Here is a 41,252-nt window from a genome sequence, read left to right on the forward strand (position 1 = left end):
CAGGCGCTCCTCCGGGACGGGCCCGCTGGGCGCCACCACGGCCACCCGGGCGCCGGGCGTGAGGCGGGCGGGACGGGTCAGCGGCTTCACTTGCGCAGCTCCAGCCTGGGGACGTCCGGTGGCCGGAGGCCGAGGACCTGGGCGTACAGGGACAGTTCGGACTCCAGGGCGCGGATCATCGTGTCGGCCCGCCGGAAGCCGTGGCCCTCGCCCGCGAAGGTGAGGTAGGCGTGCGGGACGCCCTGCCCCGTGCGCGCCAGCTCCGTCAGGAACCGCTCGCACTGGGCGGGTGGGCAGATGGGGTCGTCGAGGCCCTGGAGGAGCAGGAAGGGCGCGCTGACGCGGTCCGCGTGCCCGGCGGGCGAGCGCTCCGCGTACCGCCCTGGCACCTCGGCGAGCGGTCCGATCAGGCTCTCCAGGTAGCGGGACTCGAAGTCGTGCGTCTCCCCCGAGCCCCACTCGGCGAGGTCGAGGATGGGGTAGAGGATCGTGCCGCACGCGTACACGTCGGTGGTGGTCAGCGAGGCGGCCGTGGTCCAGCCGCCCGCGCTGCCGCCGCGGACCGCGAGCCGGGCGCGGTCGGCGGTGCCCTCGTCCGCCAGCGCCTGCGCGACGGCGGCGCAGTCCTCGACGTCGACCACGCCCCACTGCTCGCGCAGCCGGTTGCGGTACTCCCGTCCGTAGCCGGTGGAGCCGCCGTAGTTGACCTCGGCGATGCCGATGCCGCGCGAGGTGAAGTAGGCGATCTCCAGGTCGAGGACCAGCGGCGCGCGGCCGGTCGGGCCGCCGTGCGCCCACACCACGTACGGCGGGAGCTCGTCGCCCGGGGCGGCGTGGCCGGGGTTGTGCGGCGGATAGACGTGGGCGTGGATCTCGCGGCCGCCGGGGCCGGTGAAGGTGCGGATCTGCGGCTCCGGGTAGAAGGCGGGGTCGACCGGGTCGGTGTGCGCGGCGCCGATCACCCGGGCCCGGCCGGTGCGGGCGTCCAGCTCCACCACCTCGTGGGCGCTGCGCGGGCTGGCCCCGACGGCGACGGCCCGGGTGCCGTGCACGGCGAGCGTCGCGGTGAACTCGGTCCAGGGGCCCGCCGCGTCGACCACCTCGCAGGTCTCCGGGTCGAGGATGCCGAGCGCGGTGGCGCCCCGGCCGTGCACGACGGCGATCAGCCCCCCGTCCAGCGGCGCGAACCAGCGCTGCCCGATCTTCCACAGCGGTCCGCCGAACTCCTCGTCGCGGGCGCACAGCGGGGTCCCGGTGCCGTCGTGGCCCAGCCGGTAGAGGTTCCACCAGCCGGTGCGGTCGCTGGAGTACAGCAGGGTGCCGTCGTCCGCCCAGTCGGCCTGGGCCACGGACTCCTCGGGGCCGCCCGCGACGGTGCGCGTCCCGGACAGCGTCCCGTCGGCCGCCACGTCGGCGACGATCAGCTCCGTGCCGTCCCAGGGCATGCGCGGGTGGTCCCAGGCGAGCCAGGCGGCGCGCCGCCCGTCGGGCGAGAGCCGGGGCCCGGTGACGAACCGGCGGCTGTCGTCGGTCAGTTCGCGCACCGCGTCGCGGTCCCCGGCGGCCGAGCCGTCCAGCGGCACCGCCGCCGCCACCCGCCTGAGGTCCGAGGGCCCGTCGCCGGTGAACTCCTCAAGGACGCACCAGACCTCGCCCCGCCCGGGCCGGAGCTGCGGGTCGACCCAGCGCAGCCCGCCGCCGACCGGCGAGACGGGCGTGAGCGGCCGGGGTTCGGCACCGGGTACGTCGGGCTCGTAGCCGTAGAGCCGCTGGTCGGCGTAGTTCACGAAGACCACGAGCGGGCCCTTCGGACCCTGCTGTCCGGTCCACGGCTGCCCGCCGTACTCGATGACGCGACTGCGCACGTTCCAGGGGGCGGGCAGGACGGACTCCTCCGTGCCGTCCGCCCGGCGGCGGACGAGGGTGCGCCGGCCGCCCTCGCCGGGCCGGGGCTCCGTCCACCAGGGCTCGTCGCCGACGAAGCCCACGTACTCGGGCGTCCCGTCGTGCGCGGCGGCGAGCGCCGCGTCGATCGGGGACGGCCACGCCCCGTACGCCGAAGTCTGCAAGGGCCGCATCATGTTCCCCACCTCGTCAGGCCGTACGCAGGAAGCGGTCGAGGACGCGGACGCCGAAGTGCAGCGCCTCGACCGGCACACGCTCGTCCACGCCGTGGAAGAGTGCCTGGTAGTCGAAGCCCTCCGGCAGCTTCAGCGGCGCGAACCCGTATCCGGTGATACCCAGGCGCGAGAACTGCTTCGCGTCCGTGCCGCCCGACATGCAGTACGGCACGACGTGCCCCTCGGGGGCGAACTCCTCGACGGCGGCGCGCATCCGGGCGTACGTCGGCGAGTCCACCGGGGCCTGGAGGGCGACCTCCCGGTGGTGGTACTCCCACTCCACGTCCGGTCCGGTGAGCCGGTCGAGGGTCGCGCGGAACTCGTCCTCCGTGCCGGCCAGCCAGCGCCCGTCCACGTACGCGACGGCCTCCCCGGGGATGACGTTGACCTTGTAACCGGCGGTGAGCACGGTCGGGTTGGCGCTGTTGCGGACCGTGGCCTCGACGAGCGCGGCGGCGGGGCCGAGCTTCCTCAGCAGCGCGTCGACGTCCGTCAGGTCGGGCTCGATGCCGTAGACACCGGCGAGGCCCGTCAGGGCGGCGCCGGTGGTGGGGGTCAGCCGCGCCGGCCACTGGTGCGCGCCGATCCGGGCGATGGCGGCGGACAGCCGCGTGACCGCGTTGCTGTGGTTGACCTTCGAACCGTGGCCCGCCCGGCCGCGCGCGGTGAGCTTGAGCCAGCCGGTGCCGCGCTCGCCCGCCGCGATCGGGTAGAGCTGCCGGCCCGCGCCGTCGTGGAAGGTGAAGGCCCCCGACTCGCCGACGCCCTCGGTGCAGCCCTCGAAGAGCTCCGGATGGTCGTCGGCGAGGAAGCCCGAGCCGTCCTCGGCGCTGGCCTCCTCGTCGGCGGTGAACGCGATCACCACGTCGCGCCGGGGCCGGACGCCCTGCCTGGCCCACTGCCGGGCGACCGCGAGGATCATCGCGTCCATGTTCTTCATGTCGACCGCGCCCCGGCCCCAGACGACGCCGTCCCGGATCTCGCCGGAGAACGGGTCCGTGCTCCAGTCGGCGGCCTGCGCGGGCACGACGTCCAGATGACCGTGCAGCAGCAGCGCGTCGGCTCCGGGGTCGGTGCCCTCGATGCGCGCCACCACGTTCGTACGGCCCTTGGTGCGCTCCAGGAGGGCCGGTTCGAGGCCGGCCTCGGCGAGCAGCGCCGCCGCGTACTCTGCGGCCGGGCGCTCCTGGCAGTCGCCGCCGCCGTGGTTGCTGGTGTCGATGCGGATGAGGTCGGAGGTGAAGCGGACGACCTCGTCGAGCGCCTGCTGGTCCACCTGCCCGGCGGCCGTCCCGGCCGGGGTTCCCGTCGCTGTCTGCTCAGCCATACTGTTCCTCCACCGCGGCCGAGACGATCGTGGTGACCGCCTTGAAGGCGCGGATGCCGTCGTACATCGTCTCGCTCGTGTACGCCACCTTGCGCTCGCCGGTGCGGGTCACACCCGGCACGACGGTGGCGGCCATCGCCAGGTGCTCGGCGTCGAACTCCAGGGCCACGGTGAACGGCCCGCCCGCCACCGGTTCGTGCCGCACGGCGAGCGCCGCCGCCTCGCGGGCCGCCGCCGTGATGTCGGCCGCCGTGCGCGCCGGGGTGCGGCAGACGGCCGCGTACCGCGACACGTGGTCCTTGACGGCGACCTTCAGGGCCCCCGGGGCATAGCCCAGGGCGTCCTCGCAGGCGATGTCGTCGCCGGTGACGAGGACCACCGGCACTCCGTACTCGGCGACCACGTGGGCGTTGAGCAGGCCCTCGCTGGCGCGGACCCCGTTGAGCCAGACGCCCGTGATCGAGTTCGCCAGGTACGTGTGGGCGAGGACGCCTTCCATGCCCGCGCCCGCGTGGTAGCCGACGAAGGCGATGCCGTCCACGTCGCCGTGCTGCACGCCCTCCACCATGGACAGGGACTTGTGCCGCCCCGTCAGCATCTCCGCCCGCTCGTCGAGCCGCTCGAGCAGCAGATTCCGCATCGTCCAGTGCGCCTCGTTGATCAGCACGTCGTCGGCGCCGCCCTCGAAGAAGCCGAGCACGGCCGCTTGGACGTCCGAGGTGAACAGCGAACGGCACCGCTCCCACTGCGGTGTGCCCGGCAGCACGTCGGCGGGCCAGGTCACACCCGTGGCGCCCTCCATGTCGGCGCTGATGAGGATCTTCATGAAGCGAAACCGTACGCGCTCCGCCGGGAGCCCGTCAGAGCCTGTGGACAACTCACCGGGCCCGTGTCGAATTCCCGGCCCGTACCACCGGCGTCACCCCGTCCGGCCCGCCACCACCCAGTGCGAGGGGAGTTCGAGGGGGGTGCCGTCCGCCGTGCGCTCGGTGGTGACCAGCGGGAGCCGGCCCTGCGCGAGGACGGTGAGGCCGGCCGCCCGCAGATAGCGGGGCAGCGCCGCGTCGGCGATCTCGCCGGGGGCGATGCCGTGCCGGAAGACGGGGGCCAGCTTGGGCGGCGGCCCGGCGGAGTCCCCCGCCAGACCGTGCAGGAGGGGACGGGCGGCCTCGGACAGTTCCAGCAGGAAGACCCGGCCGCGCTCCCCGACGAGGGTCGCCAGGCCGTCCGCGAACGGCTGCCGGTCCTCGGGCCTGACCTGGTGGAGCACGCCCCGCACATAGACGTTGGCGTCGCCCAGCTCGGCGTGCAGCGTCTCCAGCTCGGCCTTCTCGGACGCGTCGAGCAGCCGGTACGTGGCCTGGCCCGCCGGGTCGGCGTGCCGGGCGTGGTCGAGGGCCGCGGCCGCCAGGTCCGCGCCGATGACGTGCCGGAAGCGGTCGGCGAGGAAGCGGGTCTGGGTGCCGTTGCCGCAGCCGAGGTCCACCAGCGGCAGCCCCGGCGCCGTCACATGGGGCTCGAACAGGGGCAGGTGGACGGCCACGGTGAGCGCGGGGTCCGCGTCCCAGAAGACCGCGCCCTGCTCGCCCGGCGCCTCGCGCCAGAAGCCCTCCCAGGAGTCTCTGTACCCGCTCGCCACACTCATGCCCGCTCCCCAGGTTCCACGCGCGGCCCGCCGTAGCGGCAGGTGAGTTTTCGGTCTATCGCGCTTGGAGGTGGCCGACAAGCGGCAGGCGTGTTCCTTCACGGTCCGTTCCCACGCGCACGCCCCGGCGTACGCGCCGCCGGTTCCCTTTCTGCCCGGTGCGCCCGGTGTGCCAGGTGCGGCCCCCGGGCCGCGGTCCGGATCAGCGGCGCGGCAGCGTCAGCTCGAACCAGACGGTCTTGCCCGCGCTCGTCCGGCTGGTCCCCCACTCCCGGGCCAGGGTGCTGACCACCCGCAGCCCGCGGCCGGACTCGTCGCCCACCCCGGCGCTGAGCAGCGTCGGCAGGGTGTGGTCGTCGTCGTCCACCTCGCACAGCAGGGTGGCGCCGCGGACCAGCCGCAGCCCGACCTGACGGCTGTGGGCGTGCCGTACGGCGTTGGCGACGAGCTCGCCCACCAGCAGTTCGGCGTGGTCGGACAGCGAGGCCAGGCCCCACACGTGGAGCTGTTCGCGGACCGCGGCGCGGGCCCGGCCCGCCTCGGCGGGGTCGCGGGCGAGCCGCCACTCGGCGACGTCCTCGGGCCCGATGCCGTTGAGCCGGGCCAGCAGCAGGGCGACGTCGTCCTTGCGGCCGCCGCGAGTGTTGAGCGCGCGGATGATCGTGTCGCAGGCGTCGTCCATGGAGGCCGCCGGGTGGGCGGCGGACTCGCAGAGCGTGGCGAGGCCGACACCGATGTCCTCGCCGCGCACCTCGACCAGGCCGTCGGTGCACATCACCAGCCGGTCGCCCGGTGCCACCCGGATCCTGACCGCCTCGAAGGGCACGCCGCCGACGCCGATGGGCGCGCCCGTCGGCAGGTCGAGCAGTTCGCTGCTGCCGTCCTCGGCACGGACCAGGACGGGCGGGATGTGACCGGCGTTGGCGAGGTGCAGCTCGCCCGCGATCGGGTCGTAGACGGCGTACAGACAGGTCGCCAGGTAGTGCTCGCCGAGCCGCTGGGCGAGGTCGTCCAGGTTGCGCAGGAGCTGCGCGGGCGGCAGGTCGAGCGCGGCCATGGTCTGCACGGCGGTGCGCAGCTGGCCCATCATGGCCGCCGAGTTGAGGCCGTGGCCCATGACGTCGCCGACGACCAGGGCGGTCCGGGAGCCGGGCAGCTTGACCGAGTCGAACCAGTCGCCGCCGACCCGGCCGAGCAGCGTGCCCGGCAGATAGCGGGTGGCGATGTCGCACCCGGCCATGCACCGCGCGATGTGCGGCAGCATGCTGTCCTGGAGCGTCTCGGCGACGCTCTCCTGGTACGTGTACATGCGCGCGTTGTCCAGCACGAGGCCCGCGCGGGCGGCCAGTTCGGCGCCGGTGACCCGGTCCATGTCGTTGAACTCGGCGCGCTCGGGGTGGCGCAGCAGGATCATGAAGCCGAGCACCACGTTCCGCGCCTTCAGCGGGACGACCAGCATGGAGCGGTGCGTGATGAGCGGCCTGATGTCGCGCTTCTCGAACTGCGCGGCGATCATGTGCCCCATCTGCTCGCTGATGCGCGGCACGAGGACAGGGTCGCCGGAGGTCATGCACTGGAAGAACGGCGTGTGCGCCGGGAACGGCATGGCCTCGCCGACGGGCACGACGTCGTCCCAGCGGCCCGGTTCGTCGGTGTGCTCCAGGGCGACCCGGTGCCACATGGTCGTCGTGTCGGGCACGCCGTCCGGGAACCCTTCGCCGGCGACGACCTGCTCGCGCAGATAGGTGCCCGCCACGTCCGTGAAGCGCGGCACGACGGCGCGGCTGACCTCCAGGATGGTCCGTGACAGATCGAGCGAGGTGCCGATGCGCCCGCTGACCTCGTTCAGGAACTCCAGGCGCTCGCGCACGGCGACGAACTCGATGTCCTCGCCCTCGTCCGCGACGTCCTGCGGCAGGGGCTCGCCCGAGGCGGCCGCCCGGGCCGCCCGCTCCCGGCGCGCCTTGCGCTCGGCCCGCCGGGGCACGCCCCAGTCGGGCGTGACGGGCACCCGGTCGTTGCGGCTGAACTCCAGGACCGGATAGCCGAGTTCGAGGACCTGCGCGACGATGCGGGCGCTCTCCGCCACGCTCATGCTGGGCAGGATGTCGGGCAGCCTGCGGGCCAGTTCCGGGGAGCCGGGGAAGTCGGTGTGCAGGGCGAAGCCGGGCGCGATGCGCTCGACGGCCGCCTCGCCGTCGTCCTCCGCGTCCTCGTGGCGCAGGGCGCCCGCGTCGGCGGCGAGCACGAGCAGCCGCTCCTGCCCCGGGCCCACCAGGGGGTACGCCCACCACAGGACGTCGATGCGGCCCGGTCCCGTCACGGTGAGCCGGGCGCGGCCCGCCGCCGGGTAGGACAGCCGCCCGTCGAGGGAGGACTCGAGCCCCGGACCGAGTCCGTCGTACATCCCGTACGCCCCGTAGGGCGTGGTGTCGTCCTCCTCGGGGAGGGCGCCGCAGACGGGCAGGAGGTCGACGGCGGGGCGGCCCACCGCCTCGTCCCGTGAGACCCCGAACAGCCGCCGGGCGCCGGTGCTCCAGTGCGAGACGAGACCGTCCCGGTCGACCACGACGACGGCCAGGGGGACGCGGCCCGTGACGGCGTGCTCCGCCGCTCCTCCTCCGGCGTCGGGGCCGCCGGGTGGTGTGCCCGCTTCGGTGCCACGGTCCATGGCCACGGCCCTCTCTCCCCACGGATCCGCATGATCTGTGTCGTTCTCACCACCGTACGGCGGTGGCCGGTTTGGATGTGCGCCAACGCCGGAATTGACCCGGGGCCGACGGCACGGTGCCCGCGGACCGCGCCGTCCCCGGCGGCCCGTGCGGCAACGGTCAGTCCTCGTGACCCAGTTGGAGATCCCGTTCCGTCCGGCCGCCGCCCGCCATCCGCAGCACCGTGGCCACCGGCGGGTAGCCCGCCGCGATCACGGTGTACTCACCCGAGGCGAGATCGACGAAACGGAACGTTCCGTCAGGGCCGGTGGTGAGGGTGTCCACGACGTTGCCCGCGGCGTCGAGGAGGGTCACGCGCGCGTCCTCCACGGGCCGTCCGCCGCCCGCCCGCGCCGTGCCGCGCAGCACGGCGCCGCCGGCCAGCTCGATGTCCTGCCGGGTCTCGCGCGCGGGCTGCACGGTGACCGGGAGCGCGGCCGGGCGGAACGCGGGGGCGCCCGCGGCGAGCGTGTACTCGCCCGCGACGAGGTCGGTCATGAGGTAGCCGCCCTCGCGGCCGCTGCGGGTGGCGGCGACGACCTCCCCGTGCACGTTGGTGAGCGTGACGGTGGCCTCGCGCACGGGGGTGCCGTCCGCGGTGAGAACACTGCCGGCCAGCCGTCCGGCGCCGCCGAGGACCACGTCCAGTTCCACCGGGCGCTCGCCGACGGTGACCTGCACGGCCTGCGGCTGGTGACCGCCCGCCGCGGCGATCAGGACGTACGCTCCCGGGCCCGGGGTGGCCAGCGCGTACCGCCCGTCCTCGGCGCTCGCGCCCCGTCCGGTCTGGCGGCCCCCGGCGTCGATGAGGGTGAGCGCCGCGCGGGGCACGACCGTGCCGTCGGGGTGCTGCACCGTGCCGCACACGGGCACTCCGGTGGCGTGCGTGCGGGCCGGCGGCACCTGGGCCGGGGCCTCGGGCTCGGCGGGGGCGTTGTGGGACACCAGTGGTTTCTCCTTGAGGAAGAAGGCGGTGAGCAGGCCGAGGACGAGCACCGGCACGAGGTAGAGGAAGATCCGCGGCATGGCGTCGGCGTACGCCCGGACGTAGCCGTCGCGCAGCGCGGCGGGCATCGCGTGGACCAGTTGCGGGGTGATGGCCTCGGGGTCGGGGGCGCCGCCCGCGCGCGCGGGCAGGCGGTTCTCGAGCGCGTCGGCGAGCCGGCCGGCGAAGAGGGTGCCGAAGACGGCGGCGCCGACGCTCCCGCCGATCTGCCGGAAGTAGTTGTTCGCGCTGGTCGCGGTGGCGAGATCCGCGGGGCGCACGGAGTTCTGCACGGCGAGCACCAGCACGGGCATCACCATGCCGATGCCGGCGCCCAGGACGGCCATCCAGATGCTGTAGTGCAGCCGGGGCGTGTCCGTGCCGAGGTGCGAGAGCAGCCACATGCCGACGGCCGCCAGGGCGCTGCCGAGGACCGGGTACACCTTGTAGCGCCCGGTGCTGCTGATGAGCTGCCCGGAGATCACCGAGGCGCCGACGATGCCGCCCGTCATCGGCAGCATCAGCAGCCCCGACTCCGTCGCCGAGGCCCCGTCGACCATTTGCAGGAAGGTCGGCAGATAACTGGCCGCGCCGAACAGCGCGACGCCGATGACCAGACCGACCAGCCCGGTGACGTTGAAGACGCCGTCCCTGAACAGCCGCAGCGGGACGAGGGGTTCGGGTGCGAAGTGCTCGGCGAGCAGGAAGAGCGCGGTGGCGACGGCGGCGCCCGCCGCGAGTGCGGCGATGACGCGGGAGTCCCAGGCGTACTCGGTGCCGCCCCAGCTGGTCAGCAGGACCAGGCAGGTGGAGGCGGCGGCGAGCAGCAGGGTGCCCAGGACGTCCAGGCGGGCCCTGACGGCGGGCCTGGGGAGCTTCAGGACGACGGTGATCACGGCGAGGGTGACCAGGCCGAAGGGGACGTTGATGTAGAAGCACCAGCGCCAGGAGAGGTGGTCCGTGAAGTAGCCGCCGAGGAGCGGGCCCGCGACCGAGGCGAGGCCGAAGGCGGCGCCGATGAGGCCCATGAAGCGGCCGCGTGCCCGGGGCGGCACGATGTCCGCGATGATCGCCTGCACGCCGGTCATGAGGCCGCCCGCGCCGACGCCCTGGACCGCGCGGAAGGCGATGAGCTGGTCCATCGACTGCGCCCGGCCCGCGAGCGCCGAGCCCGCGACGAAGACGACGATGGCGAACTGGAAGACGCCCTTGCGTCCGAAGAGGTCGCCGAGCTTGCCGTAGACGGGCAGTCCGACGGTGGACGTCAGGAGGTAGGCGGTGATCGCCCAGGACATCCTGTCCAGGCCGTGCAGCTCGCCGACGATCTTCGGCAGCGCGGTGGCGACGATCATCTGCTCGAGCGCCGCGAGCAGCAGCGCGAGCATGAGCCCCGTGAAGACCAGGCGGACCCGGCGGGGGCCGAGGCCCGCCGGGTCCTGAGGGGGTGTCGGGGCCGGCGCGTCGGCGGCGGGAGCCGCCTCCTGACCGGTCTCCACCAGCGTCGTCCCGCCCACGTACCGCTCCCCTCGTCGCGCCTGCGGGGCCCATTTCTCGCATTGCGCGACAAGTGGGGGCAACCACGATGAGTTCCCGTTCAAACGGGCCAGACGGGCATAATCGCCGGTCGGAGCCTTACGGCGTACGACGGAGCCGTGCGGAAAACCACCCGAAACGGTGACCCGGGAAGGCGCCCGCACGGCCGGCTCGGCCAACTCGGGCCGAGCGGGGGTCAGTTCCCCGCTACTTCTCGACCTCGGCGGCGAGCTTGACGAGCACGGCGTCGTAGATCCGGGCCAGGCCCTTGGGCGCGAAGGTCCGCTCGAAGAAGCCGCCGATGCCGCCGGCGCCGTTCCAGACGGTCGTGACGACGACGCGCGCCTTGCCCGCGTCGGCCGGGGTGACCCGCCAGGTGGTGACCATGGAGGAGTTGCGGTCCTTCTCGACCAGCTCGCCGTCGGTCGGCTCGCTCACCTCGAGGAGGCAGTCCCGCACGCGCTTGCTGGTGGCCTGGAGCTTCCAGTGGACGAGGGTGCCCTCCCCGTCGCCACCCTCGAGCACCTCGTACTCGCTGAAGTGCTCCGTCAACAGGTTCGCGCGCGTGCCGCTGTAGTCGGCGAGGGCGTCGAACACATTCTCCGCGTCCGCCGCGATGACCCGCTCAGTCGTGGCCTCGACCTGCGCCATTGCACTTCCTCCAGCACTTGGTTCCTCGGGGTTCGCGGCCAGCCAACCACCAGGCGGCCGGGGTCCCCAAATCGGGGGGCGCACGACGACACGGGGAGAGTGCCTCGCACGATCAAGGGAACGCATGTTCTATTCTGGGGCCAGAGCTACCGAGGAGGCGCCATGCGCTGGGAGAACCTCACGGCGGACCACGCCGGGGACCGGGCCCGGGAGGCCGCGCTGTTCGGCACGGACGCGGTGACCACCCGTACCTTCGACATGCCCGAGTTCCGCGGCATCACCTTCCACGAGGTGCGCGCCCGGTCGATCGTGAACCGGGTGCCGGGCGCCTCGCGCATGCCCTTCGAGTGGACGGTCAACCCCTATCGGGGCTGCTCACACGCGTGCGTCTACTGTTTCGCGCGCAAGACGCACAGCTATCTCGACCTCGACACCGGGCTCGACTTCGACTCCCAGATCGTGGTCAAGGTCAACGCGCCCGAGCTGCTGCGGCGGCAGCTCGCCTCGCGCCGCTGGCACGGCGAGCACATCGCGATGGGCACCAACGTGGACTGCTACCAGCGCGCCGAGGGCCGCTACCGCCTCATGCCCGGCATCATCGCCGCCCTGCGCGACCACGCGAACCCCTTCTCGATCCTGACCAAGGGCACGCTGATCCTGCGCGACCTCGACCTGCTGAAGCAGGCCGCCGCGGTCACCGACGTCGGGATATCGGTCTCCGTGGGCTTCACCGACCCCGGTCTGTGGCGCACCGTCGAGCCGGGCACACCGGCGCCGGAGCGGCGCCTGGACGTGGTGCGCACACTGAGCGGGCACGACATCGGCTGCGGCGTCCTGATGGCACCCGTCCTGCCCTACCTGAGCGACCGGCCGGCGCAGCTGCGCGCCACGGTGCGGGCGATCGCGGACGCCGGGGCCACCTCCGTCACCCCGCTGGTGCTGCACCTGCGGCCCGGCGCCCGCGAGTGGTTCATGGCGTGGCTGGAGCGGAACCACCCGTACCTGGTGCGCCGTTACGAGCGGCTGTACGCGGACGGTTCGTACGCGCCGAAGTGGTACCAGCGCCGGATCACCCGCCAGGTGCACGAGCTGGCCCGCGAGTACGGCATCGGTCCCGCGCGCGCGGGCGCCGCACGCCGGATCGACCTGCCGGAACCGGCGGCACCGGTGGCGGAGCACCCGGCGGAGCCGACCCAGCTCACGCTGCTCTGAGGCGCCCGCCGGGGCGTTGTCGGACCCATGGTCCACCATGGACGCATGAGTGAGCTGACACGCATTCCCGCCCCCGGCGGCGTCGCCCCCGCCGCCGCGTACACCCATGTCGTCGCGGGCACCGGCCGGTTCGTGGCGGTCTCCGGTCAACTGGCCCTGGACGAGGCGGGCGAGGTGGTCGGCGAGGGGGACCCGGCCGCGCAGGCCCGCCAGGTCTTCGAGAACCTGCGGCGCTGTCTGGCCGCCGCCGGCGCCGGCTTCGACGACGTCGTCAAGCTCACCTACTTCGTCACGGACATGGCCCACATGCCCGCCGTCCGCGCGGCCCGCGCCGCGCACATACCCGAGGACCGGCTGCCGGCCGCGTCCGCGGTCCAGGTCGCGGCGCTGGTCCGCCCGGAGTTCCTGATGGAGATCGAGGCGTACGCGATCGTGAGCGAGTGAACGGGCGGGGCGCGCGCGCCTGACCGGGCAGGACGGGCGTCCCGGGCGACGGTGAGTCCGTGCGGGGTCCCGTCCCGGAGGTCAGGTCTTCGGCGGCTTCGGCGGCCTCGGCAGCTTTGCCAGCGCGTGGACGGCCGCCTCCGCGAGCACGGGGTGGGCCAGGGCGTCGCTCAGCACGGGTCTGGCACGTCCGTCGCCCAGCGTCCCGAGCCCTTCCACACAGGCCAGCGCGACTCTCCGGTACGGGTCGTGCGGCCGCAGCCTGCGCCGCAGGGTGGTGATGAGCGCGGGGACCGCCTCGGGGGCGCGCAGTTCCACCAGGAGCCGCACCGGGTGCAGCGCGTAGGCGACCCGCAGCTCGTTGGTGGCGAGGGCGGCCGCCGCGCGGGCGGTGCGCGGGTCACCGAGCCGGGCCAGCGCGTACGCGGCGGAGGCGCAGCGCTGCGGATCGCGGTGGTTGAGCAGCAGGACGAGCGCCTCGAAGGCCCTGCGGTCCCCCGCGAGGCCCAGCCTGAAGGCGACCAACTCCCTGGCCCAGAGCGGTTGTCCGGGCTCGGTCAGGGCGGCGGCCAGTTCATCGAGGTCCCCGCTCGCCAGCAGCCGGTCGTACGCCGCGGAGGCCCCCGCCTCACCGCGCAGACGCTGCGTGAGTGATCGCAACTCCTCGTCCATGGCGCCGAGCCTAGAGCCTGCCCGGCGGGGCCGTGCCGGGGTCGCGGGACATCCGCGCCGCTTTGCACCCGCACCGAACCGGAAGCCGGTCGCACAGCCGGTTCACCTCCGGATCCCGGTCCGGCCCCGCCGCCGGTTCAGCTGTGAATCCCGGTCCGGCCCCGCCGCCGGTTCAGCTTCGTACCCCGGTCCGGTCCCGCAGCCGATACGACTCCAGACCCCGACCCGGCCCCCGCCGCCGGTTCGACTCCCGATCCCGACCCGGCCCCGCCGCCGGTTCAGCTTCGTACCCCGGTCCGGTCCCGCGCCGGTTTCCCCCGGGTCCCAGCCGGGTTCCGCGCACCGGCGGTCACGGGAGACAGATCACACCCCGCGGGCAACCGGGGGGTCTGGCGCGCTCGTTACCGGCGGGTTAATGTCGGACGAGCGAGTAACCCACTCGCGTCTTCGCTCGTGGTGGCCTGGTGACGCAGCCGCCGCGAGAGCCAGTCGGTTCGGTACCTCAGGTACCTCAGTGCGGCACGGCTCCGGGACAGGGCCTGCCGGTCTTCACCGTCCACAGGGGCCCGCCCAGGCGACGTCCCGGACGGCGCCGGGCGTGTGCGCTCGTCAGCCCGGCCCCACCCGCACCCCGCGCAGTTCGCGCACCTCCCGCACGCCGTGCGCCGGCCGGCGCAAACGCGTGCGGCCCTCAGTCGTCACCCTCTTCCTGGAGTCCCGCGATGGCCACTCCCCTGTCCCACACCCCTCCCTCCGCGCTGCGGACCGTCGCCGTGGTCGGCCTCGGCACGATGGGCACCGGTATCGCCGAGGTCCTCACCCGGGCCGGCCGCGAGGTCGTCGGCATCGACATCAGCGAGGCCGCGGCCGCGCAGGCCGTCACGGCGCTCGAGACCTCCACCGCCCGCGCCGTGCGGCGCGGGCGGCTCACCGAGCGGGAGCGCGACGACGTCCTCGCCCGCTTCCGCACCTTCACCGACCTCCAGGCGGCCGCCGACGCGGACCTGGTGATCGAGGTGACCCCGGAGTCGTACGAGATCAAGCAGCAGGTGTTCCGGGCGCTCGACTCGGTCGTGCGGCCGGAGACGGTCCTCGCGACGGGCACCAACGCGCTGTCGGTGACCCGCCTCGCCGCCGACTCGGCCCACCCCGAACGCGTCCTCGGCCTGCACTTCTTCAACCCGGCCCCGGCCATGCGGCTGATCGAGGTGGTCTCCTCGGTGCTGACCGCGCCGGGGGCCGTCGCCGCGGTCACGGATCTGGCGCTCGAACTCGGCAAGGAGCCCGTCGCGGTCGGCGACCGGCCCGGCTTCGTCGCCGACGGGCTGCTGTTCGGCTACCTCAACCAGGCAGCCGCGATGTACGAGGCCCGGTACGCCTCCCGGGAGGACATCGACGCGGCGATGAAGCTGGGCTGCGGCCTGCCCATGGGTCCGCTGGCGCTGCTCGACCTGATCGGCGTCGACACCGCGCGCACGGTCCTGGACGCGATGTACGCGGAGTCGCACGACCGGCTGCACGCGCCGGCCCCGGTCCTCAAGCAACTCAGCGAGGCGGGCCTGACCGGCCGCAAGGCGGGGCGCGGCTTCTACACCTACGAGGCGCCGGGCAGCGCCACGGTCGTGCCGGACGCGCTGACGCCGGCCGCCGGGGAGACGGGGACCGGCGGCCGGTCCGTGCGCGCGGTCGGGGTCGCGGGCTCGGGCACCATGGCCTCCGGTATCGCCGAGGTCTTCGCCAAGGCCGGGTTCGAGGTCGTGCTCGCCGCCCGCAGCGAGGAGAAGGCGCAGGCCGCGAAGGCCCGGATCGGCAAGTCGCTGGCGCGCTCGGTCGACAAGGGCCGGCTGACCGCCGAGGCCGCGGCGCGGACCCTGGAACTGATCACGCCGGCCGGTTCGTACGAGGCCTTCGCGGACGTCGATCTCGCCGTCGAGGCGGTCGCCGAGGACCTGGAGGTCAAGCGGCAGCTCTTTGCCGCGTTCGACAAGGTCTGCAAGCCGGGCGCGGTGCTGGCCACCACCACCTCCTCGCTGCCGGTCGTCGCCTGCGCCCGCGCCACCTCGCGCCCGCAGGACGTGATCGGCATGCACTTCTTCAACCCGGCCCCGGCGATGAAACTGGTCGAGGTGGTGCGCACGGTGCTGACCGCGGACGACGTGCACGCCACCGTCCGCGAGGTGTGCTCCAAGATCCGCAAGCACCCGGTGGACTGCGGCGACCGGGCCGGCTTCATCGTGAACGCGCTGCTGTTCCCGTACCTCAACAACGCGATCAAGATGGTCCAGGAGCACTACGCGTCGCTCGACGACATCGACGCCGCGATGAAGCTCGGCGGCGGCTATCCGATGGGTCCGTTCGAACTGCTCGACGTGGTCGGCCTCGATGTCTCGCTCGCCATCGAGCAGGTGCTGCACCGGGAGTTCCGTGACCCGGGCCTTGCCCCGGCGCCGCTCCTCGAACACCTGGTGGCCGCGGGCTGCCTCGGCCGCAAGACCGGCCGTGGCTTCCGCGAATATGCCCGCCGCTGAGGCGGACGGGGACGGGTACGGGGAGTCCGCCGGCTGGGGCGGGCTCCTCGGTCCGGGCGCGGGCCCCGCGCCCGCCGGAGGCAGGGGGATTCGGGGACCTGCGCACATACCTGCGCACATGCAGTACGTTCGGGTCATGTCCCAGCCCGCCAAGTCCTCACGTACAGCCGCTACGACCGATGCGCCGGAGACCGCCGCGAACAGCCGCGCCGCCGCGCAGCGGCTCAAAATGCGCCGGGAACTGGCGGCCGCCGCCATGGAGCTGTTCTCCACCAAGGGGTACGAGGCGACCACCGTCGACGAGATCGCGGCCCGGGCCGGGGTGGCCCGCCGCACCTTCTTCCGGCATTTCCGGTCCAAGGACGAGGCGATCTTCCCGGACCACGACGACACCCTGGTCCGCGCCGAGGCGGTGCTGAACGCGGCGCCCGCGCACGAGCACCCGCTCGACACGGTGTGCCGCGGCATCAAGGAAGTCATGCGGATGTACGCGGCCCAGCCGGAGGTCTCCGTCTCCCGCTACAAGCTGACCCGCGAGGTGCCGACCCTGCGCGAGGCCGAGATCGCCTCCGTGGCGCGCTACGAGCGTCTGTTCACCCGCTATCTCCTCGGGCACTTCGACGAGCACGCGCACGACGACGACGCCAACTACGACCCGCTGCTCGCCGAGGTCGCCGCCTCCGCCGTGGTGACCGCGCACAACCACGTGCTGCGGCGCTGGCTGCGGGCGGGCGGCCAGGGCGACGTGGAGGCCCAGCTGGACCACGCCTTCGCCATCGTCCGCAAGACGTTCGGTACGGGAATCGGCGCGGGCCGGGAGACCGCTGCGCGCTCCGCGCCTGCCGCCGCCTCCACGGACGGCGACGTACTGGTGACGGTGGCCCGGGTGGACGCCCCGCTGGAGGACGTGATGCGCACGATCGAGCAGGCGCTGCGCAACCGTCCCTAGCTCCGCACCGCTTCTTTGGTGAGGCCGGACGCGCCCTTTGGGCCCGTCCGGCCTTTTTGCGCCCTTTTCGCGGCCCCTTCTGATCGATCATCGCTCATCTGTTGCGTAAAGATTTCACCTGAGCGCAACTTCTGACACTCAGTGCCTTGTCATGTGACACGGCGTGCCATACGTTGAGGGTGTCCGGGCGGCCGGCGTGCAGAGACCTTTCGTACGCCGGCTGTCCCCGCAAGCCATTGGCGAGCGCGCCCGGACGCCTGCGTCACAGGCAACCTCTCGCGCCACAAAGCGCTGCCGAGCACCACCTCCGCCGAACCGACGGCACCCCCCTCACCCTCACCCCTCACCTCGATCAGCACCGACGTAACCCTCAGCGCCCTCCCTCAAGGACGCCACTTCGCCGGAGGCAACACCGTGAAGGAAATCCTGGACGCGATCCAGTCGCCGGAGTCGACCTCCGCCGACTTCGCCGCCCTGCCGCTCCCCGAGTCGTACCGCGCGATCACCGTGCACAAGGACGAGACGGAGATGTTCGCCGGCCTCGCCACCCGCGACAAGGACCCGCGCAAGTCGATCCACCTGGACGACGTGCCGGTGCCGGAACTCGGTCCGGGCGAGGCCCTGGTGGCCGTCATGGCCTCCTCGGTCAACTACAACTCGGTGTGGACCTCGATCTTCGAGCCGCTGTCGACCTTCGGCTTCCTGGAGCGCTACGGCCGGCTCAGCGAGCTGACCAGGCGCCACGACCTGCCGTACCACGTCATCGGCTCCGACCTCGCGGGCGTCGTGCTGCGCACCGGCCCGGGCGTCAACTCCTGGAAGCCCGGTGACGAGGTCGTCGCGCACTGCCTGTCGGTGGAGCTGGAGTCCTCCGACGGCCACAACGACACGATGCTCGACCCCGAGCAGCGCATCTGGGGCTTCGAGACCAACTTCGGCGGGCTCGCCGAGATCGCGCTCGTCAAGTCCAACCAGCTCATGCCCAAGCCCGACCACCTGAGCTGGGAGGAGGCCGCCGCCCCCGGCCTGGTCAACTCCACCGCCTACCGCCAGCTCGTCTCCCGCAACGGCGCCGGCATGAAGCAGGGCGACAACGTCCTGATCTGGGGCGCGAGCGGCGGACTCGGCTCGTACGCCACGCAGTTCGCGCTGGCCGGCGGCGCCAACCCGATCTGCGTCGTCTCCAGCGAGCAGAAGGCGGCCATCTGCCGGGCGATGGGCGCCGAGGCGATCATCGACCGCAACGCCGAGGGCTACCGGTTCTGGAAGGACGAGCGGACCCAGGACCCGAAGGAGTGGAAGCGCTTCGGCAAGCGCATCCGCGAGTTCACCGGCGGCGAGGACATCGACATCGTCTTCGAGCACCCAGGGCGCGAGACCTTCGGCGCCTCCGTCTTCGTCACCCGCAAGGGCGGCACCATCACCACCTGCGCCTCGACCTCGGGCTACATGCACGAGTACGACAACCGCTACCTGTGGATGTCGCTGAAGCGGATCATCGGCTCCCACTTCGCCAACTACCGCGAGGCGTGGGAGGCCAACCGCCTGATCGCCAAGGGGAAGATCCACCCGACGCTGTCGAAGGTCTACGCACTTCAGGACACCGGACAGGCCGCGTACGACGTGCACCGCAATCTCCACCAGGGCAAGGTCGGCGTGCTCGCGCTCGCGCCCCGCGAGGGCCTGGGCGTGCGCGACGAGGAGAAGCGCGCGAAGCACCTCGACGCCATCAACCGCTTCCGGAACGTCTGAGGGCCGCCGATGACCGAGCGAGAGCCAGCGCCTGCGGCTGAGGGCGCGCCGATGTCGAAAGAGACGAAGACAAGGGAGCGCAGCGACCGCGGGCTGAGGAACGTCGACACCGGCACAGAGCGCCCTCAGCCGCAGGCGCGAAAAGAAAGGGAGCGGGACCGGCCCTGGCTCATGCGCACGTATGCCGGCCACTCCACCGCCGAGGCGTCCAACGAGCTGTACCGGCGCAACCTCGCCAAGGGCCAGACGGGTCTGTCGGTCGCCTTCGACCTGCCGACCCAGACCGGTTACGACCCCGACCACATCCTCGCCCGCGGCGAGGTCGGCCGGGTCGGGGTCCCGGTGTCCCACCTCGGTGACATGCGCCGCCTCTTCCAGGACATCCCCCTGGAGCAGATGAACACCTCGATGACGATCAACGCCACCGCCATGTGGCTGCTGGCGCTCTACCAGGTCGTCGCCGAGGAGCAGGGCGCCGAGATCACCAAGCTGTCGGGCACGACGCAGAACGACATCGTGAAGGAGTACCTGTCGCGGGGCACCCATGTGTTCCCGCCGGGTCCCTCGCTCCGGCTCACGACGGACATGATCACGTACACGGTGAACCACATCCCCAAGTGGAACCCGATCAACATCTGCAGCTACCACCTCCAGGAGGCGGGGGCCACCCCGGTCCAGGAGATCGCGTACGCGATGTCGACCGCAATCGCCGTGCTCGACGCAGTGTTCGCCTCGGGCCAGGTCGCCGAGGACCGCAGGGGCGATGTCGTCGCCCGGATCTCCTTCTTCGTGAACGCGGGCGTCCGGTTCATCGAGGAGATGTGCAAGATGCGGGCGTTCGGCCGGATCTGGGACCGCATCACCCGCGAGCGGTACGGCATCGAGAACCCCAAGCAGCGGCGCTTCCGGTACGGCGTGCAGGTCAACTCCCTGGGCCTGACCGAGGCGCAGCCGGAGAACAACGTCCAGCGGATCGTGCTGGAGATGCTGGCCGTGACGCTGTCGAAGGACGCACGCGCGCGTGCCGTGCAGCTCCCGGCCTGGAACGAGGCCCTGGGGCTGCCGCGCCCCTGGGACCAGCAGTGGAGCCTGCGCATCCAGCAGGTGCTCGCGCACGAGAGCGATCTGCTGGAGTACGAGGACATCTTCGCCGGGTCGCACGTGATCGAGGCGAAGGTGGCGGAGCTCGTCGAGGAGTCCTTCGCCGAGATCGACCGCATCCAGGAGATGGGCGGCGCGATGGCCGCCGTGGAGTCGGGCTACCTGAAGTCGCAGCTCGTCTCCTCGCACGCCGAGCGCCGGGCGCGGATCGAGGGCGGCACCGAGAAGATCGTCGGCGTCAACATCTTCGAGTCGACCGAGCCGAACCCGCTGACGGCCGACCTGGACGCGGCGATCCACACGGTCGACCCGGCGGTCGAGGCCCGGGTGACGGCGGCGCTCGCCGACTGGCGCGACACGCGCTACCAGCCGCCGTTCAACCACCCGCGCCCCTGCAAGGCCCTTGAGCGGCTGAAGGAGGCGGCCAGGGGCACGGAGAACCTGATGGAGGCCACCTTGGAGTGCGCCCGCGCCGGGGTCACGACCGGCGAGTGGGCCGGCGCCCTGCGTGAGGTGTTCGGCGAGTACCGCGCCCCCACCGGCGTCTCGTCCGCCCCGGTCGCGGTCACCGCCGAGGAGGGCACCGCGCTCGCCGAGGTGCGCCGGCAGGTCGACGCCACCGCGCGGGACCTGGGCGTCGGCAAGCTCCGCTTCCTGGTCGGCAAGCCGGGGCTGGACGGGCACTCCAACGGCGCGGAGCAGATCGCCGTGCGGGCCCGTGACGCCGGGTTCGAGGTGGTCTACCAGGGCATCCGGCTGACGCCCGAGCAGATCGTGGACGCGGCGCTCGCCGAGGACGTGCACGCGGTCGGCCTGTCCATCCTGTCCGGCTCCCACGCGCAGCTCGTGCCGGACGTCCTGGAGCGGCTGCGTGAGGCCGGCGCGGCCGACATCCCGGTGATCGCGGGCGGCATCATCCCGAACGCGGACGCCGAGCGGCTGCGGGCGGCGGGCGTCGCCGCGGTCTTCACCCCGAAGGACTTCGACATCACCGGAATCATCGGCCGTATCGTCGACGAGATCCGGAAAGCGAACAAGCTCGACCCCCTGGAGGTTCCCGCATGACCAGCCCTGCACCGCAGGTCAACCGCCTTCGCCCGCGCCGCTCGTGCCTGGCCGTCCCGGGCTCGAACCCCCGCTTCCTGGAGAAGGCCCAGGGCCTGCCCGCCGACCAGGTCTTCCTGGACCTGGAGGACGCGTGCGCACCGCTGGCCAAGCCCGAGGCGCGGCACACCATCGTCAAGTTCCTCAACGAGGGCGACTGGACGGGCAAGACACGCGTCGTGCGGGTCAATGACTGGACGACCGAGTGGACGTACCGCGATGTCGTCACGGTCGTCGAGGGCGCGGGCCCGAACCTTGACTGCATCATGCTGCCGAAGGTCCAGGACGCCCAGCAGGTCGTCGCCCTGGACCTGCTGCTCACCCAGATCGAGAAGACGATGGGCTTCGAGGTCGGAAAGATCGGTATTGAGGCCCAGATCGAGAACGCGCAGGGACTCAACAACGTCAATGAGATCGCTCAAGCCAGTCCACGTATCGAGACGATCATCTTCGGTCCTGCCGACTTCATGGCGTCGATCAACATGAAGTCACTGGTCGTCGGCGAGCAGCCGCCCGGCTACCCGGCGGACGCCTACCACTACATCCTGATGAAGATCCTGATGGCCGCCCGCGCCAACAACCTCCAGGCGATCGACGGCCCCTACCTCCAGATCCGCAACGTGGACGGCTACCGCGAGGTCGCGCAGCGCGCCGCCGCCCTCGGCTTCGACGGCAAGTGGGTGCTGCACCCGGGCCAGGTCGAGGCGTCCAACGAGATCTTCTCGCCCTCGCAGGAGGACTACGACCACGCCGAGCTGATCCTGGACGCGTACGAGTACTACACGTCGGAGGCGGGCGGCAAGAAGGGCTCCGCGATGCTCGGCGACGAGATGATCGACGAGGCCAGCCGGAAGATGGCGCTGGTCGTCTCGGGCAAGGGCCGGGCCGCCGGTATGAAGCGCACCAGCACGTTCGAAGCCCCGGAGGCGTGAGGCCCATGCAGTTCGGACGCACGTATGAGGAGTTCGAGGTCGGCGCGGTCTACAAGCACTGGCCCGGAAAGACGGTCACGGAGTACGACGACCACCTCTTCTGTCTCCTCACCATGAACCACCACCCGCTGCACATGGACGCCAACTACGCCGAGTCCACGACGGACTTCGGCAAGAACGTGGTGGTCGGCAACTACATCTACTCCCTGCTGCTGGGCATGTCGGTCCCCGATGTCTCCGGCAAGGCGATCGCCAACCTGGAGATCGAGTCGCTCAAGCACGTGGCGCCGACCTTCCACGGCGACACGGTCTACGGCGAGACCACGGTGCTCGGCAAGACGCCCTCGAAGTCCAGGCCGGACCGCGGGATCGTCCATGTGGAGACGAAGGGCTACAAGCAGGACGGCACGCTGGTCTGCGTGTTCCGCCGCAAGGTGATGGTGCCCACCGAGACGTACATCAAGGAGCGCGGCGGAGAGCAGCCCGGCCGGCCCGAGCTGAAGGAACAGGAGAAGTAGCCATGGCGCGACTCGCCCGGACCGCCGGTCTCACCGACATCCAGCAGGAGATCCTCTCCACCGTCCGAGGCTTCGTGGACAAGGAGATCATCCCGGTCGCCACCGAGCTGGAGCACCGCGACGAGTATCCGCAGGAGATCGTCGACGGCCTCAAGGAGCTGGGCCTCTTCGGCCTGATGATCCCCGAGGAGTACGGGGGCCTGGGTGAGTCGCTGCTCACCTACGCGCTGTGCGTGGAGGAGATCGCCCGCGGCTGGATGTCGGTGTCCGGCATCATCAACACGCACTTCATCGTGGCGTACATGCTCAAGCAGCACGGCACGCAGGAGCAGAAGGACCACTTCCTGCCGCGGATGGCGCTGGGCGAGGTGCGTGGCGCGTTCTCGATGTCGGAGCCCGCGCTCGGCTCGGACGTGTCGGCGATCACCTCGAAGGCGGTGAAGGACGGCGAGGGGTACGTCCTGAACGGCCAGAAGATGTGGCTGACGAACGGCGGCTCGTCGACGCTCGTGGCCGTTCTGGTGCGAAGTGACGAAGGACACCCCGAAGGAACCGCTCCCCACAAGTCGATGACGACCTTCCTGGTGGAGAAGGAGCCCGGTTTCGGCGAGGTCCGCCCCGGTCTCACCATCCCCGGGAAGATCGACAAGATGGGCTACAAGGGCGTCGACACCACCGAGTTGATCATGGACGGACTACGCATTCCGGCCAATCGGATCCTCGGCGGCACCACCGGCCGAGGGTTTTACCAAATGATGGACGGAGTCGAGGTCGGGCGCGTGAATGTGGCCGCGCGTGGCTGCGGCGTCGCGCAACGTGCCTTTGAGCTGGGCGTCTCCTACGCCCAGCAGCGGCATACGTTCGGCAAGCCCATCGCCCAGCACCAGGCCATCCAGTTCAAGCTGGCCGAAATGGCCACCAAGGTCGAGGCCGCCCATGCGATGATGGTGAACGCTGCACGCAAAAAGGACTCGGGTGAACGAAACGACCTCGAAGCAGGGATGGCCAAGTACCTCGCCTCCGAATACTGCAAGGAAGTCGTGGAGGACGCCTTCCGTATCCACGGCGGTTACGGCTTCTCCAAGGAGTACGAGATCGAGCGCCTGTACCGCGAGGCGCCGATGCTGCTGATCGGTGAAGGCACCGCCGAAATCCAGAAAATGATCATCGGGCGAAGGCTGCTCGAGGAGTATCGACTCCAGGGCTAGATGTCCTGATTCGGGGTGTTTTCTTCGAGAAGAAGATCACACCCCGACGGCACTCTTCAGCCGCCGACTCGGCTTCCTGGCTTGCCCAGTTGTGGCCCGCGACCGGTACGATCCCGGGAAAGCCGCCGTCCCCCGTCACAGCGCGGCATCATCCGCTACGAAGGTCATCCATGCCCCACAGCCAAACCTCTGCACCTCGCGACAGCCTGGTCGGCGTACGCCTTGCACGCGGAGCATCGCCGTGGCTTCTCCCGACCGTCGCCACCGCAGCACTCAGCCTGGCCCGCGCCCGCCGCTCCACGGCGGCCAAGGCCGTGGCCGTACCCGCCACCGCGCTCGCGGCGGGAATGCTGTGGTTCTTCCGCGACCCCGAGCGCGAGATCGCTTCCGGCCGGGTCATCTCGCCCGCCGACGGTGTGGTGCAGAGCATCATGCCGTGGAAGGACGGGCGCACCCGCGTCGCGATCTTCATGAGCCCGCTGAATGTTCACGTCAACCGCGCGCCGCTGGCCGGCACGGTGACGTCGGTCGAGCACATCCCCGGTGGGTTCGTCCCGGCGTTCAACAAGGAGAGCGAGAACAACGAGCGCGTCGTCTGGCACTTCGACACCGAACTCGGTGACATCGAGATGATCCAGATCGCCGGCGCCGTCGCCCGTCGCATCGTTCCCTACATTCCGCAGGGCACCAAGGTCGAGCAGGGCGACCGGATCGGTCTCATCCGCTTCGGCTCGCGCGTCGACATCTACCTCCCCGAGGGCGTCGAGGTCGACGTGGAGGTCGGTCAGAAGACCGTGGCTGGGGTGACTCGCATTGACCGTGATTGATCCCGAGACCCAGGCCGGCTGGGTGCCCGAGGCCGACGAGGTCGACGACGAGGAGGAGATGCCGCTCTCACTCCGCCTCTCGATAGCGGACACCCTCACTCTCGGCAACGCCACGTGCGGCTTCATGGCCGTGTACTTCACCACCACCGGCATCCTGATCCCGCACCTCCAGGGCAGCCAGGAGACGGGCATGGGGCGGCACAGCGCCGCGACGGCCGTCATCCTCATGCTGTGCGCGGCGGTCTTCGACCTCTTCGACGGTCTGGTCGCCCGCAAGCTGCGGTCCTCGCCGATGGGCGCGGAGCTGGACAACCTCTCCGACCTCATCAGCTTCGGCCTGGCGCCCGCGTACTTCGTCCTCGTCTACGGCATGGTCGCCGACGACGCCCACCAGCGGGTGGCCGCCGTGGGGGCCATCGTGGTCCTGCTGGCGGTCGTGCTGAGACTGGCGCGGTTCTCCTGCGTCACGGTCAAGGACGGCACCTTCCAGGGCATGCCCTCGCCGTTCGGCGCGCTGACGGTCGTCTCGATCGTCCTGCTCGAGCTGCCGTTCCCCGCCACGCTCATGGCGATCGTCGGCACCGCCTGGCTGATGGTGAGCCGGGTCGAGTACCCCAAGCCCCGGGGCCGCCTCGCGGTCGCGATGCTCTCCTGGATCGTGCTCAGCATGGGTCTGCTCGCGGGCTGGGCCTTCGACGCCCCCAGCGGTCAGCTCCTCCTCCAGACGGGCTGCGCGCTCCAGCTCGTCATGGGCGCCGTGATCCCGCTCTTCGCCACGGCGCGACGGGTGAACAACTTCCGGGACAACCGGCGCGAGGCACGCGCGGCACAGCTGCCGTAACGCCCGCGTACATGGCGAAGGGCCCCGAACCTCACGGTTCGGGGCCCTTCGCCATGTACGGGCCCGCTACGCGCCCGGGGTGTAGCTCCGCGCGTCGGAGGAGGCATGCGGCTCACGGACGACCTTCATGCCGCCCACGGCGTCCTTGTCCGGCTGGAGGATGGCGCTCTCCTTGGACGAGGCGGCCTTCGGGTCGCTGAAGTCCATGGCGACGCCGAAGCCGTCGTCGAAGCCGCTGATCGTCAGCAGCGCCTTGTCGACGCCCTCGCGGGTGAGGTCCTTGGTGTCGCACGCCTTCTTCAGTACCTCGCCGAAGACGGTGATCGCGGCCCAGCCCGCCACCACGCCGTTGTCGAGCGAGTCCTTGGGATAGGCCTTGCGGTAGTCGGCGACGAGGTTCTTCGCCTCCGGGGTGTCGGCGCCGATGGGCAGCGAGGGGTTGGCCACGTAGTAGTTCTTCAGCAGGGCGGGGCCCGCCTGGGTGGCGAGGAGCTGCGGTGCGAAGGCCGAGTTGTTGCCGATGACCGGTACGTCGAACCCACCGGCCGCCGCGACGCCGACGAGCGAGGCCGCCTGGCGCGGGCCCGCGCTGATCACGATCGCCTTGACGCCCGCCTGCTTCAGGGCGGCCACCTGGGCGGTCATGTCGTTGTCGGTCGGCTTGATCTTCTGCTCGACGACGGTGAGCCCGTTCTTCTTCGCCATGTACTTCGACCCTGCGAGGGCGCTCTCGCCGTAGTCGCCCTCGAAGTACACGTGCCCGAGTTTGTCGCCCTTCTTCAGCCCCTTCTCCTGCATCAGGAAGTCGATCGCATTGATCGTCTCAATGTCGTAGGTGGATCCGATCGTCCTGATGTACGGACTGCCGAGCAGTTCGGAGGACCAGGCCTGCGGCAGGACGAGCCCCTTGTCCTGGCCGTCGACGCGCTGCTTCACGGCGGCCACGAAGGGCGAGCCGATGAACTGCGCGAAGCCGAGGACCTTCGGCTCCAGCTCGGTGTACCCGGCGACGGCCTTCTGCGGGTCGTAGCCGTGGTCGCGGATGCTCAGCTCCAGCTTGTAGCCGCAGATGCCGCCCTTGGCGTTGACCTGCTTCACATAGAGCTGCTGGGCCTGGGTGACGGACTTGCCGAGCGTGGCGTAGACGCCGGTCATGTCGGTCAGCACACCGAGCGTGATCGTCTTGCCGGAGATCCCGTCGGCGGTCTTCACCCCGCCCGCCGCCTTCTCGCCGCCGTCGTCCCCGGCCTTGGAACTGCATCCGGCCAGCAACAGCGAGGCGGCCAGCGCCCCCGCGGCCACTCTCGCCGCACAGGTCCTTGTCATCGTTCCTCCCCTTGATCATTTTCCTTGCCGTGACGCCGGGCGGCCACCCTGACCAGGCCGCCCGGAAGGAAGAGCACCACCGCCACGACGGCGGCGCCGTACAGGTACCGGGACGCCTCGCCCGGGGCGATGCCGCCGGTGCCGGGCGCCGAGACCAGGGGCAGCGCGTCGCTGTAGCGGGTCAGCAGCTGCGGCAGCAGGGACACGAAGACGGCGCCCACCACCGCCCCGGCGACCGAGCCCAGACCCCCGATGACGATCATGGCGAGGTATTCGAGCGACAGCGTGATCCCGAAGTAGTCCGGGACGGTCCGCTGGAAGACCAGCGCGAGCAGCACCCCCGCCAGGCCCGCGTACATCGAGGACAGTACGAAGACGGCGGCGCGGTAGCGGGCCACCGGCACGCCGAGCACCCCGGCCGCGATCCGGTGGTCGCGGATGGCGTTCATCGCCCGCCCCGGCCGCCCGCGCAGCACTCCGCGCGCGAAGAGACCGCACCCCAGCAACAGCGCCAGCCCCACGTACCAGAGCTTCTCCGCGGAGCCGAACGGCACCGAGGCCACCACCAGCTCGCTGTCGTCGAAGGTGAGCCCGAAGAGGCTGAGCGGCGGCACGTCGCGCCCGTTGAAGCCGCCGGTCAGGTCACGTGCGTTGAACAGCACGTGCTGGCCGATGAAGATCAGCGCGAGGGTGGCGATGCCGAGGTAGGCACCGCGCAGCCGCCCCGCGATGGGACTGAACACGCCTCCCGCGAGGCCCGCGACGGCCACCGCGAGCACGGCCGCGAGCCAGGTCGGCAGCCCGAGACCGGAGAGCCCGTCTCCCCCGTCACCGGCGAAGACGCAGTAGCCGTAAGCGCCGACCGCCAGGAAGAAGGCGTGTCCCATGGAGAGCTGCCCGGTCGCCCCGGTCAGCAGATTGAGCCCGATAGCTCCCACCGCGGCGGCCATCGCGAACAACCCGGCCTGAAGCCAGAAGCGATCGAGATAGAAGGGCAGAGCGAGCAGCAGCACCGCACCCGCGCCCCAGACCCACACACGGGCACGGACGAACCCGGCGGGCCGACGACGCACCCGCCGAACCACCGCCCCCGTCCCGTCCTTCGCCAGAACATCAGACACGGGCCAGCTCCTTGGTGCCGAACAGACCGGCGGGCCGTACGAGCAGGATCGCCACCATGACCAGGTAGGGCGCGAGATCGCCGAGCCCGCGGCCGAGGAAGGTGAGGTCGCTCTGGTAGCCGGTGGCGAGGGACTCGGTGACGCCGACGAGGAGCCCGCCGACCAGGGCGCCCGTGGTCGAGTCGAGACCGCCGAGGATGGCGGCCGGGAACGCCTTCAGCGCGGCGAGCGACGTGGCCCGTTCGAGCCCTGGCGTCGGGAACACCGTGAGGAAGAGCGCGGCGACGGCGGCGAGCGAGCCGGCCACCGCCCAGGCACCGAGCGAGACCCGCCCGAGCCGTACGCCCATCAGGGCCGCGGTCTCCGGCTTCTCGGCGGCGGCCCGCATGGCCACCCCCCAGGAGGTGTAGCGGAAGACCAGCAGGAAGCCCGTGATGAGCAGGGCCGCGGCGACGAACGCCGCGATCCGCGTATGGGCCAGCGTCACGGGCCCCACCGTGAGGACGTCGTCGCCCCACGGGTCACCGAGCGCCAGCACATCGGTACCGATCCGCCGGGTCAGCTCGGTCGTGAGCAGGATGTCGACGCCGATGGTGACGATCGCCAGGACGCTCTGGTCGGACCCGCGGTAGCGCCGCATCACCAGGAACTCCACGGCGGCGCCCACCAGCGCGGCACCCGCGATCCCGACGAGCAGCGCGGGCCAGAAGCCGAGATCGTCGTGCAGGGACGCGGTGATGTAGCCGCCGGCAAGGAGGAGCGAGGCATGGGCGAAGTTGACGACCTCGGTGGCCCGGAAGATGACCACGAACCCGAGGGCGATGAGCGCGTAGACGGACCCCATGGAGATCCCGTTGAGAAAAAGCTCGGCGAACGTACTCATGCCCGCTCCCCCTCTCCCCCGACGCGCTCACCCTCGGCGGCCTCACCGAGATAGGCACGGACGACCGCCGGATCGTTCTGTACGTCGCCGGGCGCCCCGTCGGCGATCCGGCGTCCGAAGTCGAGTACGGTCACCGCGTCCGCGAGCCGCATCACCACCCCCATGTCGTGTTCCACCAGCACGATCGAGATGCCGAGGCTGTCGCGGACCCCCGCGACCACCGCGGCCGTACGGCGCCGTTCGTCGGCGGTCATGCCCGCGACGGGTTCGTCCAGGAGCAGCAGCCGGGGCTCCATGCACAGGGCGCGGGCGAGCTCGGCGAGCTTCTGCTGCCCGTAGGACAGCGCCCCCGCCGGACGGTCGAGCTGGTCCGCGATGCCGACGAAGGCGGCGATCTCCCGGACCCGTTCGCGGTGCCGCCGCTCCTCGCGCGCCGCGGAGGGCAGCCGCAGCCCGGCGGCGAGGAAGCCGCTGCGGGTCAGCCGGTGCCGCCCCAGCAGCAGACTGTCCTCGACGGTCGCAAGCGGCGGCAGGGCGAGATTCTGAAAAATCCGGGCCACGCCCAGCCCGGCAATGCGATGCGGAGGCAGCCCGGTCAATTCCTCGTCCCCGAACCGCACACTGCCGGACGCCGGCCGGTAGACCCCGGAGAGCACGTTGAAGCAGGTGGACTTGCCGGCGCCGTTGGGCCCGATGAGGGCGTGCACGGTACCGGGACGGACGGTGAAGCTCACCGAGTCGAGAGCGGTCAGCCCGGCGAACCGGACGCTCACGTCCCGCACTTCGAGGACGGGGGTCTCCATGACCGTACTCACCCCTCCCACCGGGACAGCGCCGGCACGTCGCGCACCCGCGAGACATCGGCGGCGGCGTCCTCGTCGACCACGCCGAGGTAGCGGCGGCGCACCTCGTCGGAGGCGGCGAGCTCGGCGGCGGGCCCCGACAGGGCCACCTCGCCGACTTCGAGGACGTACGCGCGCGTGGCGAGCCGCAGGGCGAGGGCCGCGTTCTGCTCCACGAGCAGCACCGACACCCCCTGCCGGTTGATCTCCCCCACCGTCTCGGCGATCCGCTGTGCCATCAGCGGCGCGAGACCCAGGGAGGGCTCGTCGAGCAGCAGCACCCGCGGAGCGGCCATCAGCGCCCGCCCGACCGCGAGCATCTGCTGCTCACCGCCGGACAACAGCCCCGCACGCTGCTGGGCCCGGTCCGCGAGCACCGGGAACAGCTCGTGCACCCGGCGCAGCGCACGCCCCCGCTCGGCATGACCGCCGCGCGCGCCGAGCCCGCCGGCCCGCAGATTGTCGGCGACGGTCATCCGCCCGAACACCTGCCGCCCTTCGGGCACTTGGGACACCCCGGCCGCGACCACCCGGTCCGCCGGCAACCGATGCAGCTCCCGCCCGTTCAGCGCGACCGTGCCGCCCGTCACCGCTCCCCCGTGGAAGGACAGCGTCCGGCACACGGCACGCAACAGCGTCGACTTGCCCGCTCCGTTGCCGCCGAGCACCGTGACCACTTCTCCCTCGGGCACCTCCAGCGACACCCGACGCAGCGCGCGCACGGGCCCGTATCCGACCGACAGGTCCCGTACGAGCAGCCCGGAACCGCTCATGGCACCTCCACCTCCCTGTCCTCGCCCGGCGCTCACCTCAGCACCGGCGAAGGCGCCCGTCCACGGCAGGCGGGCGAAACGCGGCGGGTGCCCAGAGGACACGGCCGGCCGTTGTGCGCGCGCACAACACCGCGTGTCAGGGCCCTGTGCGGGACGGCGAGCCGGTGACATCCTCCGGTCCATGACAGGCCGCCGACCGCGAACCGGTCACGACTGGAAGCTCCTGGCGCAGTCCTGCACGGCTCTGCTCGACCGACTGCCGGAACTCGTCGACGAACACTTGCGACAGCTCGCCGAGCACTCCCCCGTCTACGGACAGGTGCTGCCGTACGACCAGCACTGGCAGGAGGCGGAGCGTGCGCTGCGCATCGGCATCGAGACCATCTCCGCGCCGCGGGCCTCACCACGCCGCGACCTGGAACACGCCGAGCAGGCAGGCAGGCGCCGCGCCCATCAGGGACTCCCGCTGGACCTGCTCGTGCACGCGTACCGCACCGCGGGCTACCTGGTCTGGGACGCGCTCATGGAGGGTGCCGCCCGGGAGCCGGAACGGCTGGCGGTACTCATGCGGTCGGCGACGATGGTGTGGTCCGCGGTGGACGCCCAGGCGGCGACGGCCTCCGAGGCGTACCGCGCCACCGAGGCGGACCTGCGACGCCGTACCGACGAACAACTCCAGGCCCTGCTCGACGCGCTGCTCGACGGACAGCAGGCACCGGCCCTCGCGGCACGGGCCGCCGCCGGACTCGACCTGCCGGAGCACGGCCCGTACGCGGTGGTGGTGCTGCGCCCGGAACGGCACGACGCCCGGCCCGCGCTCGGCGCCGGCCTGCGGCTCATCTGGCGGATGCGGGCGGACCACGAGATCGGCGTCGTGGCCCTGGCTCCCGAACAGGACCTGGACACCATCACGGCGCTGCTCGACGCACGGTTCCAGGGCCCGGGCGGCATCAGCCCGGTCGTACCCGGACTGGCCCACCTGGGACAGGCCAGACGCCTGGCGGAACTGGCCCTGCGCACCTGCCCGCCGAACGCCACCCGGGTCGTACGGCTCGATCAGCACATGCCGACCGCGCTGGTGGTGAGCCAGCCGGAACTGGCGGACCGGCTGGTCAAGGACGTACTGGGCGCGCTGCTCGACCTGGAGCCGGGTGACCGCTCGGTGCTCCTGGAGACCCTGGACGTGTGGCTGGCCTGCGAGGGTTCGGCGGGCCGGGCCGCGGGACGCCTCTACTGCCACCGCAACACGGTCTTCAACCGCCTACGACGCCTGGAACAACTGACGTCCCGCTCCCTGACCCGCCCGAGAGACCTGATCGAAATGACCCTGGCCCTGGACGCGTACCGCCTGTCGGCAACAAGCCGCTGACCCCCAGGAAGCGACCGTCACCACCGAACACCCCGCAGCCGCGCACGCAAGAGACGAGGACCGGACACCCCACAACCCGCGGCCGCCGACGCTCGGGAGGGGCCGTGCCGGTACATCAAATGCCCGTCGATGGCGTGGTCGTAGGGGAACGGGCACAGGTCAACCCCCTGGGCGACCACGACAGCGGCGGGCGGATGTACCGGCGCGGCCCCGACCCACCCCCGCGCTCAGGCGGAAAAGCCGCGGAGAAGATCGCGCCCGACGCCCTCCGCCACCCGCTCCAGAACGTCCCCGGCATCGGCGATGCACCGGGCGACATCGGGCTCGACGGAGGTGAGCGGATAGGCCCGGCGGATCCCGGCCCGCTCCAGGGCCTCCGGGGACAGGGCGAGCCGCCCACAGACCGCGACGACGTCCACGCCCGCCGCACGGGCGGCGGCGGCGACACCGGCGGGAGCCTTCCCGTGCAGGGTCTGCTCGTCGAGCGACCCCTCCCCGGTGATGACGAGCGTGGCCCCCTCCAGGGCGGGCCCAAAACCGAGAACGTCGAGCATGACCTCGATACCGGGCCGGAACCGCGCGCCGAGGACCAGCGCCCCGTACCCGATACCGCCGGCCGCACCCGCCCCGGGCGCCTGCGCGTACTCGCCGGCCCGCGGACCGAGGGCGTTCTCCAGCACCCCGGCGAAATGAGTGAGACAGGCGTCGAGGATCTCCACGTCGTCCGGGCCGGCCCCCTTCTGCGGTCCGTAGACAGCAGCCGCCCCCTTGGGCCCGGTGAGCGGATTGTCCACGTCGCTGGCGAGCACGAAGTCGACCCCGGCGAGCCGGCGGTCGAGACCCGACAGATCGGCGGTCACGACATCGCCGAGGGAGCCACCGCCCGGAGGCACCGGCTCACCGTCCGCGTCCAGGAACCGCGCCCCGAGCGCGGACAGCATCCCCGCGCCGCCGTCCGTGGTCGCGCTGCCGCCCACCCCGAAGACGATGGTCCGGGCTCCCGCGTCGAGGGCGGCGCGCAGCAGCTCGCCGGACCCGTACGTGGACGCGGTGAGCGGGGCGAAGACGCCCGCGGGCAGCCGCTGGAGCCCGCTGGCCTCCGCCATCTCCACGACCGCCGTGTCACCGCGCAGCGCGAACGCCGCGGTGACCTCGTGCCCGAGCGGCCCCGCGGCCGGTACCTCCCGGCGCTCGAACCCGGCCGCGACCGCCGCGTCCACGGTGCCGTCACCGCCGTCGGCGACGGGCAGCGCCTCGACGCGCACGTGCGGAACCGCGCGGCGCAGCCCGGCGGTCACCCGCTCGGCGACCTGCACGGCCGTCAGCGACCCCTTGAACTTGTCCGCGGCAACAAGCACCCGCACGGCACCGCCCGCACCGACCACGCCACCCGCACTGCCCACACCGACCGCACTGCCCACACTGCCCGCACCGACCGCACTGCCCACACTGCCCGCACTGCCCGCACTGCGCACACTGCCCGCACCGACCGCACCGACCGCACCGACCGCGCTGCCCGCACCGACCGCACTACCCACACCGTCAGCACCACCCGCACCGGCCGTCCCACCCGTGCCACTCACATCGCCAACTGAAGCGTCCGCCACCTGGCGTTCCCCTTGCTCTCCGGGCCTTGCACACGTCAAGGCAGTCGCGCCGCTGCGACCCTAACCGCAGAAGGGGTACGCCGTCATGCCCCGTCCCGCACAGCGGAACCACCGCCCATTACCCTCCCTGAATGACCAACTCCAGCCCCGCGTCGGGCCCCACCCCCGCCCCCACCCCCGCCCCCGCTCCCGTCCCCGCCCCTGTCCCCGTCCAGGACTACGCCACATACATCGCGGGCCTGCCGCGCGTCATCGCCGGAGCCGCCGCGCTCTTCCGTGACGCCGAGGGGCGGGTGCTGCTGGTGGAGCCGAACTACCGGGAGGGCTGGGCGCTGCCGGGCGGCACGGTCGAGTCGGACGACGGCGAGAGCCCGCGGCAGGGGGCGCGCCGCGAGACGGCGGAGGAGATCGGCCTCGACGTGACCCTCGGCCGGCTCCTCGCGGTGGACTGGGTGCCGGGCACGTCCCGCCCGCCGCTGGTGGCGTACCTGTACGACGGCGGAGTCCTCGGCGAGGACGACTTCGCGGCCATCCGCCTCCAGGAGGAGGAACTGCTGTCCTGGCGCCTGGTGCCGCGCGAGGAACTGGCCGCCCACATGCCGGGCTCCCTGGGCCGCCGCGTACTGGCCGCGCTGGACGTCCTCGAGACGGACGCGCACACGGCAGAGCTGGAGGACGGGCGCCGGGTGGGTTGAGGCTTCGACGCATCTCCGCCTTGCGCCCCCTGTCACTGCCCCCCTGACACCCCCTGTCAGCGCCCCCTGGTCAGCGCCCCCGGTCAGCGCCTGGATGAGTGAGTCGAGGGCGTCGACGACGGCCTGCCGGTCCCGGGGCTCCAGACGGGACAGGAGACCCGCTTCGAGGGAGAGGTGCCGCGTCGTCGACCTCACGGTGGGCGGCGGCCTGGTGACCACCTGGGCCTGCCGTTCGTCACCATGTTCGGCATCGGCCTGACGATCACGTCGACGTACACCCTGGGGCAGGCCGTCGGGAGGCACGCCGCGGGCGGTGCCTCCGCGGTGCTCGGCGGCGGGCAGTTCCTGCTCGGCGCGCTCGTCTCGCCCCTGGTCGGCGCCTTCGGCGAGAGCAGCCCGGCACCCATGGCCGTCATCATGGTCGTCGGATTCGGGGGCGCCGCGGCGATGCTGCTGCTCCTGGCCCGCCCGTGGCAGCTCCGGGGAGAACACCGCGCGGCGTCCTGAGCGACCGCCCCGCGCCTCCTCTCCTCGGCGTTGTCCACCGGTCCCGGCGATAACCGCTGGTCCCGGGCGAACCGCCGCCCTACCCTCGACCGCATGAGCAAGCCACTGGTCGCCGTCCTCAGCGGCGCGGGCATCTCCACGGACTCCGGCATCCCCGACTACCGCGGCCCGAACGGGCTGTGGCGGCGGGATCCGGAGGCCGAGAAGCTCGTGACGTACGAGTACTACATGGGCGACCCGGAGATCCGGCGGCGGTCCTGGCTGATGCGGCGGGAGAACCGGACGCTCGGGGCCGAGCCGAACGCCGCGCACCGGGCGGTCGCCGAGCTGGAGCGGTCCGGCACGGCCGTCCGCGTCATCACGCAGAACGTGGACGGGCTGCACCAGCTCGCCGGGATGCCCGGCCGCAAGGTGCTCGAACTGCACGGCAGCGCCCGTGCGGTGGTGTGCACGAAGTGCCGTGCGCGCGGCTCGATGGAGGACGCGCTCGCCCGGGTGGAGGCCGGCGAGGACGACCCCGGGTGTCTGGAGTGCGGCGGGATCCTGAAGTCGGCGACGGTGATGTTCGGCGAGCGTCTCGACCCGGTGGTGCTCGGCGAGGCGGTCGCCATCACCAAGGCCAGCACCGTGTTCATCGCGGTCGGCAGCAGCCTCCAGGTGCAGCCGGCGGCCGGTCTGGCGGGCCTCGCCGCCGACCACGGCGCCCGCCTGGTGATCGTCAACGCCGAACCGACCCCGTACGACGACCGCGCCGACGACGTCGTCCGCGAACCGATCGGCACCGCCCTGCCGGAACTGCTGCGCCGGCTGGCCGCCGAAAGCCGCGACTGAACCGCCCCGACCACCGCCTCTCGGCCGGTCCACACGCCCGGCCGCCCCGTCGGCGGCCATACTTGCCCCAGGACACGCGCCGAACGCCGCACCGGTGCCGACCGGGCCAGAGGCCGCACCAGTGCGGGCCGGTCCGCGCATCGCACCGGTGCCGACCGGTCCCGAAGCAGTTCAGGTGCCGGCCGGTCCGCGAGCCACACGGGTGCAGCCGTCGCCGAGCCGAGTGGGGGAAGCATGTCGGGAGCAGCGCCTCGGCGCCGGTCGCGCGGTCAGCTGATCCGGCAGCGCTCGCGTGCCCCGTTCGTGGGCCGGCGGGCCCAGCTCTCGCTGTTCGCGGAGAACCTGCTGAAGGACCCGGACGGGCCGGAGGATCCCGCCGAGTTCCTCTTCCACGTGCACGGGCTGGGCGGCGTGGGCAAGTCCACCCTGCTGCGGCAGTGGCAGGAGGCGGCCCGGCGGGCGGACGCCGTGACCGCCGTGGTGGACGAGAACGACGTGCACGGCGTCGAGCGGACCCTCGGGGAGCTGGCCCGGCAGCTCGCCGAACAGGCGGGACCGCTCAAGGAGTTCGACCGGGCGGTGGAGCAGTACCGCAGGGAGCGGGAGGCGGCCGCCGATCCCGTGCACGCGGAGGGCGCCGGGGCGGCGGACGACGGCCCGTCGGTGTCCAGCCGGGTGGTCGCGCAGGCCGCGCTGGGCGCCGCGTCGCTGCTCCCGGGCGCCGGGGTGGTCACCGCGATGACGAACCCGGACGCCGCGGCCCAGGGCCTCGACCGGCTGCGGGCGGGCGCGCGGGCCCGGAGCCGCCGGCAGCGGGCGGGTGACGAGGCCGGGGTGAGCCGGGCGTTCGTCGCCGAGCTGGGCCGGCTGTGCGACCGGCACCGGTGGGTGGTGCTGTTCTTCGACACCTGGGAGCTGACCTGCCGCTATCTGGACGGGTGGCTGCGGGATCTGCTGGAGGACTCGTTCGGACCGCTGCCGGTCAACGTGATGGTGGTGCTGGCCGGGCGTGACGAACTCGCGGAACGGGACTGGGCGGCGCTGCGGTCGCAGGTGGCGGACGTACCGCTGGAGGTGTTCACGGAGGCGGAGACCCGGGCGCTGCTGGCGGCGCGGGGGGTGACGGAGCCGGGTGTGGTGGAGGCGGTCCGGCAGTTGTCGATGGGGCTGCCGCTGCTCGTGGAGCTGCTGGCGTTCGCCCGGCCGGGCAGCGCGGAGGACGTCGACGCGGGCGTGGACGCGGTGGACAGGACGGTCAAGCGGTTCTTGCAGTGGATGGCGGATCCGTGGCAGCGCAAGGCCGTGGTGGCGTGCGCGCTGGCCCCGCAGCTGAACGAGGACGTGTTCACCGCGGCGGCGCCGCAGGAGGCCCGGGGGCTGTGGAGCTGGCTGTGCGAGCAGCCGTTCGTCAGCGGCCGTGGCGGGTTCAAGCAGTACCACGCGGTGGTGCGCGCGAGCATGGTCCGGCAGCAGCGCACCCACTCGCCGCAGCGCTGGACCGCGGCGCACCTCCGGCTCGCCGAGACCCATGCCGGCTGGCGCCGCACCGTCGAGCAGGGGCTCGCCGAGGCGAAGAGATGGGGCGACCCCACGTGGCGCAGGCACCGGCTCGACGAGACGTACCACCGGCTCTGCGCGCAGCCCGCCGCCGCGCTGCCGGCCGCGCTGGAGCAGGCGGTGCACGCCGCCGGGCGGGACGTGGCGACCGTACGGCAGTTCATCGACACCTTCGCGCTGGCCGCCCGCGACAGCGCGGACCCCGCGCTCGCCGCCTGGGCCGACCGGCTGCAGAGCGCCGTCGCCGGTGACGAACCCGTGGTCGCCTGTCTCGGCGCGCTGCTGACCCACGGCCGTCCGGCCGGTCCGGTACGGGCCTGGGCGCACGCCTATCGCGGGCGGCACCTGTATCTCGCCGACCGCGACGACGAGGCCATGGCCGACCTGAACCGCGCCGTCGCGCTGGACCCGGGCAACGCCCGCGCATGGGCCTACCGCGGCGACATGCACCGCTTCCTCGGCCACCACGACCGGGCGGTGGACGACCTGACGACCGCGGTCGGCCTGGACCCCGGCGACGCCTGGGCGCTCGCCCGGCGCGGCGAGGCGCTCGTCGAGGCCGGCCGCGACGACGAGGCGATCGCCGACCTCACGGCGGCCCTCGCCATCGAGCCCGACGACGCCCGGGCGCTCGCCGTCCGCGGCGAGGCCCACCGGCTCGCGGACCGGTACGCGCAGGCGGTCGACGACTTCACCAGCGCCCTCGGCCTCGAACCCGACGACGCCTGGACCCTGAGCTCGCGCGGCCAGGCGCACCGGCAGGCGCTCCGGCTGGACGAGGCGATCACCGACTTCACCACCGCGCTCGCCATCGACCCCGGCCTGGACTGGGTGCTGGCCGAACGCGGGATCGCCCACCGGCAGGCGGGCCGCTACGACGAGGCCGTCACCGACCTCACCGCGGCGGTCGACCTCGATCCGGCCTACGCCTGGGCCCTGGCCCAGCGCGGTGAGACCCACCGGCAGGCGGGCCGCTACGACGAGGCCGTCACCGACTTCACCACGGCCCTCGCCATCGACCCCGCCCTGACCTGGGCGCTCGCGAGCCGTGGAGAGGCGCACCGGCAGGCGGGCCGGCTGGACACGGCCGTCGCCGACCTGACCGCCGCACTCGACGCCGATCCGACGTACGCCTGGGCCATGTACCGCCGCGGCGAGGCCCATCGGATGGCGGGCCGCTACGACGAGGCCGTCACCGATCTCACCGCCGCACTCGCCGTCGAACCCGACGACCCGTGGATCCTGGGCGCCCGTGGCCAGGCCCACCGCGCGGCGGACCGCTACGAAGAGGCCGTCGCCGATCTGACCGCCGCACTCGGCATCGACCCCGCGCTGGACTGGGTGCTCGCCCACCGCGGCGCGACCCACCGGCTGGCGGGCCGCCACGACGAGGCGGTCACGGACCTCACCGCGGCGCTCGCCCTCGACCCGGAGTACGCCTGGGCCCTGTCCGAACGGGGCGAGACCCACCGGCTGGCGGGCCGCTACGACGAGGCCGTCACCGACTTCACCGCGGCCCTCGCCATCGATCCCGGCATGGCCTGGACGCTCGCGAGCCGGGGCGAGGCCCACCAGCACGCGGGCCGCCACGACGAGGCCGTCACCGACCTCACCGCGGCCCTCGCCATCGACCCCGCCCTGACCTGGGTCCTCGTCGCCCGCGGGCGGACGCACCGGCAGGCGGGCCGGCTGGACGACGCGCTCGCCGATCTCGACGCGGCGCTCGACCGCGACCCCGATCACACGTGGGTGTACAGGCAGCGCGGGCGCGTCCACTACGACGCGGGCCGCTTCGACGCGGCGGTCGCCGACTACACCACGGCGCTCGGGCACCGCCCCGACGACGCCTGGACCCTGGCCGCGCGCGGCCAGGCCCACCGCGGGGCGGGGCGTCTCGACGCCGCGGTCGGCGACCTCACCGCGGCGCTGGCCGTCGACCCGGCCATGGACTGGGCGCTCATCCACCGTGGTGAGGCGCACCGGCAGGCGGGCCGCTTCGAGGCGGCCGTCGCCGACTTCACCGCCGCGCTCGAACTGGACCCCGGGGACACCTGGGCGCTCGCGCAGCGGGGCGTCGCGCGCCGGGAACTGCGCCAGTATGCGGCGGCCCGTGCGGACCTCACGGCGGCCGTCGCCGCGGAGCCCGACGACCTCGGCTTCCGGTTCGAGTTGACCCTGCTGTCCACGGTGACGTCGGGCTTCGAGGCCTGCGCGGACCGGTGGGCTGAGCTTCTCGCCTCCCCCGTGGACGGCACCGACGACGACGCCACCCGGTTCTTCGCTCTGCTGCGTGTGCTGCTCCTCGAACCGGAAAACGACGTCCCCGCGGCGACCGAGCGGTTCCTCGCGGCGGGCCCGGACCCGGACGCCGTCACGGACCTGCTGCACTACTTGGCCGAACTGGCCGCTCTGACAGGCGAGTTGGCGGATCGCGCCGGGGCCTGCCGCCGGCTCGTGTCGGAGCGCGCCGTGAAGTGAGGCTTTACGGAGGCGGACAGCGCGACCTGCGCGACCGGGCGGCGCGGCGTCAGAAGAGCGCGGTTCCCCGTTCGAAGTCCAGCAGTCGCCGCTTGCGGTCCAGGCCGCCGCCGTAGCCGGTCAGGCCGCCGTCGGCGCCCACGACGCGGTGGCACGGGACGATGATGCCGACCGGGTTCCTGCCGTTGGCCAGGCCCACCGCGCGGGAGGCGCGGGGGTTGCCGAGGGCCACGGCGAGCTCGCCGTACGAGCGGGTCTCGCCGTAGGGGATGGCGCGGAGCCGGTCCCAGACGGTGCGCTGGAAGGGGGTGCCGTCCAGGTGCAGCGGCAGGTCGAACTCCTTCAGGTCGCCCGCGAAGTAGGCCGTGAGCTGGTCCGCCGCCGCCCCGAACGGGCGGTCGTCGCGCGGGCCGAAGCGCTCCTGCGGCGGCCGGTGGCGCTGGTCGGTCATGTAGAGGCCGGACACGACGCCGTCGGTGGCGACGAGGGTGAGCGGCCCGTAGGGACTGTCGAGCACGGTGTGCTGTTTCATGGTCAGGTCCTCGCGTCTCAGCTCTCTGGTCTCTGGTCCCTGGTCCCTGGTCCCTGGTCCCTGGTCCCTGAAGTCACTCATACCGGCAGGAAGTTGATGGGGTGGTCGTCGGTGGCCCACAGGTACTGGACCGCGTAGGCGCGCCAGGGGCGCCAGGCCGCGGCGCGGGCGGTGAGGGCAGCGGGGGTCGAGGGCAGGCCCAGCTCGGCGGCGGCGCGCCGGACACCGAGGTCCGTGGCGAGGAACGCGTCGGGGTCGCCGAGCGCGCGCATCGCGATCACGTCGGCGGTCCAGGGGCCGAAGCCGGGCAGTGCGAGCAGCCGGGCGCGGCTCTCCGCCCAGTCGCTCTCCGCGCCCAGGTGCAGGGTGCCGGCGGCGAGTTCGCGGACGAGGGTGGTCAGCGTCGTACGGCGGGTGCGGGGCATCGCCAGCGCCTCGGGGTCGAGCGCGGCCAGCGCCTCGGGTGCGGGGAAGAGATGGGTGAGGCCGCCCTCGGGGTCGTCGACGGGTTCGCCGTGCGCGGTGACCAGACGGGCCGCGTGGGTGCGGGCGGCGGCCGTGGAGACCTGCTGGCCGAGCACGGCGCGTACGGCGAACTCGGCCTCGTCGACGGTGCGCGGCACCCGGCGGCCGGGCGCCTTGTCCACGAGCGGGGCGAGCAGCGGGTCGGCGCGCAGCTGCCCGTCGATCGCGACGGGGTCGGCGTCGAGGTCGAGCATGCGGCGGCAGCGGGCGATGGCGACGGGGAGGTCACGCAGGTCGCTGAGGGTGAGACGGCAGGCAATGTGGTCGGGCGCGGGGGTCAGGGCGACGACGCCGTGCCCGTACGGCAGGCGCAGTGTGCGCCGGTACGCCCCGTCGCGCCACTCCTCGACGCCGGGCACCGCGGTCGCGGCGAGGTGGCCGAAGAGGTTGTCCGGGTTGAGCGGGGCGCGGAAGGGGAGGCGGAGGGCGAGCGCGCCGGGGGCGGGGGCCGCCCTGCGCGGGACGCGGGTGCGCAGTTCGCTCGGGGACAGGGCGTAGACCTCGCGCACCGTGTCGTTGAAGGTGCGGATCGAGGAGAAGCCGGCGGCGAAGGCGATGTCCGCCATGGGCAGGGTGGTCGTCTCGATGAGCAGCCGGGCGGTCTGCGCGCGCTGGGCGCGGGCGAGGGCGAGGGGGCCCGCGCCGAGCTCCGCCAGCAGTTGCCGCTCGATCTGGCGGGTGCTGTAGCCGAGCCGGGCGGCGAGGCCGGGGACGCCCTCGCGGTCCACGACGCCGTCGCCGATCAGGCGCATGGCGCGGGCCACGAGGTCGGCGCGCTGGTTCCACTCGGGCGAACCGGGGCTGGTGTCCGGGCGGCAGCGCTTGCAGGCCCGGAACCCGGCCTGCTGGCAGGCGGCCGCGCTCGGGTGGAAGACCATGTTCTCGGGCTTCGGCGGCACGACCGGGCAGCTCGGCCGGCAGTAGATACGGGTGGTCAGGACGGCGGTGAAGAACCAGCCGTCGAAGCGCGCGTCCTTGGACTGGACGGCGCGCACGCAGCGCTCGGTGTCGATGTACATCCCGTTCCCCATGCCTCAAGGATCGGACAGCGACGGGGCCGGGGCTCGCGAGAATCCGACATGTACCTCGGGTGGGGCGGGCGCCCCGGGCGCCGGGGGCGGAAGCGGGGACCGGGCAGCCGGGACG

At 72.6% G+C, this 41,252-nt stretch carries 33 protein-coding genes (1 of these 33 only partly in view); 16 read left to right on the top strand and 17 right to left on the bottom strand.

What is annotated here, in order from left to right; all coding sequences use genetic code 11:
* From ACFV6E_RS02470 to ACFV6E_RS02505, 8 genes are all read right to left on the bottom strand, one after another.
* On the bottom strand, positions 1–90 hold the 5' portion of the coding sequence (locus ACFV6E_RS02470) for an LD-carboxypeptidase (protein WP_385458916.1). Its footprint begins 840 nt before the window's first position; only the first 90 of its 930 coding nucleotides appear in the window; its start codon is at positions 88–90; the stop codon falls past the left edge of the window.
* Positions 87–2,078 carry a prolyl oligopeptidase family serine peptidase gene (locus ACFV6E_RS02475; RefSeq protein ID WP_385458944.1) on the bottom strand — a complete coding sequence of 664 codons (1,992 nt, stop codon included), beginning with the start codon at positions 2,076–2,078 and terminating at the stop codon, positions 87–89. Before ACFV6E_RS02475 ends, ACFV6E_RS02470 begins: the two co-directional genes overlap by 4 nt.
* 16 nt (positions 2,079–2,094) lie before the next feature.
* Positions 2,095–3,447 (bottom strand): M20/M25/M40 family metallo-hydrolase, encoded by a 1,353-nt coding sequence (locus tag ACFV6E_RS02480; protein WP_385161994.1) that lies wholly within the window; start codon positions 3,445–3,447, stop codon positions 2,095–2,097.
* Complete coding sequence (locus ACFV6E_RS02485) at positions 3,440–4,273, bottom strand: M55 family metallopeptidase (protein ID WP_385161996.1); 834 nt, start codon at positions 4,271–4,273, stop codon at positions 3,440–3,442. Before ACFV6E_RS02485 ends, ACFV6E_RS02480 begins: the two co-directional genes overlap by 8 nt.
* Positions 4,274–4,366: 93 nt before the next feature.
* Positions 4,367–5,092, bottom strand: coding sequence for a methyltransferase domain-containing protein (locus ACFV6E_RS02490; RefSeq protein ID WP_385161998.1), 726 nt, complete (start codon positions 5,090–5,092; stop codon positions 4,367–4,369).
* A 202-nt stretch (positions 5,093–5,294) separates the two neighbouring features.
* Positions 5,295–7,763 carry a SpoIIE family protein phosphatase gene (locus ACFV6E_RS02495; RefSeq protein ID WP_385458945.1) on the bottom strand — a complete coding sequence of 823 codons (2,469 nt, stop codon included), beginning with the start codon at positions 7,761–7,763 and terminating at the stop codon, positions 5,295–5,297.
* A 160-nt stretch (positions 7,764–7,923) separates the two neighbouring features.
* Positions 7,924–10,302 (bottom strand): MFS transporter, encoded by a 2,379-nt coding sequence (locus tag ACFV6E_RS02500; protein WP_385458918.1) that lies wholly within the window; start codon positions 10,300–10,302, stop codon positions 7,924–7,926.
* Positions 10,303–10,528: 226 nt separating this feature from the next.
* Positions 10,529–10,972: an SRPBCC family protein gene (locus ACFV6E_RS02505; RefSeq protein WP_385162002.1), complete on the bottom strand. Its 444-nt coding sequence runs from the start codon at positions 10,970–10,972 to the stop codon at positions 10,529–10,531.
* A gap of 162 nt (positions 10,973–11,134) precedes the next feature.
* On the opposite strand from ACFV6E_RS02505, the gene ACFV6E_RS02510 reads away from it, so the two are divergent.
* Both ACFV6E_RS02510 and ACFV6E_RS02515 read left to right on the top strand, forming a co-directional pair.
* Positions 11,135–12,184, top strand: a complete 1,050-nt coding sequence (locus ACFV6E_RS02510) for an Rv2578c family radical SAM protein (protein ID WP_385162004.1) — start codon at positions 11,135–11,137, stop codon at positions 12,182–12,184.
* A gap of 45 nt (positions 12,185–12,229) precedes the next feature.
* On the top strand, positions 12,230–12,628 hold the full coding sequence (locus ACFV6E_RS02515) for a RidA family protein (protein ID WP_385162006.1): 399 nt from the start codon (positions 12,230–12,232) through the stop codon (positions 12,626–12,628).
* 81 nt (positions 12,629–12,709) lie between these two features.
* On the opposite strand, the gene ACFV6E_RS02520 is transcribed toward ACFV6E_RS02515, so the two are convergent.
* Positions 12,710–13,300 (bottom strand): adenylosuccinate lyase, encoded by a 591-nt coding sequence (locus ACFV6E_RS02520; protein ID WP_385162008.1) that lies wholly within the window; start codon positions 13,298–13,300, stop codon positions 12,710–12,712.
* 722 nt (positions 13,301–14,022) lie between these two features.
* Between ACFV6E_RS02520 and ACFV6E_RS02525 the strand changes: the two genes are divergently transcribed.
* The 9 genes from ACFV6E_RS02525 to pssA all read left to right on the top strand — a co-directional run bounded on the left by ACFV6E_RS02525 (position 14,023) and on the right by pssA (position 25,060).
* Positions 14,023–15,828 (top strand): 3-hydroxyacyl-CoA dehydrogenase family protein, encoded by a 1,806-nt coding sequence (locus ACFV6E_RS02525; RefSeq protein WP_385162010.1) that lies wholly within the window; start codon positions 14,023–14,025, stop codon positions 15,826–15,828.
* 136 nt (positions 15,829–15,964) lie between these two features.
* Entirely contained in the window at positions 15,965–16,777 is an 813-nt protein-coding gene (locus ACFV6E_RS02530) for a TetR family transcriptional regulator (RefSeq protein ID WP_385162012.1), read from the top strand.
* Between the two features lie 414 nt (positions 16,778–17,191).
* Entirely contained in the window at positions 17,192–18,529 is a 1,338-nt protein-coding gene (gene ccrA, locus ACFV6E_RS02535) for a crotonyl-CoA carboxylase/reductase (protein ID WP_385162014.1), read from the top strand.
* A gap of 93 nt (positions 18,530–18,622) precedes the next feature.
* Positions 18,623–20,695, top strand: a complete 2,073-nt coding sequence (locus ACFV6E_RS02540; protein ID WP_385162068.1) for a protein meaA — start codon at positions 18,623–18,625, stop codon at positions 20,693–20,695.
* Positions 20,692–21,666 (top strand): HpcH/HpaI aldolase/citrate lyase family protein, encoded by a 975-nt coding sequence (locus ACFV6E_RS02545; protein ID WP_385458920.1) that lies wholly within the window; start codon positions 20,692–20,694, stop codon positions 21,664–21,666. The genes ACFV6E_RS02540 and ACFV6E_RS02545 overlap by 4 nt, the downstream gene beginning before the upstream one ends.
* A gap of 5 nt (positions 21,667–21,671) precedes the next feature.
* Complete coding sequence (locus ACFV6E_RS02550; protein WP_385162018.1) at positions 21,672–22,184, top strand: MaoC family dehydratase; 513 nt, start codon at positions 21,672–21,674, stop codon at positions 22,182–22,184.
* A 2-nt stretch (positions 22,185–22,186) separates the two neighbouring features.
* On the top strand, positions 22,187–23,392 hold the full coding sequence (locus ACFV6E_RS02555) for an acyl-CoA dehydrogenase family protein (RefSeq protein ID WP_385162020.1): 1,206 nt from the start codon (positions 22,187–22,189) through the stop codon (positions 23,390–23,392).
* 170 nt (positions 23,393–23,562) lie between these two features.
* Entirely contained in the window at positions 23,563–24,219 is a 657-nt protein-coding gene (locus tag ACFV6E_RS02560; protein ID WP_385162022.1) for a phosphatidylserine decarboxylase, read from the top strand.
* Between the two features lie 22 nt (positions 24,220–24,241).
* Positions 24,242–25,060 (top strand): CDP-diacylglycerol--serine O-phosphatidyltransferase, encoded by an 819-nt coding sequence (pssA, locus tag ACFV6E_RS02565; protein ID WP_385162070.1) that lies wholly within the window; start codon positions 24,242–24,244, stop codon positions 25,058–25,060.
* A 66-nt stretch (positions 25,061–25,126) separates the two neighbouring features.
* Here pssA and ACFV6E_RS02570 read toward each other — a convergent pair whose 3' ends face one another.
* From ACFV6E_RS02570 to ACFV6E_RS02590, 5 genes are read right to left on the bottom strand one after another with little or no spacing between them, the layout of a single operon-like run.
* Positions 25,127–26,386 (bottom strand): ABC transporter substrate-binding protein, encoded by a 1,260-nt coding sequence (locus ACFV6E_RS02570; protein WP_385458922.1) that lies wholly within the window; start codon positions 26,384–26,386, stop codon positions 25,127–25,129.
* A complete protein-coding gene (locus ACFV6E_RS02575) occupies positions 26,383–27,459 on the bottom strand; it encodes a branched-chain amino acid ABC transporter permease (protein WP_385458947.1) in 1,077 nt (358 codons plus the stop codon). Before ACFV6E_RS02575 ends, ACFV6E_RS02570 begins: the two co-directional genes overlap by 4 nt.
* Before the next feature lie 40 nt (positions 27,460–27,499).
* Complete coding sequence (locus ACFV6E_RS02580) at positions 27,500–28,390, bottom strand: branched-chain amino acid ABC transporter permease (protein WP_385162026.1); 891 nt, start codon at positions 28,388–28,390, stop codon at positions 27,500–27,502.
* On the bottom strand, positions 28,387–29,193 hold the full coding sequence (locus ACFV6E_RS02585; protein WP_385162028.1) for an ABC transporter ATP-binding protein: 807 nt from the start codon (positions 29,191–29,193) through the stop codon (positions 28,387–28,389). Before ACFV6E_RS02585 ends, ACFV6E_RS02580 begins: the two co-directional genes overlap by 4 nt.
* Before the next feature lie 8 nt (positions 29,194–29,201).
* On the bottom strand, positions 29,202–30,005 hold the full coding sequence (locus ACFV6E_RS02590; protein ID WP_385162030.1) for an ABC transporter ATP-binding protein: 804 nt from the start codon (positions 30,003–30,005) through the stop codon (positions 29,202–29,204).
* Between the two features lie 181 nt (positions 30,006–30,186).
* Between ACFV6E_RS02590 and ACFV6E_RS02595 the strand changes: the two genes are divergently transcribed.
* On the top strand, positions 30,187–31,374 hold the full coding sequence (locus ACFV6E_RS02595; RefSeq protein ID WP_385162032.1) for a PucR family transcriptional regulator: 1,188 nt from the start codon (positions 30,187–30,189) through the stop codon (positions 31,372–31,374).
* Positions 31,375–31,601: 227 nt separating this feature from the next.
* Here ACFV6E_RS02595 and ACFV6E_RS02600 read toward each other — a convergent pair whose 3' ends face one another.
* Positions 31,602–32,732: a glycerate kinase gene (locus tag ACFV6E_RS02600; protein WP_385162074.1), complete on the bottom strand. Its 1,131-nt coding sequence runs from the start codon at positions 32,730–32,732 to the stop codon at positions 31,602–31,604.
* A gap of 380 nt (positions 32,733–33,112) precedes the next feature.
* Here ACFV6E_RS02600 and ACFV6E_RS02605 point away from each other — a divergent pair, with 380 nt between their 5' ends.
* The 4 genes from ACFV6E_RS02605 to ACFV6E_RS02620 all read left to right on the top strand — a co-directional run bounded on the left by ACFV6E_RS02605 (position 33,113) and on the right by ACFV6E_RS02620 (position 39,049).
* A complete protein-coding gene (locus ACFV6E_RS02605; protein WP_385162034.1) occupies positions 33,113–33,676 on the top strand; it encodes an NUDIX domain-containing protein in 564 nt (187 codons plus the stop codon).
* Positions 33,677–33,916: 240 nt separating this feature from the next.
* A complete protein-coding gene (locus ACFV6E_RS02610; RefSeq protein ID WP_385458924.1) occupies positions 33,917–34,183 on the top strand; it encodes a hypothetical protein in 267 nt (88 codons plus the stop codon).
* A gap of 93 nt (positions 34,184–34,276) precedes the next feature.
* Positions 34,277–35,014: an NAD-dependent deacetylase gene (locus ACFV6E_RS02615; protein WP_385162040.1), complete on the top strand. Its 738-nt coding sequence runs from the start codon at positions 34,277–34,279 to the stop codon at positions 35,012–35,014.
* A 234-nt stretch (positions 35,015–35,248) separates the two neighbouring features.
* The gene (locus ACFV6E_RS02620; protein ID WP_385458926.1) at positions 35,249–39,049 is read left to right on the top strand and encodes a tetratricopeptide repeat protein; all 3,801 of its coding nucleotides are present in this window, start codon (positions 35,249–35,251) and stop codon (positions 39,047–39,049) included.
* A 49-nt stretch (positions 39,050–39,098) separates the two neighbouring features.
* On the opposite strand, the gene ACFV6E_RS02625 is transcribed toward ACFV6E_RS02620, so the two are convergent.
* Together ACFV6E_RS02625 and ACFV6E_RS02630 are read right to left on the bottom strand one after the other, a co-directional pair.
* Positions 39,099–39,581, bottom strand: coding sequence for a methylated-DNA--[protein]-cysteine S-methyltransferase (locus ACFV6E_RS02625; RefSeq protein ID WP_385162044.1), 483 nt, complete (start codon positions 39,579–39,581; stop codon positions 39,099–39,101).
* A gap of 77 nt (positions 39,582–39,658) precedes the next feature.
* Positions 39,659–41,137: an AlkA N-terminal domain-containing protein gene (locus ACFV6E_RS02630; protein ID WP_385162046.1), complete on the bottom strand. Its 1,479-nt coding sequence runs from the start codon at positions 41,135–41,137 to the stop codon at positions 39,659–39,661.
* Positions 41,138–41,252 lie beyond the last annotated feature (115 nt).

It is taken from the genome of Streptomyces sp. NPDC059785 (genome assembly GCF_042732375.1).
In the GTDB taxonomy this organism is placed as follows: Bacteria; Actinomycetota; Actinomycetes; order Streptomycetales; family Streptomycetaceae; genus Streptomyces.

Excerpts from the sequence above, each read along its gene's own strand:
- ACFV6E_RS02485 (WP_385161996.1), bottom strand. The coding sequence starts at position 4,273 with ATGAAGATCCTCATCAGCGCCGACATGGAGGGCGCCACGGGTGTGACC.
- ACFV6E_RS02615 (WP_385162040.1), top strand. The coding sequence starts at position 34,277 with ATGAGCAAGCCACTGGTCGCCGTCCTCAGCGGCGCGGGCATCTCCACG.
- ACFV6E_RS02570 (WP_385458922.1), bottom strand. The coding sequence starts at position 26,386 with ATGACAAGGACCTGTGCGGCGAGAGTGGCCGCGGGGGCGCTGGCCGCC.
- ACFV6E_RS02495 (WP_385458945.1), bottom strand. The coding sequence starts at position 7,763 with ATGGACCGTGGCACCGAAGCGGGCACACCACCCGGCGGCCCCGACGCC.
- ACFV6E_RS02620 (WP_385458926.1), top strand. The coding sequence starts at position 35,249 with ATGTCGGGAGCAGCGCCTCGGCGCCGGTCGCGCGGTCAGCTGATCCGG.
- ACFV6E_RS02515 (WP_385162006.1), top strand. The coding sequence starts at position 12,230 with ATGAGTGAGCTGACACGCATTCCCGCCCCCGGCGGCGTCGCCCCCGCC.
- ACFV6E_RS02475 (WP_385458944.1), bottom strand. The coding sequence starts at position 2,078 with ATGCGGCCCTTGCAGACTTCGGCGTACGGGGCGTGGCCGTCCCCGATC.
- ACFV6E_RS02555 (WP_385162020.1), top strand. The coding sequence starts at position 22,187 with ATGGCGCGACTCGCCCGGACCGCCGGTCTCACCGACATCCAGCAGGAG.
- ACFV6E_RS02560 (WP_385162022.1), top strand. The coding sequence starts at position 23,563 with ATGCCCCACAGCCAAACCTCTGCACCTCGCGACAGCCTGGTCGGCGTA.
- ACFV6E_RS02490 (WP_385161998.1), bottom strand. The coding sequence starts at position 5,092 with ATGAGTGTGGCGAGCGGGTACAGAGACTCCTGGGAGGGCTTCTGGCGC.
- ACFV6E_RS02505 (WP_385162002.1), bottom strand. The coding sequence starts at position 10,972 with ATGGCGCAGGTCGAGGCCACGACTGAGCGGGTCATCGCGGCGGACGCG.
- ACFV6E_RS02590 (WP_385162030.1), bottom strand. The coding sequence starts at position 30,005 with ATGAGCGGTTCCGGGCTGCTCGTACGGGACCTGTCGGTCGGATACGGG.
- ACFV6E_RS02525 (WP_385162010.1), top strand. The coding sequence starts at position 14,023 with ATGGCCACTCCCCTGTCCCACACCCCTCCCTCCGCGCTGCGGACCGTC.
- ACFV6E_RS02545 (WP_385458920.1), top strand. The coding sequence starts at position 20,692 with ATGACCAGCCCTGCACCGCAGGTCAACCGCCTTCGCCCGCGCCGCTCG.
- ACFV6E_RS02520 (WP_385162008.1), bottom strand. The coding sequence starts at position 13,300 with ATGGACGAGGAGTTGCGATCACTCACGCAGCGTCTGCGCGGTGAGGCG.
- ACFV6E_RS02550 (WP_385162018.1), top strand. The coding sequence starts at position 21,672 with ATGCAGTTCGGACGCACGTATGAGGAGTTCGAGGTCGGCGCGGTCTAC.
- ACFV6E_RS02530 (WP_385162012.1), top strand. The coding sequence starts at position 15,965 with ATGTCCCAGCCCGCCAAGTCCTCACGTACAGCCGCTACGACCGATGCG.
- ACFV6E_RS02605 (WP_385162034.1), top strand. The coding sequence starts at position 33,113 with ATGACCAACTCCAGCCCCGCGTCGGGCCCCACCCCCGCCCCCACCCCC.
- ACFV6E_RS02630 (WP_385162046.1), bottom strand. The coding sequence starts at position 41,137 with ATGGGGAACGGGATGTACATCGACACCGAGCGCTGCGTGCGCGCCGTC.
- ACFV6E_RS02610 (WP_385458924.1), top strand. The coding sequence starts at position 33,917 with ATGTTCGGCATCGGCCTGACGATCACGTCGACGTACACCCTGGGGCAG.
- ACFV6E_RS02580 (WP_385162026.1), bottom strand. The coding sequence starts at position 28,390 with ATGAGTACGTTCGCCGAGCTTTTTCTCAACGGGATCTCCATGGGGTCC.
- ACFV6E_RS02480 (WP_385161994.1), bottom strand. The coding sequence starts at position 3,447 with ATGGCTGAGCAGACAGCGACGGGAACCCCGGCCGGGACGGCCGCCGGG.
- ACFV6E_RS02595 (WP_385162032.1), top strand. The coding sequence starts at position 30,187 with ATGACAGGCCGCCGACCGCGAACCGGTCACGACTGGAAGCTCCTGGCG.
- ACFV6E_RS02510 (WP_385162004.1), top strand. The coding sequence starts at position 11,135 with ATGCGCTGGGAGAACCTCACGGCGGACCACGCCGGGGACCGGGCCCGG.
- ACFV6E_RS02585 (WP_385162028.1), bottom strand. The coding sequence starts at position 29,193 with ATGGAGACCCCCGTCCTCGAAGTGCGGGACGTGAGCGTCCGGTTCGCC.
- ACFV6E_RS02625 (WP_385162044.1), bottom strand. The coding sequence starts at position 39,581 with ATGAAACAGCACACCGTGCTCGACAGTCCCTACGGGCCGCTCACCCTC.